General features: G+C 37.8%; 54 protein-coding genes, 3 rRNA genes, 1 other RNA gene, 3 pseudogenes and 1 riboswitch (2 of these 62 running past the window's edge). Of the genes and pseudogenes, 22 read left to right on the forward strand and 39 right to left on the reverse strand.

The window, feature by feature from the left end; all coding sequences use genetic code 11:
- The 8 genes from nadE to EEI45_RS01165 all read right to left on the reverse strand — a co-directional run.
- Window positions 1-471: the beginning of an NAD(+) synthase gene (gene nadE / locus EEI45_RS01130; protein WP_125163808.1), read on the reverse strand. It extends 1,284 nt beyond the left edge of the window; the window shows 471 of its 1,755 coding nt (coding positions 1-471); its start codon is at window positions 469-471; its stop codon lies off the left edge, out of view.
- Entirely contained in the window at window positions 468-1,202 is a 735-nt protein-coding gene (locus EEI45_RS01135) for a TrmH family RNA methyltransferase (RefSeq protein WP_228410423.1), read from the reverse strand. Before EEI45_RS01135 ends, nadE begins: the two co-directional genes overlap by 4 nt.
- A 122-nt stretch (window positions 1,203-1,324) precedes the next feature.
- Window positions 1,325-1,663 (reverse strand): hypothetical protein, encoded by a 339-nt coding sequence (locus EEI45_RS01140; protein ID WP_125163809.1) that lies wholly within the window; start codon window positions 1,661-1,663, stop codon window positions 1,325-1,327.
- A complete protein-coding gene (locus EEI45_RS01145) occupies window positions 1,660-2,208 on the reverse strand; it encodes a hypothetical protein (RefSeq protein WP_125163810.1) in 549 nt (182 codons plus the stop codon). Before EEI45_RS01145 ends, EEI45_RS01140 begins: the two co-directional genes overlap by 4 nt.
- A gap of 9 nt (window positions 2,209-2,217) precedes the next feature.
- On the reverse strand, window positions 2,218-3,249 hold the full coding sequence (queA, locus tag EEI45_RS01150; protein ID WP_125163811.1) for a tRNA preQ1(34) S-adenosylmethionine ribosyltransferase-isomerase QueA: 1,032 nt from the start codon (window positions 3,247-3,249) through the stop codon (window positions 2,218-2,220).
- A gap of 133 nt (window positions 3,250-3,382) precedes the next feature.
- Window positions 3,383-4,534 carry a tRNA guanosine(34) transglycosylase Tgt gene (tgt, locus tag EEI45_RS01155; protein WP_125163812.1) on the reverse strand — a complete coding sequence of 384 codons (1,152 nt, stop codon included), beginning with the start codon at window positions 4,532-4,534 and terminating at the stop codon, window positions 3,383-3,385.
- Between the two features lie 17 nt (window positions 4,535-4,551).
- Window positions 4,552-6,363: a translational GTPase TypA gene (gene typA / locus EEI45_RS01160; protein ID WP_125163813.1), complete on the reverse strand. Its 1,812-nt coding sequence runs from the start codon at window positions 6,361-6,363 to the stop codon at window positions 4,552-4,554.
- Window positions 6,364-6,515: 152 nt separating this feature from the next.
- Window positions 6,516-7,457: an L-lactate dehydrogenase gene (locus EEI45_RS01165; protein ID WP_125163814.1), complete on the reverse strand. Its 942-nt coding sequence runs from the start codon at window positions 7,455-7,457 to the stop codon at window positions 6,516-6,518.
- A gap of 96 nt (window positions 7,458-7,553) precedes the next feature.
- Here EEI45_RS01165 and EEI45_RS01170 point away from each other — a divergent pair, with 96 nt between their 5' ends.
- Window positions 7,554-8,786: a hydroxymethylglutaryl-CoA reductase, degradative gene (locus EEI45_RS01170; protein ID WP_125163815.1), complete on the forward strand. Its 1,233-nt coding sequence runs from the start codon at window positions 7,554-7,556 to the stop codon at window positions 8,784-8,786.
- A gap of 28 nt (window positions 8,787-8,814) precedes the next feature.
- Here EEI45_RS01170 and EEI45_RS01175 read toward each other — a convergent pair whose 3' ends face one another.
- The 6 genes from EEI45_RS01175 to EEI45_RS01195 form a co-directional block, all read right to left on the reverse strand.
- Complete coding sequence (locus EEI45_RS01175; protein ID WP_125163816.1) at window positions 8,815-9,426, reverse strand: flavin reductase family protein; 612 nt, start codon at window positions 9,424-9,426, stop codon at window positions 8,815-8,817.
- Window positions 9,416-10,009: an alpha/beta hydrolase gene (locus EEI45_RS01180; protein WP_125163817.1), complete on the reverse strand. Its 594-nt coding sequence runs from the start codon at window positions 10,007-10,009 to the stop codon at window positions 9,416-9,418. Before EEI45_RS01180 ends, EEI45_RS01175 begins: the two co-directional genes overlap by 11 nt.
- Window positions 9,999-10,196, reverse strand: a complete 198-nt coding sequence (locus EEI45_RS08815; protein ID WP_228410424.1) for a MarR family winged helix-turn-helix transcriptional regulator — start codon at window positions 10,194-10,196, stop codon at window positions 9,999-10,001. Before EEI45_RS08815 ends, EEI45_RS01180 begins: the two co-directional genes overlap by 11 nt.
- Before the next feature lie 15 nt (window positions 10,197-10,211).
- Entirely contained in the window at window positions 10,212-10,424 is a 213-nt protein-coding gene (locus EEI45_RS08820) for a MarR family winged helix-turn-helix transcriptional regulator (protein WP_228410425.1), read from the reverse strand.
- The gene (locus tag EEI45_RS01190; protein WP_125163818.1) at window positions 10,424-11,410 is read right to left on the reverse strand and encodes a VOC family protein; all 987 of its coding nucleotides are present in this window, start codon (window positions 11,408-11,410) and stop codon (window positions 10,424-10,426) included. The genes EEI45_RS08820 and EEI45_RS01190 overlap by 1 nt, the downstream gene beginning before the upstream one ends.
- 97 nt (window positions 11,411-11,507) lie before the next feature.
- Entirely contained in the window at window positions 11,508-12,767 is a 1,260-nt protein-coding gene (locus tag EEI45_RS01195; protein ID WP_125163819.1) for an HdeD family acid-resistance protein, read from the reverse strand.
- 239 nt (window positions 12,768-13,006) lie between these two features.
- Between EEI45_RS01195 and mutY the strand changes: the two genes are divergently transcribed.
- Window positions 13,007-14,005 (forward strand): A/G-specific adenine glycosylase, encoded by a 999-nt coding sequence (mutY, locus tag EEI45_RS01200; protein ID WP_228410426.1) that lies wholly within the window; start codon window positions 13,007-13,009, stop codon window positions 14,003-14,005.
- 57 nt (window positions 14,006-14,062) lie between these two features.
- Here the strand turns inward: mutY and EEI45_RS08825 are convergent, their stop codons facing one another.
- The 6 genes and pseudogenes from EEI45_RS08825 to EEI45_RS01220 form a co-directional block, all read right to left on the reverse strand.
- Window positions 14,063-14,275, reverse strand: coding sequence for an integrase core domain-containing protein (locus EEI45_RS08825; RefSeq protein WP_228410277.1), 213 nt, complete (start codon window positions 14,273-14,275; stop codon window positions 14,063-14,065).
- A gap of 43 nt (window positions 14,276-14,318) precedes the next feature.
- The gene (locus tag EEI45_RS08830; RefSeq protein ID WP_228410427.1) at window positions 14,319-14,489 is read right to left on the reverse strand and encodes a hypothetical protein; all 171 of its coding nucleotides are present in this window, start codon (window positions 14,487-14,489) and stop codon (window positions 14,319-14,321) included.
- Between the two features lie 98 nt (window positions 14,490-14,587).
- A complete protein-coding gene (locus EEI45_RS08835) occupies window positions 14,588-14,872 on the reverse strand; it encodes a hypothetical protein (protein ID WP_228410278.1) in 285 nt (94 codons plus the stop codon).
- A gap of 47 nt (window positions 14,873-14,919) precedes the next feature.
- Window positions 14,920-15,294 (reverse strand): helix-turn-helix domain-containing protein, encoded by a 375-nt coding sequence (locus EEI45_RS01210; RefSeq protein ID WP_181950063.1) that lies wholly within the window; start codon window positions 15,292-15,294, stop codon window positions 14,920-14,922.
- A 128-nt stretch (window positions 15,295-15,422) separates the two neighbouring features.
- Window positions 15,423-16,784 (reverse strand): annotated as a pseudogene (locus EEI45_RS01215) (NCS2 family permease).
- 66 nt (window positions 16,785-16,850) lie between these two features.
- Window positions 16,851-16,953, reverse strand: a riboswitch (purine riboswitch).
- A 113-nt stretch (window positions 16,954-17,066) separates the two neighbouring features.
- Window positions 17,067-17,324, reverse strand: a complete 258-nt coding sequence (locus EEI45_RS01220) for a hypothetical protein (protein ID WP_125163820.1) — start codon at window positions 17,322-17,324, stop codon at window positions 17,067-17,069.
- Between the two features lie 248 nt (window positions 17,325-17,572).
- On the opposite strand from EEI45_RS01220, the gene EEI45_RS01225 reads away from it, so the two are divergent.
- Window positions 17,573-18,211 (forward strand): GNAT family N-acetyltransferase, encoded by a 639-nt coding sequence (locus EEI45_RS01225; RefSeq protein WP_228410428.1) that lies wholly within the window; start codon window positions 17,573-17,575, stop codon window positions 18,209-18,211.
- Window positions 18,212-18,744: 533 nt separating this feature from the next.
- On the opposite strand, the gene rrf is transcribed toward EEI45_RS01225, so the two are convergent.
- The 6 genes from rrf to EEI45_RS01255 form a co-directional block, all read right to left on the reverse strand.
- Window positions 18,745-18,858: ribosomal RNA gene (gene rrf, locus EEI45_RS01230) — 5S ribosomal RNA — on the reverse strand.
- Window positions 18,859-18,934: 76 nt separating this feature from the next.
- Window positions 18,935-21,816, reverse strand: a 23S ribosomal RNA gene (locus EEI45_RS01235).
- Window positions 21,817-22,122: 306 nt separating this feature from the next.
- A 16S ribosomal RNA gene (locus EEI45_RS01240) occupies window positions 22,123-23,651 on the reverse strand.
- The 16S, 23S and 5S rRNA genes sit together here, the layout of an rRNA operon.
- Window positions 23,652-23,917: 266 nt before the next feature.
- A complete protein-coding gene (locus EEI45_RS01245; RefSeq protein WP_125163821.1) occupies window positions 23,918-25,774 on the reverse strand; it encodes a heavy metal translocating P-type ATPase in 1,857 nt (618 codons plus the stop codon).
- A 150-nt stretch (window positions 25,775-25,924) separates the two neighbouring features.
- A complete protein-coding gene (locus EEI45_RS01250; RefSeq protein ID WP_125163822.1) occupies window positions 25,925-26,737 on the reverse strand; it encodes an aldo/keto reductase in 813 nt (270 codons plus the stop codon).
- Window positions 26,734-27,645, reverse strand: a complete 912-nt coding sequence (locus tag EEI45_RS01255; RefSeq protein ID WP_125163823.1) for a patatin-like phospholipase family protein — start codon at window positions 27,643-27,645, stop codon at window positions 26,734-26,736. The genes EEI45_RS01250 and EEI45_RS01255 overlap by 4 nt, the downstream gene beginning before the upstream one ends.
- 114 nt (window positions 27,646-27,759) lie before the next feature.
- On the opposite strand from EEI45_RS01255, the gene EEI45_RS01260 reads away from it, so the two are divergent.
- The 3 genes from EEI45_RS01260 to EEI45_RS01270 all read left to right on the forward strand — a co-directional run bounded on the left by EEI45_RS01260 (window position 27,760) and on the right by EEI45_RS01270 (window position 30,909).
- Window positions 27,760-29,013 carry a DNA recombination protein RmuC gene (locus EEI45_RS01260; protein ID WP_125163824.1) on the forward strand — a complete coding sequence of 418 codons (1,254 nt, stop codon included), beginning with the start codon at window positions 27,760-27,762 and terminating at the stop codon, window positions 29,011-29,013.
- A gap of 117 nt (window positions 29,014-29,130) precedes the next feature.
- Entirely contained in the window at window positions 29,131-30,114 is a 984-nt protein-coding gene (locus EEI45_RS01265; RefSeq protein WP_125163825.1) for a D-isomer specific 2-hydroxyacid dehydrogenase family protein, read from the forward strand.
- 249 nt (window positions 30,115-30,363) lie between these two features.
- Complete coding sequence (locus EEI45_RS01270) at window positions 30,364-30,909, forward strand: HAD family hydrolase (RefSeq protein WP_228410429.1); 546 nt, start codon at window positions 30,364-30,366, stop codon at window positions 30,907-30,909.
- Window positions 30,910-30,928: 19 nt separating this feature from the next.
- On the opposite strand, the pseudogene EEI45_RS01275 reads toward EEI45_RS01270, so the two are convergent.
- From EEI45_RS01275 to EEI45_RS01295, 5 genes and pseudogenes are all read right to left on the reverse strand, one after another.
- A pseudogene (locus EEI45_RS01275) lies at window positions 30,929-32,281 on the reverse strand (IS3 family transposase).
- A 421-nt stretch (window positions 32,282-32,702) separates the two neighbouring features.
- Entirely contained in the window at window positions 32,703-33,773 is a 1,071-nt protein-coding gene (alr, locus tag EEI45_RS01280) for an alanine racemase (protein WP_125163826.1), read from the reverse strand.
- A complete protein-coding gene (locus EEI45_RS01285; RefSeq protein WP_125163827.1) occupies window positions 33,773-34,183 on the reverse strand; it encodes a hypothetical protein in 411 nt (136 codons plus the stop codon). Before EEI45_RS01285 ends, alr begins: the two co-directional genes overlap by 1 nt.
- A 17-nt stretch (window positions 34,184-34,200) precedes the next feature.
- The gene (locus EEI45_RS01290; protein WP_125163828.1) at window positions 34,201-35,145 is read right to left on the reverse strand and encodes a dipeptidase; all 945 of its coding nucleotides are present in this window, start codon (window positions 35,143-35,145) and stop codon (window positions 34,201-34,203) included.
- Complete coding sequence (locus EEI45_RS01295; RefSeq protein WP_228410430.1) at window positions 35,129-35,638, reverse strand: GNAT family N-acetyltransferase; 510 nt, start codon at window positions 35,636-35,638, stop codon at window positions 35,129-35,131. The genes EEI45_RS01290 and EEI45_RS01295 overlap by 17 nt, the downstream gene beginning before the upstream one ends.
- Before the next feature lie 92 nt (window positions 35,639-35,730).
- Here EEI45_RS01295 and EEI45_RS01300 point away from each other — a divergent pair, with 92 nt between their 5' ends.
- From EEI45_RS01300 to proC, 9 genes are all read left to right on the forward strand, one after another.
- Complete coding sequence (locus tag EEI45_RS01300) at window positions 35,731-36,585, forward strand: YitT family protein (RefSeq protein ID WP_125163830.1); 855 nt, start codon at window positions 35,731-35,733, stop codon at window positions 36,583-36,585.
- A gap of 9 nt (window positions 36,586-36,594) precedes the next feature.
- The gene (locus EEI45_RS01305; RefSeq protein ID WP_003774066.1) at window positions 36,595-37,248 is read left to right on the forward strand and encodes a beta/alpha barrel domain-containing protein; all 654 of its coding nucleotides are present in this window, start codon (window positions 36,595-36,597) and stop codon (window positions 37,246-37,248) included.
- 58 nt (window positions 37,249-37,306) lie between these two features.
- Window positions 37,307-37,597 carry a HesB/YadR/YfhF family protein gene (locus tag EEI45_RS01310; protein ID WP_125163831.1) on the forward strand — a complete coding sequence of 97 codons (291 nt, stop codon included), beginning with the start codon at window positions 37,307-37,309 and terminating at the stop codon, window positions 37,595-37,597.
- 76 nt (window positions 37,598-37,673) lie between these two features.
- The gene (locus EEI45_RS01315) at window positions 37,674-38,354 is read left to right on the forward strand and encodes a GTP pyrophosphokinase (protein WP_125163832.1); all 681 of its coding nucleotides are present in this window, start codon (window positions 37,674-37,676) and stop codon (window positions 38,352-38,354) included.
- A 104-nt stretch (window positions 38,355-38,458) separates the two neighbouring features.
- On the forward strand, window positions 38,459-39,556 hold the full coding sequence (locus EEI45_RS01320) for a DUF1576 domain-containing protein (protein WP_228410431.1): 1,098 nt from the start codon (window positions 38,459-38,461) through the stop codon (window positions 39,554-39,556).
- A gap of 116 nt (window positions 39,557-39,672) precedes the next feature.
- Window positions 39,673-41,457 (forward strand): alpha/beta hydrolase family protein, encoded by a 1,785-nt coding sequence (locus EEI45_RS01325; protein WP_125163833.1) that lies wholly within the window; start codon window positions 39,673-39,675, stop codon window positions 41,455-41,457.
- A 9-nt stretch (window positions 41,458-41,466) separates the two neighbouring features.
- Window positions 41,467-41,766 carry an AAA family ATPase gene (locus EEI45_RS08840; protein ID WP_228410432.1) on the forward strand — a complete coding sequence of 100 codons (300 nt, stop codon included), beginning with the start codon at window positions 41,467-41,469 and terminating at the stop codon, window positions 41,764-41,766.
- 9 nt (window positions 41,767-41,775) lie between these two features.
- Entirely contained in the window at window positions 41,776-42,792 is a 1,017-nt protein-coding gene (locus EEI45_RS01330; protein ID WP_228410433.1) for a hypothetical protein, read from the forward strand.
- A gap of 17 nt (window positions 42,793-42,809) precedes the next feature.
- Window positions 42,810-43,583 (forward strand): pyrroline-5-carboxylate reductase, encoded by a 774-nt coding sequence (gene proC, locus EEI45_RS01335; protein ID WP_125163834.1) that lies wholly within the window; start codon window positions 42,810-42,812, stop codon window positions 43,581-43,583.
- A gap of 119 nt (window positions 43,584-43,702) precedes the next feature.
- Here proC and EEI45_RS01340 read toward each other — a convergent pair.
- Window positions 43,703-45,057 (reverse strand): IS3 family transposase gene (locus EEI45_RS01340; RefSeq protein WP_228410434.1). Its coding sequence is split into 2 segments (ribosomal slippage): window positions 43,703-44,566 and window positions 44,569-45,057, totalling 1,353 coding nucleotides; the frame shifts between segments, so codons are not numbered across the junction.
- A gap of 64 nt (window positions 45,058-45,121) precedes the next feature.
- Here EEI45_RS01340 and EEI45_RS01345 point away from each other — a divergent pair.
- Window positions 45,122-46,052, forward strand: a pseudogene (locus tag EEI45_RS01345) (IS30 family transposase).
- Window positions 46,053-46,320: 268 nt separating this feature from the next.
- The gene (locus EEI45_RS01350; protein ID WP_228410435.1) at window positions 46,321-47,970 is read left to right on the forward strand and encodes an LTA synthase family protein; all 1,650 of its coding nucleotides are present in this window, start codon (window positions 46,321-46,323) and stop codon (window positions 47,968-47,970) included.
- A gap of 9 nt (window positions 47,971-47,979) precedes the next feature.
- On the opposite strand, the gene EEI45_RS01355 is transcribed toward EEI45_RS01350, so the two are convergent.
- Together EEI45_RS01355 and proB are read right to left on the reverse strand one after the other, a co-directional pair.
- Window positions 47,980-49,212 carry a glutamate-5-semialdehyde dehydrogenase gene (locus tag EEI45_RS01355; protein ID WP_125163836.1) on the reverse strand — a complete coding sequence of 411 codons (1,233 nt, stop codon included), beginning with the start codon at window positions 49,210-49,212 and terminating at the stop codon, window positions 47,980-47,982.
- 8 nt (window positions 49,213-49,220) lie between these two features.
- Window positions 49,221-50,051: a glutamate 5-kinase gene (proB, locus tag EEI45_RS01360; RefSeq protein WP_125163837.1), complete on the reverse strand. Its 831-nt coding sequence runs from the start codon at window positions 50,049-50,051 to the stop codon at window positions 49,221-49,223.
- A gap of 115 nt (window positions 50,052-50,166) precedes the next feature.
- Between proB and ssrA the strand changes: the two genes are divergently transcribed.
- The 3 genes from ssrA (at window position 50,167) to EEI45_RS01375 (ending at window position 51,588) form a co-directional block, all read left to right on the forward strand.
- Window positions 50,167-50,514: a transfer-messenger RNA gene (gene ssrA, locus EEI45_RS01365) on the forward strand.
- A gap of 125 nt (window positions 50,515-50,639) precedes the next feature.
- On the forward strand, window positions 50,640-50,987 hold the full coding sequence (locus tag EEI45_RS01370) for a hypothetical protein (RefSeq protein ID WP_125163838.1): 348 nt from the start codon (window positions 50,640-50,642) through the stop codon (window positions 50,985-50,987).
- Entirely contained in the window at window positions 50,962-51,588 is a 627-nt protein-coding gene (locus EEI45_RS01375; RefSeq protein ID WP_125163839.1) for a hypothetical protein, read from the forward strand. The genes EEI45_RS01370 and EEI45_RS01375 overlap by 26 nt, the downstream gene beginning before the upstream one ends.
- A gap of 46 nt (window positions 51,589-51,634) precedes the next feature.
- Here EEI45_RS01375 and EEI45_RS01380 read toward each other — a convergent pair whose 3' ends face one another.
- Window positions 51,635-52,603: a G5 domain-containing protein gene (locus EEI45_RS01380; RefSeq protein ID WP_125163840.1), complete on the reverse strand. Its 969-nt coding sequence runs from the start codon at window positions 52,601-52,603 to the stop codon at window positions 51,635-51,637.
- Between the two features lie 211 nt (window positions 52,604-52,814).
- Between EEI45_RS01380 and EEI45_RS01385 the strand changes: the two genes are divergently transcribed.
- Entirely contained in the window at window positions 52,815-53,432 is a 618-nt protein-coding gene (locus tag EEI45_RS01385; protein WP_125163841.1) for an HAD family hydrolase, read from the forward strand.
- An 11-nt stretch (window positions 53,433-53,443) separates the two neighbouring features.
- Window positions 53,444-54,406, forward strand: coding sequence for a serine hydrolase domain-containing protein (locus EEI45_RS01390; protein WP_228410436.1), 963 nt, complete (start codon window positions 53,444-53,446; stop codon window positions 54,404-54,406).
- Here the strand turns inward: EEI45_RS01390 and EEI45_RS01395 are convergent.
- The 4 genes from EEI45_RS01395 to EEI45_RS01410 all read right to left on the reverse strand — a co-directional run.
- Window positions 54,403-54,957 (reverse strand): phosphatase PAP2 family protein, encoded by a 555-nt coding sequence (locus EEI45_RS01395; RefSeq protein WP_125163843.1) that lies wholly within the window; start codon window positions 54,955-54,957, stop codon window positions 54,403-54,405. The genes EEI45_RS01390 and EEI45_RS01395 overlap by 4 nt on opposite strands.
- Window positions 54,958-55,029: 72 nt before the next feature.
- Window positions 55,030-56,151: a metal ABC transporter permease gene (locus EEI45_RS01400; RefSeq protein WP_125163844.1), complete on the reverse strand. Its 1,122-nt coding sequence runs from the start codon at window positions 56,149-56,151 to the stop codon at window positions 55,030-55,032.
- A complete protein-coding gene (locus EEI45_RS01405; RefSeq protein WP_125163845.1) occupies window positions 56,148-57,281 on the reverse strand; it encodes a metal ABC transporter permease in 1,134 nt (377 codons plus the stop codon). The genes EEI45_RS01400 and EEI45_RS01405 overlap by 4 nt, the downstream gene beginning before the upstream one ends.
- Window positions 57,278-57,671: the 3' portion of a metal ABC transporter ATP-binding protein gene (locus EEI45_RS01410; protein ID WP_125163846.1), read on the reverse strand. The gene runs 347 nt beyond the window's last position; 394 of the gene's 741 nt are visible here — the last part of the coding sequence; its start codon lies beyond the right edge, outside the window; its stop codon occupies window positions 57,278-57,280. The genes EEI45_RS01405 and EEI45_RS01410 overlap by 4 nt, the downstream gene beginning before the upstream one ends.

A 57,671-nucleotide genomic window follows, 5' to 3' on the forward strand; every position in this document is an offset into this window, starting at 1 on the left:
ATCCCACAAATCTTCACAGATTTGGATACAAATACGATCACCCTTAAAAATGAACGGTCCAAAGTTGTGATTTCCAGGATCAAAATATCTTTTATCGTCAAAAACACCATAGTTAGGTAGAAGGTGCTTTGTATATACACCTTCGGATTCATGGTTTGCACGTTTAACCCATTCGCCTTGATATGCGAAAAAAGCCGCATTATAGAGTTTATCTTCTTTTTGGTAAAGATTTCCCCAAACAATCCCTATCTCTTGTGATAAGCAGCGTATACGGTCGTTATAGACCATCATCTCATCGATACTTGCTTGATTATTCATGCGATCGCCAATGAGATAACCGCCTACCGCTAATTCTGGGAACACAACCAGATCTGCTTTACCAATCGATTCTTCTACAATTGCTTGAATTGCTTCAAAATTTTCCTGTGGTTGATTTGCTTTTACTCTTAATTGTGCAATAGCAATTTTCATTTTCTCGCCTCCAATTGTCGATAGCGTTCATAAGCAAACACACTGCATGCACCAACACTGCTTAATGAAACGCGCGCATCGTAATCAATACGTACATGAACATCACTAATTTCTAACACACTCTTCGAAAGACCTCTTAAAGCACCACCTAAACAGATGCATACACGATCTGGTAAATTATAGTTTAAAAGTGACTCGCTCTCATCTCCGCGATATGCTGCTGCCATTACTACATTCTTAGCTTGGATCGATTTCAAGTCAGAACTTAAATCATCACTTTGAAGCCACCATAACGATTCACTTGCGCCCGCACTGGCACGAATTAGCTTTGCTTCATGTTCATAAAAATCATAATTTGGAGTAATAATACCGTCAAATCCAAGGGATGCGACGGTTCTACAAATTTCTCCAAGGTTAAATGGATCAGTAACGCCTTCAATACACATTAATGAAAGGGTCTGTTTCGGTAGATGACTTAGGGAATCACTGCTTCGCTTCCCACATGAGACAAGATAGCCACCATGCGTTTTATTCGACGCAAGCAAATCCATATCATCACGAGATAATCGTTTAATTATAATCCCCTCAGCGATACGCTCAACATATCGTGATTCCTTGTCATTGTGTTTATCCAAGATTGCTACATATTCAATCTCACGTTTTCGCTCTTTAAGTATTGCCTTAACACTAATTTTTCCTGATACAATCATAATTTCTCCTTGACGCGTCATAACCACTTGACTACGACTTCTACCTTAATTATACAACAATCCCAATTAGATATACGAATACTTATCCCTGTTGGATAAAAAAAACAACAAAGATTGCTTTCTTTATTGTTTCTTGACGTATATTAAACTTGAAAAAAAGCCCATCCACAGTAAATGAGGAGTATATCTAAAAAGGTTCCAGTTATACCAATTGCGTTGAGCAATGTCGTAAATTCTGGAATTGATAAAACATTCAAGCGATATCCAAAAACACAAATAATCACAAAGGATAGTACTACTTTTCCCACCCATCGATTATTCTTCTTTTGAAGCGGTGCTAAGAAATAACCAATCACAAGCATCAACACCATCCAAATTGTCGTTGCAATGCCCTCTAATGAGGATGGTAAAACAGAAATAAGAAATTTATAAACAATAGCACTGGCAAGAATCACCAATAAGGCAGACCATGTTCGTTTCATTCCACAACCCCCTCACATTTAAGTCTCAAATACATCCCAATCAGTAAACCAAATGACGGAACCGCTGCGGAAATAATCCATAAAATGGACGACCAATGAATGCGCATTAACTTCTCAGAGAATGTCCCCATTAATGGATTTACAAAACTATAAATCATCCATATGACACGACTTGATTCAAAAAACGATAGAATATAGAGCACGATAAAGGTTATAAAGAGGATCATAAATAAAACGATTAATGCAAAGTCAACACTCTTTAAAATTCGACTCTTATTTTTAATTGCAATGACAATTAGGTATCCAGGAATTGCATATGCCAGAAGTCCATAGATCGATACAATAATAATTTGAAAAATCATCGGAAGATTTGCCAAAAGTTTTGAGAGTGGATGAAGCGAATTATAGGCAAAAAGATGTATTGTGCCTAAAAGAACATGAATCATTAGAATAATTCCTAAAAACTTATAGTCCCCTTGCTTAAAAAATAATTTAAGTCGCGTAAAACCACTTGGCTTAGCATCCGTTGTTTGTGTTTGTTCCATAAATATCTCCTACTTCGTATTACGTGCTTTTAAAAACATACTATCTCCAAATGAGAAGAATCGGTATTTTGAATCAACTGCATGTTTATAGGCATGATCGATTGCTTCTTTACCCATAAATGCACTTACTAACATAATTAATGTTGATTTTGGTAAGTGAAAATTAGTAATGATTGCATCCACTGCTTTCCATTCATAATCAGGATAAATAAAGATTTCACTATTACCTTGGCATTCTTTGAACGTGCCGTACTTTGACATCACAGTTTCCAATGTTCGAACTGAATTTGTACCCACTGCAATTATGCGGCGGCCATCTTGTTTCGCATCATTTAAAATCTCTGCTGTTTCTTGAGACATCGTATAGGCTTCACTATGCATTTTATGTTCAAGAACATTATCGACTTTAACCGGTCTAAACGTACCCAGTCCAACATGAAGTGTTACAGGGGCAATTGTAATTCCCTTAGCTTCAATTGCTTCAAGCAACTCCGGTGTAAAATGAAGCCCCGCAGTGGGTGCTGCCGCACTCCCTTGAACGCGAGAATATACCGTTTGATAACGCTCTTTATCTTCCAATCGTTCGTGAATATATGGTGGTAGTGGCATTTGTCCAAGTTCATCTAAGATTTCTAAGAATATTCCGTCAAAGACCAGATCAAAATTTCTTAAACCTTCTTCTCCAACATGTGTACAAACTGCTTTTAATTTTCCATTACCAAAACTTAATTCGGTACCCAACTTAACAACCTTTGCATTTCCGACAAGACACTCCGCCGTCTTTCCCTCAAATTTTAAAATTAAAAGTTCAACATGAGCACCTGTTTCAGGCTTTTCACCAAACAGACGTGCTGCAATAACGCGTGTATCGTTGAGTACTAAAACATCCCCTTCATTTAAATAATCAATAATATTATAGAAATGTTTATCTTCCAAGTTCATACCATCAACAACAAGCAGTCGCGATTCACTTCGCTTTTCAGCAGGAGTTTGCGCAATCAGTTCCTCTGGCAAATCAAAATCAAAATCATTTACATTCATAGTTTACTCCTTGGTTTGTATCGTATTACATCTTCACTATTTTACCATAAAGACCGTGCTCTGACACGATTTTGTGCAATTCACAAAATTGCATAAAAAAACTTGATTCGAATGAACCAAGTTTTTTGTTTGATTACCATCCAGGATGGTCATCGCCTGTAATTCCATAACTTTCATAAACTTGATCACGAAGTTCAAGCAATCGATCTTCTTTAATGGCTTCACGGATATCTTCCATGAGTTTTAATAAGAATCGCAAATTATGAATGGATAAGAGTCGCATACCAAAACCTTCATTACAACGAATTAAATGTCGTAAATAGGATTTCGTATAATTTTGACAGCATTCGCAATCACAGTTTTCATCAAGTGGCGAAAAATCATACTCCCACTTTTTATTTTTAATATTAACACGACCGGTTGAGGTCATTGCAGTACCATGTCGAGCAATTCGTTTAGGCAATACGCAGTCAAACATATCAACACCGCGCAATACACCTTCAAATATCGCATCAACACTTCCGACACCCATTAAATAACGGGGTTTATCTTCCGGTAAGAAATCAATGGTGTGGTCAATCATTTGCCACATAACATCTTTGGGTTCACCAACACTTGTTCCCCCAATTGAATAACCTGGGAAATCCATTGCAACTAATTCTTTGGCACAATGTTCACGAAGGTCTGCATACTTACCACCTTGAACAATACCAAATAACGCTTGCGTCTCGGGATTTTGATGTGCTGCTTTCCCACGAGCAGCCCAACGAATTGTGCGCTCAACCGAATTTTTCATATACTCATAGGTTGCAGGATAAGGAGGACATTCATCAAAACTCATCATAATGTCTGGCCCTAATGCATTTTGAACCTGAATTGCTTTTTCTGGTGTTAAGAACAGTTTTTCACCGCTAAGATGGCTTCTAAACTCAACACCCTCTTCAGAAATTGTACGAATCTTACCCAGTGAAAACACTTGGAATCCGCCACTATCTGTTAGAATGGGTCCATTATAATTCATAAATTTATGAAGTCCACCTGCTTGGCGAACTACTTCTTCACCCGGTCTTAGCCAGAGATGGTATGTGTTGCTTAGAATCACTTGAGATCCTATACTTCGTAAATCTTCTGGTGAGAGAAATTTCACACTTGCAAGGGTCCCTACTGGCATAAACATTGGTGTTTCTACTGTTCCATGGTGCGTCTCAATAGTTGTAAGACGCGCCTTGGATTCATTTGATTTTTTAATTAAAGTCAACTTCAATGGTTTATTACCTAAACTCATATTATCGATCTCCTTGATTAATCAATATCTGAACGTCCTGCTCGTTTACGATCGATTGCTTTTAAATAACGTTTGCGTAATCGTAGGAAGTTCGGTGTTACTTCAACAAGTTCATCATCACGAATGAACTCGAGAGCATATTCAAGTGTCAATGGAATCGGTGGTGTTAGCTTCATCGCTTCATCACGTCCTGAACTACGAACAGCTGTTGCTTTTTTATTTTTTGTTGGATTCACATCCATATCAGTATCACGAGCTGCAATACCTAAAATCATTCCTTCATAAACATCTGTTTGTGCGCCAATAAAGAATTGACCACGTTCTTGAAGGTTGAAGATTGAGTATGTCATTGATTTACCTGTTTCAGTTGAAACCATTGAACCATTTGAACGTTGTGAAATTGCACCCTTCATAGGTTCATATCCATGGAATTGACGAATCATCGTTCCTTCACCATGAGTCATATTAATAAAGTCACCACGGAAACCAATCAGACCACGTGTTGGAACATTCCAGAATTGTTTTACCATTCCACGATCTTCTTCCATATTTGTGAGTTCACCTTGTCGTAAACTAATTTGGCTGATCATTGTTCCTGAATATTTTTCTGGCACTTCAACAATAACTTCTTCAATCGGTTCACATTTACGTCCATCAATTTCTTGTGTAATAACACGAGGTTTACTGATTGCAAGCTCATAGCCTTCACGACGCATGTTTTCAATTAAGATTGATAAGTGAAGTTCTCCACGACCTGAAACTTTAAATGAGTCTGCGGATTCCGTTGCTTCAACACGTAACCCCACATTCACTTCAAGTTCTTTTTCAAGACGCTCTTTAATATTACGTGATGTAACATATTTACCATCTTTTCCTGCAAATGGCGAAGCATTAACCATGAAGTTCATGGATAGTGTTGGCTCTTCAATAACAATTGGAGGCAATGGTTCAACATGATTGACATCACATAACGTATTACCAATTGAAATATCATCAATACCTGAAACAAGTACAATATCTCCAGCATAAGCTACATCTGTTTCGACACGTTTTAACCCATCATATGTAAAGATTTTAGAAATATTTTGACGTTTCGTACTTCCATCATTGTCCGCTACAACGACTGCTTGTCCACGTTTAACTTGACCCTTCGTAATACGGCCCATTCCTAAACGTCCAACATACTCATCGTATGCAAGTGAAGAAATTTGGAATTGTAATGGATCGTTGTCATAATCTGGGTAAAGTGGTGTGTGTTCCACAATTGTATCAAACAACGGTTTAATGTTTGTTCCTTCTTCTTCAAGTGTCTTCTGAACAATATATTTTTTCGCAATACCATAAAGAATTGGGAATTCTAATTGTTCATCCGTAGCATCGAGGTCCATAAAGAGTTCATAAACTTCCTCGATTACTTCTTCAACACGACGATCTGGCTTATCAATTTTATTAATTAATAAGATTGGTTTCAGACCGGCTTCAAGTGATTTTTTAAGTACAAAGCGTGTTTGTGGCATAGGGCCTTCTGCACTATCCACAAGGAGAATAACTGTATCTACGGTTTTAATGATACGCTCGACTTCACTTGAGAAGTCGGCGTGACCTGGTGTATCAACAATATTAATTTTGATGTCACCATGATTTACACTACAGTTTTTGGAATAGATTGTGATACCACGTTCACGTTCGATATCATCGCTGTCCATAACTTGATCTAGAACAACTTGATTTTCATGGAAAACACCAGCTGATTTAAGCATTGCATCAACTAATGTAGATTTTCCCGCATCAACGTGCGCGATAACTGCTATATTTATAATTTTTTTCATATACATCGTCTCTTTTCCTATAACTGTATCATTATACATGAATTGAACATGAAATGACAGAAAATGCACTCTTCATGCTCACTTTTTGCGTATAAGTTCACTTAAACGCTTACATAAAAACACCATGTTAACGATAAACATGGTGTTCATTATTATAAATTAGGTTGTGAAACAATCTCTCTTAACATCTCTGCAGATTCTTGGAGTGCTTCAACCTCATTGGAACTGTACGGAACTTCAATAACATGCTTAACACCCGTTCGTCCCACAACTGTTGGGACAGAAATATAAACATCTTCAATACCATATGCCCCGTTTTGAAGGCTTGAAACGGTTAAAATCGAATTCTCATCACGTAAAATCGCATTCACAATACGCGTTATCGCAAGTGCTACGGCATAGTTTGTATAACCTTTACGATCAATAATTTCATAAGCAGCAGTCTTCACATCGTGTGTAACTTTTTGACGTGTTTCTTCCGTAAACTCAATCCCCACATTCTCACAGTATTGATCAATGGTTAGCCCCGCTACAGTCGTTAAGGACCACGTAGCAATTTCACTATCACCGTGTTCTCCAATAATATTTGCGTGAATATTTCGTGCATCCACTTCAAATTTATTCGCTAACATCGATTGGAAACGTGCTGTATCTAAAACCGTTCCCGAACCAATTACGCGCTCTGCTGGAAAACCAGAAAGTTTATAAGTAATATGTGTCAAAATATCGACCGGGTTTGAAACCACAAGTAAAATTGCGTCTGGATTATACTTCACGATATTTGGAACTAATTCTTCATAAATTTTAATGTTACGATTCACAAGATCAATCCGTGTTTCTCCTGGTTTTTGTGCCAGTCCAGCTGTAATAATTACAATATCGGAGCCCTGAGTCTCTGGATAATCCCCAGCAATTATTTTAACTGGAGAAACAAACACACGACCTTGGTCTAAGTCCATTGCCTCACCTTGAGCTTTTTCTTTGTTAATATCAACGATTACGATTTCAGATGCAATATTGCTGTTCATTAACGCAAAAGCTGTTGTCGAACCTACAAAACCTGCACCAATAATAGAAACTTTATTTGTTTTCATCATATCACTCCTTTTTTTATATAATACCACACCTCTCAATTCTACTTGGCATATATAATCAAATTCGGTATGATATTTATAAAAGGAGTGCTCATTATGTACAATAAATTTTATAAAAGGACGATAACAGAACGCCGTAATGTTTTAGAAAATCAAAACCGTTATGACGATGATCTCGATATTCCACTCAGTTCGGAAATTTATGATCATATGATTGAAAATGCAATCACAACTTATGAAATTCCAATGGGTTGTGCTCCAAATTTTTTGATAAATAATCAAGACTATGTGATTCCTATGGTGACCGAAGAACCCTCTGTAATTGCAGCTGCAAGTAATGCCGCCAAAATTATGCAATGTAATGGTGGCATTCATGCTCGTATTTATAAACGCAATATGATCGGACAAATTGCATTCGCAAATCCTCAAAGACAAACAGAAATGATACAATATTTGGAAGATAATCGTGATCGATTATTTACAATTGCTCGTGATGCTTATCCTTCAATTGTGCAGCGAGGCGGTGGTTTGCGTCACATTCATACCGCGTATCTAAATAAACCGAATAAGACACCTTTTTTGATTGTTTATTGTACCATTGACACGCAAGAAGCAATGGGCGCAAACATGATGAACACAATCTTAGAGGCAATCGGTAATCATCTTGAGTCTGTTTTTGATGAACATCCGTTGATGTCCATCCTTTCAAACCTTGCAACGGAATGTCTGGCCGAGGCCCGTGTCGTTATTGATCCAAAAACGCTTCGTTATCCAGACGATATTGCACTTCGCATTCAACAAGCAAGTCATCTTGCTGAAGTTGATCCTTACCGGGCTACAACACACAACAAAGGCATTATGAATGGTATTGATGCCGTTGTAGTCGCAACCGGAAATGATTGGCGAGCCATTGAAGCAGCGGTTCATAGTTATGCATCAATGAGTGGAAGTTATCAACCCCTTGCAACATGGAATATAAATTCGGACAATATGATTGAAGGCATTATTAAACTTCCGCTTCCAATTGGTACCGTTGGAGGTTCTATTGCAATTCATCCCAAAGCTCAATTAAGCCGAAAAATTTTAGGATATAAAAATGCAGAAGAACTGATGATGATTCTTGCCTCTGTCGGTTTAGCACAAAACTTTGCTGCGCTTTATGCCCTTACAACCGTAGGAATTCAAAGTGGACATATGAAACTTCAAGCGAAATCACTCGCTTTAGCTGTTGGTTGTCCATCCGAAGATGTTGAACGTCTTGTATCGAAATTACTTCAAGAACCGAAATTAAATCAGGACGTTGCGAAAAAATTACTGCAAGAACTTTAAGAAAAGAAGCTCAATTGTGAGCTTCTTTTTAAATAAGACGTTTTAAGGTAAAAACTGGCTTCATTGCTGCGAATTGATTTCCCGCTAGACGAGCAATCGGACCAAGTTTATTTACATCAAGATACCCTTGCTTCCGATCAAAAATTGAATCATCAAAATCTAAATGGATTACTTTAAGTAAAAACAGAGCTGTACATACACCCCTTGCATCTTTTATTTCTTGATGACTAAATAATTCTGTTTCAAGTTTAATTTTTGTATCTTTAAGACTTGGAGTCTCAATCATCACACTTGATTGTGTTTCGAGATTAAGCTTTGTTACTTCACTTTCACCATAAGATAGAATCATCGAACTCTCATTCATTGCTTCCGCATTCTCGTAATTTGCGATATGAACCACGCACTCGCGTGTTTGTAAGAGATTCTTACTGGTATCTTTAAGCTCTCCGTTATTCCGATTAATTGCAACGGAAACAATTGGAACTTCGGTTGAAACAAGACTAAAAAAACTGAATGGTGCAAGGTTGATTGAAGCATCGGTGTTTCGGGTTGTAATCCATGCAATAGGACGTGGAACGACACTGCCTGTTAAAAATTTATAACGCTCTTTCGCACTTAAATCTTGTGTTTTAAATTTCATAAAAATCTCGGGTTTGTTTAATTTCTTCTGGAATTAATTGATGGCCATGGTGCGTGTGAAAGTGTGTTGTGAAAATGTTAGATGCGTTCAGTTTTTCAATCATCAATTCAATATCTTGAACATCAGTATACGGATCCCCTTCACCACTGGTTATCAATACTCGGGTTGGTAAATTTTGTGGAAATGGAATCGCGGGTTGTACATGCATTGGATGAAATAACAGTGCATTTTTAAAGAGCATAAAATTCATTTTTAGTAAGTTTAACGTAATATTCGCACCATTTGAATATCCTACAACGGAAACGCACTCTAATGATCGATCATAATTTTTAAGTAATTTTAGAATCTCATTTCTTAAATTCGTTGTTTCCTGTTCCAAACTTTCGAGATCGAATGTTTTCATATCGATACGTCTGAAATATCGATTCATTCCATCTTCCACAATATTCCCTCGAATGCCGATATATGTAGCTTCTGGATCGATATAACGTGCAATCTGAAACATATCCTCTTCCGTTCCACCCGTTCCATGTAAACCTATAATCGTCCGCTCTGAAGTTCCTGGTATCATCTTATGAATCATACAATCCCTCTTTCCCTATTTTTTTAAGAAGTGTTTGTAATGTCGCCTCTTCCTCGGGCGAAAGTCTGTCGAAACATTTTCGCATTTCCTGTTCATGCGTTCGATAGATAATTTCGATTTCTGAAAGGCCCTTATTGCTTAACATAACATAGTTTATTCTTCGATCACGTTCGTCTTTCAAGCGCATAACGAGACCTTTCTTTTATAATTGATCCACAACATATGTCATACTACTGCCTGGCACAAGTACGGTATCACAAAGAGCCTGAGTCGTGAGCTTTCCTTTATGATAGAGTGCTTCTAGAGCTTGAAACTCGTTCACATTAATATCAAAATCCTTAATACTCTCCTTAACGTGATCTAAGATAGTCTGATGTGTTCGGAAAAGTATGGTAAGTGTTTTAAGCGATGACATTAAAACACCTCTTTCTTGAATTCACGCGTACTGCGTACAGTATCAAAATTTTTAATTTGTGATTCAATATAGTCACGTTTTGGACGAAGACGTGGTGGTAATGTTAACATCTCTCCCAGAACTTCATACGATTCTTCGTCATCAATAAACCCTGGACCATCTGTTGCGAGCTCGAAAAGGATATTTGGAAGAATGCGGATATATAGCGAACCAAAATAGAATCGTTCAACATAACCCGAACTTGGAATCCCCATTTCCGATAACTCACGATACCATTTCATCAAATCTTCTTTCTCATCAACTCTAAACGCAACATGATGCACCCCACCATAACCTTGAACGGCATTTCCTTGCGTTAAATTCTCGCGGACGATAATTGATCCACCATTGCCGCCATCGCCCATCTCATAAAGCGTTAAGGTATCCTCGGTCTTCATCTTTCGCATCCCAAATACTGTTGAAAGAACTTGATGCGTTAATTCAAGATTAGAAACATCCATAAACATCGGTCCGAGCCTTGTAATTGCATAAGCATCAGGAACTGGTCCTTTATACCATGGCTCTCCGGAAGGAATTCCTATATTTGTTTCATCTGAAACTAAAGCATAGCGTTGACCATCAAAATCTTCGAACGTGATTGCTTTTTTACCAAAGAACATTTGGTCTGATTCAAATGGAATTTCATAGTTGGTAAAGCGTTTCTCCCAGTAAGAAAGCGCATCATCCGACGCAACTCTAAAACTCGTTCTTGATAACTCATTCGTTCCCCGTTGGGATTTAGAAATATTTGGAAAATCAAAAAAAGTCATATTTGTCCCGGGATTGCCTCGGTCGTCTGCAAAATATAAATGATAGGTATGAATGTCATCTTGATTAATATTTTTCTTAACAAGTCGCATTCCTAATATATATGTATAAAATTTATAAATCTCTTCAGCACTGCTTGTAATTGCAGTAACATGGTGTAATCCTTTTAACTGTTTCATAACTACCTACTGGTTGTAGTACCATATTATTTCGAATTAGAAATAATATCAATGATAATGCCCAGGTAATAATAAAAAATGAACCCCTAAGGGTTCATTAAACTTCTTTTTTACGATATATTTCTCTCTTCACAACGATTGATCCTGGCTTATTGAGTAGATTATCAAGATAATCATAATAAGCACCCGGTGTAATAACACCACTCATTTGAAAAAGTTTCATCCCCGTCGATTGAATAACATAATCCGCAATTAAGACACAGTTTGTGGTAAAAACATTATAGGTCTTAAATTCACCTTCTTTAAACTTATAATAATCAACAGAAGCTCCCGCATCAATCAAATTCGTAAGATGATGTTCTTTTTTAGTATCCAAATTATAGGGCCACTTAAAATAGTATGCAGACTTAAACAACTCATCCAAACGCTTTTCAACGAATTCACGTTGTTCCGTTGACAACTCACAAATAAATCGAAAAACAGTTGTATCGTCATCCACCGCATACTGAACATAATCAACTTCGCTACCCACAATCATAACACCATCGCCATATGCCATAGACTTAGCACGATTAAATGGATCATGTGCACCATAAGAATAAATAACACCGTTATATCCAATATCTAAATGACCCATACGATTATAACCATGATCTTTCGCATAGATATAGATCGAGATATAGTTTCCTTCTGTCTTCACAACCTTATCGATAACGGCATCGGGATTGCTTTGAACTAATTTACGGGTCTCTTTTTCAAGAAAATATGGATTCATTGCGGCTAGAAAAACCGGTGCCGATAAACGAACACTTGTTTGATGGCGCCATAAAACGCGAGCCGAAGATAGAATCGATACGATACCAAAAAAGATTACATATGCACCAATTTGAATATTCATTAAAAATCGATTTGAGACGCCTCGTGTCAATAACACAATCCCCATAACCAAAGACACAATCGACGCAAAGAGCTTGAAGAGTTTATTTTTTTGCTTTTCATGAATTGCGACATAAAACTCAAGACCATGAACCACCGCATTAAACAGAGCCCAAATACCAAAAAACAATGCCATAATTTCGATATAAAGGGCTTCTTTATATCTAATTAAACCAAGAAAAACACCCGAACCGAGCGCAATAAGTGCATCTGATATACTGCGATTCTTTACAGATCGATATAAGAATAGTACAAATGTTGCAGCTAACATGGCCACAAACATCCAATAGATTAATGACCATAAAATTTTATCTCTAAATATAAATAAAACACCAACTATGACTGTAAAAACACCTAATAGAAGTTGGAAGATCAACGTTATCTTATCTTTTTTAGAAAGCGATTTAGTATAAGTTTCCATAATTGTCCTCTTCACATTTTTTCCCACGTTTATTATACCATTTATTCTTGATTTCCGCCCTGATTCCGTATATCATATAAGTAACAACTTGGAAAATAACGTAAGTTGTTACCGCAATTCATTGTCTCTCTTGAAATTTACTTCATGATTTCCTTCTTAACCACTTATGAAGTAAATGATGATGAAACGCACTATCTCTCTAAGAAAAGAGCACCGAGCTCTTTTCTTTTTATGTTATCGTGTATACTATCATTATGAACTTTACAGAACGACTCATGGGCTGGTATCACGAACATAAACGTGAATTACCATTTAGATCTCAAAAAGATCCTTATAAAATATGGGTAAGCGAAATCATGGCCCAACAAACACAAATCGCTACCATGATCCCCTACTACGATCGCTGGATTCAACGATATCCGAATGTGGAAAGCCTCGCTAAGGCTGAGATTGATGAAGTCTTAAAAATGTGGGAAGGCCTTGGTTATTATCGACGTGCACGAAATCTCCATGCAGGAGCGCAATTCGTTATGGAACATTACCAAGGTAAACTTCCAGCTGATAAGAAAGAACTCATGAAAATTCCCGGAATCGGTGATTATACCTCTAGTGCCATCGCCTCAATTGCTTTCAGTCTTCCTGAAATTGCAATCGATGGAAACGTAAAGCGTGTAATGGCACGATATCTTAACTATACCGAAAATGTCAATACACGGGCGTGTCATAAGTATTTTGAAGCCTTTCTGAAGGAAGAGTTACTCCTAAACGGAGCTGACCCCAGCGATTTCACGCAAGCCCTTATGGAACTTGGAGCACTTGTTTGTACCCCAAGTAATACGACATGCGAAGGCTGTCCATTTAAAGAAATGTGTGCTTGTTATCGTGGAGAATGTGTGGGTACAATACCCTTCATCCCAAAAGCGAAACCCGTTCCAATTTATGAAAAATCTGTTATTATTTTTACCAAGGATGATAAAATTTTAATTTCTGATGATCATGAAGATGGGCTTATGGAAGGACTGTTACGATTACCTCAAATTGATGGGGTAATGGATTTGAATCCTGTGCTCACTTTGAAGCATAAGTTTTCCCATTTACAGTGGAATATTTCTGTTTTTATCGTTGAGAATATCCAAGACGTAAATCAAAATTGGTACTTTGTTCCACTAGAAGAATTAAAGAATCTAGCAATTATTACAGCTCATAAAAAAATACTCAAAAAACTAAACTTATTATAAAGAAAAGAACACTCATCGATGTGGAGTTGTCAAACAAAAGTAGACATTAATAAAAGACTAGAAACCCTTATCCATTTTATATTGGATAGGGGTTTTGTAATTTAAACAGTAAGCAGGTCTTTCAAAATTGAAATAATGTACATATTCTTCGATAAAATTTTCAAAGTTATCTACGGACCAGTATTGATAATCACACGCCATTTCTGCTTTAATCCATCCATTTAATGATTCGATAATTGGATTATCTGTAGGTGTTCCAGCTCGCGACATAGATCTAATTATGTTATAATTTTCATGCGCTTTAGCGAAAGCTTTAGAGTGGTAGACAGCTCCTTGATCTGTGTGAAGAATCGTGGGAGCTGTTTTTTTTATTATCCTTAAGTAGCGCAAGGAGATCCTCGAGACACTTGTAGTAAGGCTTAGGATCACCAGTTGTACGCGATAATGCAGAACTGATAATTTCATTGTTAAAGGTATCAACCATTAAAGTCCATTCATATTAATCCCTTTGTTTCGAATATGTGTCATATCTGAAACAATAATTTCTAAAGGTTTGGTTGCCTCCATTGATTCTTTATAATATTAGGATAAATTCGACTTTGTGTTCCAGGTTTTATAGGAATAGTGTTTAACTTTTGATTTAATATTTAAAAACTTGCAACACTTGTGGATTAAATTATCGGAAAATTCAATCCCTAAATCACTTTGCTTTCTCATGACTGCAGCGATATCATGATAACCATAACTTGGAAAACGGCGATGCCAGTCTTTAATCACAAAGCTAAGAATCGCTCTTTTTTGTTCATAAATATTGAGATCATTCTTATGCTTTAACCACTTGTAATAACCAGATCGGTTCAAATTCATAAATCTAAGAATGAACGTAATCGGATGTTTAAAAGATAAGTCATGTGCTATTTGGAATTCTTGTCTTTTAAAGTAACGAACTCCTTGTTTACACCAACTCCTTTCACCTGGTACTCTTTTTTTAATCGTGCAATCTCAATATCTCGTTTTAGAATTTCGAGTTGAAGTCGTTCGATCTCAGTTAATGATTTACTCGTATGAAGCGCAGAAAAATGATTTCCTGTCTTTTTCTTGTTTTTTAAACCCTCTTTACCATCACGCATGAATCGATCAATCCAACCATTAATCGTTCCTTTAGGTATTCCTGTTTCTTGTGATAGTTTCGCAGCACTTATATGTTCATCAATATGACGTGTAACGACTTTAATACGATCCTCATAAGTCCATTTATTATTTAATCCACCTTTGGGTCTTCCCATCATTAATACCTCCGTTTTATCTCTGATTTTATTATTACACAAAAAAGTAGACAAGTCTTTTTTACTTGTCTACTTTTAGTTTACTACTCCACATCGATGAGTGTTCTTTTCTTTATAAGGATTGATACTTTTTAACTCATTGCTGTAATTACAAAGTTTAAAATAAATAGAATTGCACTACCATAGACGATTGGATGAACCTTTGATGCACGTTTCATTGAAACTTCTACTACAATGTAAGCAATAAAACCACATGCAATACCATTTGAAATACTATAGGTTAATACAGTCATGATTACTGTAAAGAAAGCTGGTACAGCCTTTTCAAAGTTAGCCCATTCAATATCTGCGAATGAAGCACTCATCAAGATACCAACAACGATTAATGCCGGAGCAGTAGCTGCTGGCGGAATTAAACTAACAACTGGCGCTAGAATAATACTTGCTAAGAAACACGCTGCTGTAACGACAGAGGTTAATCCAGTGCGTCCACCCGCTCCAATTCCGGCAGAACTTTCAACAAATGTTGTAACATTTGAAGTTCCAAGAACTGCACCTGCTGTTGTCGCAATCATATCTGCAAATAATCCACGTTCCAATTTTGACTTCATACCACTTCCTGATTCTAATGAATCTTGGTCTTCTTGAGAAAAAATTCCTGAACGACGACCTGTACCAATAAAAGTACCAATGGTATCAAATGTATCGGTTAATGAGAATGCAAAGATGATTGGAATAATTTTTGTTAAATTGTAATTTGTGAAGAGGCTAATAAGACCTTCTTGACCTAATGCTTTTCCAAAAATTTCCCCAAATTCTTTAAAAATAACTGAGAATCCAACGGTTCATTGAGCCGCTCCTCCAAGCTGAACAACACCCATTGGAATACCGATAACGGTAGTTGCAAGAATACCGATTAAAATAGCACCCTTAACTTTTTTAAGCATTAACACAATAGTAATAATAAGGCCAATTACTGCCAACACGATACTTGGATCCTTGAATGTTGTGATTGATGGGACTGCTCCAAATTCAATAAATTTGATATTTAATAATCCAATATAAGCGATAAACAATCCAATTCCGGCACTGATTGCAAGTTGTAAAGTTTCAGGAATCGCTTTAATGAGATGCTTACGGATATTTGTAACGGTCATAAACATATTTAATAAACCGCAAATAAATACCATTGCGAGTGCTTCGTATGGTGTAAATCCCCCTACTAAAACAACTGTATACGTAAAGAATGCATTCAATCCCATACCCGGAGCTTGTGCATAAGGGATATTCGCGAATAACCCCATGATGAGTGTTCCAATTACAGATGCAAGAATTATTGCAATATAAACCCCATTATAAGGCAACCCTGACTCAGATAATATTTGTGGATTCACAAAAAGAATATATGCCATTGCAAAGAATGTTGTTATTCCTGCCAGCACCTCCGTACCCACTGTTGTATTATTTTCCTTGAGCTTAAAGAATTTTTCCATTTTATCTCCTCTCCTTAGCTTTCTTTTGATTAAAAAACCAAATAAAAAAAGATCGGGAGAAAACGATCTTGCGAGTTTTCACCACGATAGTCGATGTGTTTACGGTACATCGGTAGATACTACCCAACCATATTATGGGTATTATATTTGGTTATTAATACATTGATAGTATAGGTTAGTTCAAGTCCCAATGTCAACCACCATTTTTAAAAGGCTCCTATAATGGATGATTGATTCAATAAAAAACAACGAATGAACTATCCGTTGTGCGTTTGGTTTCCATTAATCCTGCGCGTTATCTTGAACGTTATCCTCTTTGCGTGCTTTTAGAATTGCAGTTGCAGAGCGTTCTGCCAACTTATCCATATTGGGAACATAGTTACCATTCCTCGTTTTTCCTTGATCATCTGCCCCACGATATAATCCATAGAGCGCAACAAATATTCCAAACCACAAAAGCACCTCGTTGTTTTGTAAACCGATTCCTAATAGGAGAATCGCAATTCCTGAAAGTTGTAATCGTATTCCATTGTCCGTCATAGCATCCTCTTTTCTAGTACAATTATACAATTTATTTACATTAATACAAATGTATTCTGCACACGTGTTACAATGATATCTATGAGGTGAGTACATGTACGAAATTATACAACTAAATGAGTCTAGCCTAGAAGAATTGGTAGAGGTAATCAATAATTCTTTTTCAGACTATGTTTTAAAAATAAAATTAACCGAGCTACAGCTCAAAAATAAACTGGAAAGCGTCCAAGCGAATCTAACCTATTCGTTTGGACGCTTTATACGAAGGTAAGTTAGTCGGCTTTATTATAAATGCAACAGATGATAGTTTAGCCTATAATGTTATGTCTGGCGTTGTTCCAAGTCACCGCCGTAAAGGTGTCTCTACCCAAATGTTTGATGCAACAATTTCTTTTTTCAGTCTTTATGGTATTGACACATACCAACTTGAGGTTCTTCAGTCCAATGAAGAAGCAATTAAACTCTATACAAGAATGGGTTTTGAAAAAACTGTGTCCTACGCATGTTTTAGAGGAAATGTAGCGAATCAAGGAATTTCTGACAATGTGCGCGTTAATCTTGGCTCGAAATCAGATGAACTGAGTTATCTTTGGCACTTTGATCCATCGTTTTCAAATATGCACTATAACGTAAACGAACATAAGACCTATCGTATTGAAAAACAATCAATCGAGGCATTTATAACAGTCTCTACTACTGGCGGTGTACGCCATTTTGGCTATAACGATAAATCTCAATTCGTCGAACTCTTAACGCATGTCAGCTCAATTCATGATACTCTTATTATAAATAATATTGACTGTAATTCACATGAAGTAATTGAGTGCTTAATTGAACTTGGTTTTGATTTATATATGCGGCAATTCCAAATGGAACTTCATGTTTAAAAGATTATGCTTGGATTTGTAACTTAGAGTAGCGTGCGAAGGCGTGCACGACATATTTGGTTATTTATCCATAGTTTTGAATGAGATATTTTCATCAGTAGTTTCTCAGTGGACCATACTAATGGAAATGTCTCTTTTTTTATGGTTTTGTATGGTTATACTAGCCTGTGCCATTCCCATTCTCATTTCTTGCCACCAACGATCCTTTAAAGTTTTATTCTTAAGTTTAGTGTCATTAATTGATTACTTACTGATGCAGACACTATCATATTTGAATAAAAGCTTGAATGTGAGATGTTTTGAATTGTAGGTGTCCAGTGAATTGGGAACATTACATGACTGTTTGTATAATCTCAATAGGGTCATTGCAAGTTCATCATAGCGTGTAATCACTTATCACAGGTATATTTTGCACAGCAATTGCTTTGTGCTCATAGAAGCGCTACAAACATCTCACTCATGGATGCTAAGTCCATTAATATGTAAATCTGATGGATCATAAAAAAAAGACACTCTAAATAGAGTGTCAAATTACCTGGCGATGAACTATCTTCACTAGCGCTTGGCTAGATATTGTCGCCGCTAAAGTGCTTAACTTCTGTGTTCGAGATGGGAACAGGTGTGACCACTTCGCTAAAACCACCAGATCTTAGTGCTTTAGAGAGATGAACTCTCAAAACTGAATAACAGAAATTTGATCTTTTTCGAATCGTTGTATCTTTTGTGATTAAAACCTCGACCTATTAGTATCAGTCAGCTCCACATATCACTATGCTTCCACCTCTGACCTATCAACCTGATCGTCTCTCAGGGGTCTTACTACTTACGTATGGGAAATCTCATCTTGGAGTTGGCTTCGTGCTTAGATGCTTTCAGCGCTTATCCAGTCCATACTTAGCTACCCAGCGATGCCCTTGGCAGAACAACTGGTACACCAGCGGTATGTCCATCCCGGTCCTCTCGTACTAGGGACAGCGCTCCTCAAATTTCCTACGCCCACAACAGATAGGGACCGAACTGTCTCACGACGTTCTGAACCCAGCTCGCGTACCGCTTTAATGGGCGGACAGCCCAACCCTTGGAACCTAATTCAGCTCCAGGATGCGATGAGCCGACATCGAGGTGCCAAACCTCGCCGTCGATGTGAACTCTTGGGCGAGATTAGCCTGTTATCCCCAGGGTAGCTTTTATCCGTTAAGCGACGGCCCTTCCACGCGGAACCGCCGGATCACTAAGCCCGACTTTCGTCCCTGCTCGACTTGTAGGTCTCGCAGTCAAGCACCCTTCTGCCTTTACGCTCGTCGATTGATTTCCAACCAATCTGAGGGTACCTTTGGGCGCCTCCGTTACTCTTTAGGAGGCGACCGCCCCAGTCAAACTGCCCACCTGACACTCTCCCGGTACCGGATCACGGTACGCGGTTAGAACTTCAAACATACAAGAGTGGTATCCCAATGGCGACTCCACATATACTAGCGTACATGCTTCATAGTCTCCCACCTATCCTGTACATGTAGGCTCAAAGTTCAATATCAAGCTACAGTAAAGCTCCATGGGGTCTTTCCGTCTAGTTGCGGGTAACCGGCATCTTTACCGGTACTAAGATTTCACCGAGTCTGCTGCCGAGACAGCGCCCAAATCGTTACACCTTTCGTGCGGGTCGGAACTTACCCGACAAGGAATTTCGCTACCTTAGGACCGTTATAGTTACGGCCGCCGTTCACTGGGGCTTCAGTTCAATGCTTCGAACGAATTCTAACATATTCCCTTAACCTTCCAGCACCGGGCAGGTGTCACCCCCTATACTTCGTCTTGCGACTTTGCAGAGAGCTGTGTTTTAGTTAAACAGTCGCTTGGGCCTCTTCACTGCGGCTCTTACGAGCACCCCTTCTCCCGAAGTTACGGGGTCATTTTGCCGAGTTCCTTGGCAACAGTTCTCTCGCTCACCTTAGGATTCTCTCCTTGCCTACCTGTGTCGGTTTTGGTACGGGCCAATACATAATTAACGCTAGAAACTTTTCTTGAGAGCTGGCATCAGTTACTTCGCTACTTCCTCACGGGGTCACTCCTCATAACGCCTTTGCTTTGCATGGCGGATTTGCCTACCATACAGCTCCTTCGCTTAAACCAGCACTTCCAGTCGCTGGCTTAACCTAGCCTTCTCTGTCATTCCTTCACTTATGTATCGGGTACAGGAATATCAACCTGTTGTCCATCGACTACGCTTTTCAGCCTCATCTTAGGTCCCGACTTACCCAGGGAGGACGAGCCTTCCCCTGGAAACCTTAGGCAATCGGTGTGTCAGATTCTCACTGACATCTCGCTACTCACACCGGCATTCTCACTTCTATACACTCCACTGCTCCTTACGGTACAGCTTCAACGCAGTATAGAACGCTCCCCTACCATTTATTGAAACAATAAATCCATAGTTTCGGTATCATACTTAGCCCCGGTACATTTTCGGCGCAGGGTCACTCGACTAGTGAGCTGTTACGCACTTTAAAGGATGGCTGCTTGAGCCAACCTCCTAGTTGTCTGTGCATCCCCACATCCTTTTCCACTTAGCATGAATTTTGGGACCTTAACTGATGGTCTGGGCTGTTTCCCTTTCGACTACGGACCTTATCACCCATAGTCTGACTGCCAACTACTATCCACTGGCATTCGGAGTTTGATTATATTCAGTACCCCGAGATGGGGCCATCATACATTCAGTGCTCTACCTCCAGTGGCCTTACATTGACGCTAGCCTAAAGCTATTTCGGGAGAACCAGCTATATCTGAGTTCGATTGGAATTTCTCCGCTAGCCACAACTCATCCGCCAGCTTTTCAACGATGGTCGGTTCGGTCCTCCATTTGGTTTCACCCAAACTTCAACCTGGTCATGGCTAGATCACTCAGTTTCGGGTCTACCACAATGTACTATATCGCCCTATTAAGACTCGCTTTCGCTTCGGCTCCGTCTCTTCAACTTAACCTCGCACATTATGAGTAACTCGCCGGTTCATTCTACAAAAGGCACGCCATCACCCATTAACGGGCTCTGACTTCTTGTAAGCATACGGTTTCAGGATCTATTTCACTCCGCTTCCGCGGTTCTTTCACCTTTCCTCACGGTACTGGTTCACTATCGGTCACTAAGAGTATTTAGCCTTACCGGGTGGTCCCGGTTGATTCCGACAAGGTTTCACGTGCCTCGCCGTACTCAGGATACCACTAGAGTATCTTACGCTTTCGTCTACAGGGTTTGCACCTTCTTTGACTGGCCTTTCAATGCCATTCGACTAGCTTCGATATCCCACGTTGTGGTCCTACTACCCCATCACGAAGATGGTTTGGGCTTTTCCGTTTCGCTCGCCACTACTCAGGAATCACTTTTGTTTTCCTCTTGCTACTAAGATGTTTCAGTTCGCAAGGTTGCCTCATCATAAACTATGTATTCATTTATGTGTAATACTGCATAACCAGTATTGGGTTTCCCCATTCGGATACCCCCGGATCGTTGTGTACGTACCACTCCCCGAGGCATTTCGCTGTTAGTCGCGTCCTTCATCAGCTCTTAGTGCCTAGGCATCCACCGTACGCCCTTACATATTTAATCACATGTAATTTCGCGCCCTAATTCTTAAAATCAGGTTTTTTTACGCTTATCGCTTGATAAGCTGTGTGTTTGCTTTGATTGCTTACTTAATTGCTTAAGTTACTGTTTTTGTTTAACTTGATGTAAATCTAGTTTTATACAACTATTCGAAAAGATCATGTTGATAACATTTATTTCTTTGTCTATCTCTTTTTCTTTTCTGTTATTCAGTTTTCAAAGATCATTTTTCTTGAGATTCCAACGGACTCTCAAAACTAAACAGGAAACTTTAGGTGTCAACTTCACGTCTTTCTAATTACTCCTTAGAAAGGAGGTGATCCATCCCCACCTTCCGGTAGGGATACCTTGTTACGACTTAACCCCAATCATCGATCCTACCTTCGACGGCTCCCTCCTAGTAAACTAGGTTAGGCCACCGGCTTCGGGTATTACCAACTCTCATGGTTTGACGGGCGGTGTGTACAAGGCCCGAGAACGTATTCACCGCGGCATTCTGATCCGCGATTACTAGCGATTCCGACTTCATGGAGTCGAGTTGCAGACTCCAATCCGAACTGAGACGTACTTTCTGAGATTCGCTCCGCATCGCTGCTTCGCTGCCCTCTGTATACGCCATTGTAGTACGTGTGTAGCCCAGATCATAAGGGGCATGATGATTTGACGTCATCCCCACCTTCCTCCGGTTTATCACCGGCAGTCTCTTTAGAGTCCCCAACTTAATGCTGGTAACTAAAGACAAGGGTTGCGCTCGTTGCGGGACTTAACCCAACATCTCACGACACGAGCTGACGACAACCATGCACCACCTGTATCCGCCATAACTATTACACATCTCTGTGCTTTTGCGCGGTATGTCAAGACCTGGTAAGGTTCTTCGCGTTGCTTCGAATTAAACCACATACTCCACCGCTTGTGCGGGCCCCGTCAATTCCTTTGAGTTTACGCTTGCGCGCATACTCCCAGGCGGGATACTTATTGCGTTAACTACAGCACTGAATTTCTCCAACACTTAGTATCCATCGTTTACGGCGTGGACTACTAGGGTATCTAATCCTATTTGCTCCCACGCTTTCGAGCCTCAGCGTCAGTTACAGGCCAGTTAGCCGCCTTCGCCACTGGTGTTCCTCCATATATCTACGCATTTTACCGCTACATGGAATTCCACTAACCTCTCCTGCACTCTAGTCTACCAGTTTCTATGGCATCACGGGGTTAAGCCCCGAACTTTAACCATAAACTTGATAAACCGCCTGCGCTCCCTTTACGCCCAATAATTCCGGATAACGCTTGCCACCTACGTATTACCGCGGCTGCTGGCACGTAGTTAGCCGTGGCTTTCTGGTAAGGTACCGTCATATAAAAAGCATTCCCTCTTCCTATCGTTCTTCCCTTACAACAGAGCTTTACAACCCGAAGGCCGTCTTCACTCACGCGGCGTTGCTCGGTCAGGGTTTCCCCCATTGCCTAAAATTCCCTACTGCTGCCTCCCGTAGGAGTCTGGGCCGTGTCTCAGTCCCAGTGTGGCCGGTCACCCTCAGGTCGGCTACGCATCATCGTCTTGGTAAGCCGTTACCTTACCAACTAACTAATGCGCCATAAGCCCATCTCGTTGTGATGTATCCCATCTTTAATTAATCTAAGATGTCTTAGATTAACGTATCCGGTATTAGCAGAAGTTTCCTCTGTTATCCCAGGCATCGAGGCAGGTTGCTTATGTATTACTCACCCGTTCGCCACTAAGTTCCAGGAGCAAGCTCCTCTTCACTTCGTTCGACTTGCATGTATTAGGCACGCCGCCAGCGTTCATCCTGAGCCAGGATCAAACTCTCCATTTGATTCTTTCTCTTTTTAACTCTGACGAGTTTTGTTTATTTATCCGTATTTCTTTTTGAAATTGACGTTTCCTGTTTAGTTTTCAAAGACCATTTTCTGCACTCGGTTTCCCTTAGCGCTTCTATATAATACCACCCTCTTTATCCACCGTCAACACTATTTTCACTTTATTTTAAGTTTGTTCTTAGATAATTTGTATATGTGATTTTAAAGGTTTGTTTGGGTGCTTTTAAGCAATAAAAAAAGGGGAATATCCCCTTTAAACCACTTAATCATCTATTTTTATTTCTTTCAAGAGTCTTAAACTGTTTAAAATCACTAGAATTGTACTTCCTTCATGACCAACTACACCAAGTGGAAGTGATATGCGGTCAAAGAAGTTGGAGATGACTAATAGAAGAATGACACCAATTGCGAAGCCAACATTTTGAATTACAATCTTTCGAAGTTTTAAAGAGAGTTCGATAGCATATCGGATTTCGGCGATATCATCTTTAACCAGAATAATATCTGCAGCCTCCATTGCTATGTCGGTTCCACTTCCCATTGCAACCCCAATAGTTGCATTCGCAAGCGCGGGCGCATCGTTAATTCCATCTCCGATCATTACAACGGTTCCATATTCTCGTTCCAAATCACGAATAATAGTTGCTTTTTCATCCGGAAGACATTCCGCAATAATTTTTGAGACGCCAATTTGAGATCCAATATGCTCTGCTGTTTTCTGGTTATCACCTGTAATCATGACTGTCTTGATATTATTTTTGTTTAACCAACGAACCAAAGATAACGCTTCGGGACGAATTACGTCCGTCAGACCAAGCACACCAACAACATCTCCATCTTGTTGGACGTATACAAGACTATTCCCTTTTTCTGCAAATTCAAGTCCTTTGTCTGTAACAATTTGATCTTCTGAAGTCATATGGTCGAGTTTACCGATTCGATATTCTTTTCCTGCATAAACCCCTTTAATTCCATACCCTGCAATTTCTTCAACATTGTTTGCGGATGGATACTCTTCGATTTTTAATTCATTATAAAGACCTGTTACTACCGCACTCGCAAGTGGATGCGTTGAGTACTGTTCAATTGCAATGATCGCTTCACCGACCTCACGCGCATCAACATCATCAATATAGAATATATCAGTTAACGATGGTACACCCTGCGTTAATGTTCCGGTCTTATCAAAAGCAACTGCTTTTGCATCCATCATGTTTTCAAAATGGATACCGCCTTTTACCAATATACCGCGCTTTGCACCGTTTGAAATTGCCGATAAGGTTGCTGGTGTTACCGATGCAATAAGGGCACATGGTGATGCAACAACCAATAAAATCATTCCACGATAAAATGCCTCTTGGAACGATTGACCCATTGTGAGGATAGGAATAAGAATTACCAATAAAACAACAACCAATACAATACGTGCATAGTAATCTTCAATACGCTCAATAAAACGAGCTGTCTTTGACGGATATTGTTGTGCTTCTTCAACCATCTTCACAATTTTTTGAATAAGTGTATCGTTAACCAAAGTATTAACTTCAATGGTTAATGGATTCGAAATGTTGAGTGTTCCTCCAAAGACCATGTCTCCAACACTCTTTTCTTTAGGCATTGATTCACCTGTAATTGCCGCCTCTTCGATACTGCTTTGACCTTTGTAAATCATTGCATCAATTGGAACGGTTTCTCCAACAGCAACAATGACCTTATCGCCAATCTCTAACGCTTCAACGGGTACAACTTCAGTACTTCCATTTTTATTCATTCGTGTAGCTTCTGTTGGTTGCAGTTCCATTAAAGAACGAATTTCACGTTGACTACGGTCAAGGGTTAGCTCTTCTAGCGCTCCTGATAAAGAAAAAATAAATATTAAGACTGCACCTTCCATATAATAGCCGATTAAACATGCTCCAATAGCAGATAGAATCATTAAAAGTTCCACATTCAAATGTTTATTTTGAACTGTATCTGTAATCCCTTCTTTCGTTTGGTTATAGCCCCCAATCGCAATTGCCAAAATTAATAGTACGTTGTTATTAAGTATTGCTCCTAGCAACAACAGAATCCCACAGATTATGGTTTCTTTTAAACTTAATAATGTTTCTTTCCACATAACTAACCCTCCAATAATAATGATAATGATTATCAATATATGTATATTATACCATCTTGAATTGATAAATCCACTCATAAGGTATAAGATTATTCATTCTTTAAATAAAATAATTCACAAGGTTGAATAAAAAAAAAGAGCACATAGGCTCTATTTAATTTTATATTTATTAGGGTTCGTACCTAAATGTAGGTTTTCATTGTGATTATTCACAACATCTACTTCAGCATTTGTTAATTCAAAATCAAAAATATCAAAGTTTTCTTCCAATCGCTCAAACGATTGCGTTTTTGGGAATACGATCCAATCTGTTTGTATCTGCCATCTTAATGTAATCTGTGCAGGTGTTTTATGATACTTCTGCGCTAACTTGACAATGGCTTCACTTTCAGAAACTTTATTACGAGCAATTGGCATCCATCCTTCGCACGCGATATTATGTCGATCGCACACTTTTTTTAATTCTTCCTGAACTAAATATGGATGACGTTCAATTTGATTTACCATCGGAATAACCGTCGCTTCTTCTAACAAAATTTCTAACTGTTCTACATTAAAGTTCGAAACGCCGATTGCCTTAGCTCTCTTATTCCTATAGATTTCTTCAAAAGCACGCCATGTATCACATGAGGCTGGCTGTGGCCAGTGGATTAAATAAAGATCAACATAGTCCAAACCAAGCTTTTTTAACGATAAATCAAAAGCCTGAAGTGCCGATTCATAGCCTTGATCCTCATTCCAACACTTTGTCGTAATAAAAAGTTCTTCTCGTGGAATTCCAGAATCTTTAATCGCACGTCCAACTTCCACTTCATTATTATAAATCATGGCAGTATCAATATGACGATATCCAAGTTCAAGCGCTTTTAATACAATTTGATATGCATCATCTTCCACCAAGCGATATGTTCCCAAGCCCAACATCGGCATCGTAGTTCCATTACGCAACGTTTTAAATTTCATGAGAGTCCTCCCAATTCTTCCTTAATTCGTTCCCAGAGTGTTTTTTTCTTTACGAGCGCTTTTATGTCATCCTTATGTTTTTCAATAACAAGATCCGCACGATCCATGGTAAAACGACCTTTACCAAGTTCAAAAACCCACACATCATCGAGCGGAACATTTATATGAATATCCGCTTTCTTCACAATATGATAATCTTCTTCAATCCGCATCAGATCCATGCAACGTGTCGCAATAGCCATCAGTGAATTATATTCATGAAATGACTCATTAGAATGCATCGTTACAGCGATTGTTTTGTCAGCACCATATGCCTCTACTAATTCGAGTGGCAGGTTCATTCGCACACCACCATCTACCAGCATATATCCCTGGTATTCCATTGCTGCTATCACAAACGGAAAAGAACACGATGCACGCACCGCTTTAGCCAACGGAATATCCGTAACAATCTCCCACATTGGATCAAGCGTTTTAAATTCATTGGGATGGGAAACAAAGCAGATGATTTTCCCCGTGGTTAAATCAACAGCAGGGATCGCAAGTGGAATTTTCACCTCTGAAATATTATGTACCCCGATTTCATCAAGAACTTTTTGAAGTTCATCTTCGAGTTCTTGTCCATCCACATATCCACCCGTAAGTTTTTCTTTTGAAAATGGAAGTAATTTAAGGCTTGGCTTTGAGAAAATATGCTTTTCTTTAATATTTCGCTCTAATTTCAAAACAATATCCGTCAATTCATCGGAGGTTAATCCACAGGATACCAGCGCAGCAATTACAGACCCCATTGATGTTCCTGACACCATATCAATTTTTATGTTCTCTTCGTTTAATGCTCGAATAACAGGAAGTTGAGAAATTGATTTAACACCGCCTCCTGATAAAGCTAATCCTATTTTATTCATATTGACACCTCTATCCTTATTATACTATAAAATATTCGATCTATTCGATAAACGCATGAAATTGACACGGCGACGCTGAAGTGTCGTATAATAGTTTTAATTAAAGGAGCCACTATGACACAAATATTATTAATACTTATAATTGTACTTTTACTTATCCTTATATATTTGCAATTAAGTTTTCAACGAAATCCTACGAATCTTGACGACATTACCAATCAGGTCTCACAACTTAAAGATTTGGTAACACATCAAGCAAACAACGCAATGAATCAAATGGTTGCACTTGATTTTGAAAGTCGAGAGAAGACCTCTGATAAGTTTAATCAATTTACAGACCGAATAGATATCCGTTTTAATGACCTAACACAAAGAAATATTGTATTTGAAAAAGAGGTCAATCGCGCTTTAATCCTCTTTCACGACAAAATGAATCTTCAATTGGATCAACAGTTTACAAAACTCACAGAGAGTGTGGAAAAAAGATTACTGCTTATGGACGAAAAAGTAAACCAATCACTGGATCAGGGATTTAAAAAAACTAACGACACCTTCACAAATATCGTGGAGCGATTAAGTAAGATTGATGAAGCCCAAAAGAAAATTGATGCCCTTTCAGTTGAGATTGTTTCATTACAAGATGTTCTTACCGATAAAAAAACACGCGGAACTTTTGGAGAAGTGCAGCTGCATCAAATTTTAGCGTCAATTTTCGGGGATAAAAATGATCGAATTTACCAAATGCAGTACAACTTATCACCAGGCATACGACCTGATGCAGTTCTTTTTGCACCCGAGCCACTTGGTACACTAGTTATCGACTCCAAATTCCCGCTTGAGAATTATCGACGTATGATTGATAAATCTTTGGACTCAAACCAACGACAAAATGCAGAACGACAGTTTGTTCTTGATTGCAAGAAGCATATTGATGCAATTTCGAATAAATATATCATTTCAGGGGTTACTTCGGATCAAGCATTAATGTTTGTTCCTGCCGAAGCTGTATTTGCTACCATTAACGCTTATCATTCGGACATCTTGGAATATGCACAAAGAAAACGTGTGTGGCTGGTTTCACCAACAACACTTATGAGCACACTGACGACAATTCAAACTATCCTCGTAAATCTCGAACGCGAAAAATATGCAAGTGTCATCCACGATGAACTCAATCGCTTGCACACTGAATTTGACCGTTATCGTTTGCGATGGGATAATTTAAGTAAACATATCGAAAATGTCAATCAAGATGTCAAGGATTTACACATCACATCTCGTAAGATATCCAGTCGCTTTGAGTCAATTTCTGGTGTGGATCGCGAAGCCCTCTCACAAACACAGATTGATAATCAACAATCGCAATGATAACTTTTATTGGTAGGGCATTTATGGGCGCCTTACACCCTTTCTGTCCTAATTTATTGTAGGATACACATGAGGATGTTTTTACACGTCTAATAATTATGAAGGAGAATATTGAATATGAAATTAATTGCTTATGCTGTCCGCCCCGATGAAACGGAAGCGTTTGAACGTTATGCTAAAGAAATGAACATTGAATTAAAAGTTGTTCCTGCGCAACTTAGCAAGGATAATGCGTTAGAAGCTAAGAGTTATGAGGCAGTGGCTTTTCTCGGTAACTGCGATGCAAGTCGAGGCGTTCTTGAGATTCTTGCGCAGGGCGGGACAAAATACATCGCATCTCGTTCGGCTGGGTTTAATAATGTCGACATGGATGCCGTTCGCGATCTCGGTCTAAAATTCTCAAATGCAACGTACTCCCCCAATTGTGTTGCCGATTTTGCGGTAATGTTAATTCTAATGTCATTACGTAATATGAAAGCAATCATGAAACGTACAGAAATCAAGGATTATTCTTTAGCCGGTCTTCAAGGAAAAGAGATGCATAACATGACATTTGGTGTTATTGGAACCGGACGTATCGGATGTATTACTGCACGTAACCTCTCAGGGTTTGGTGGCCGTATTATTGGATATGACCTTTATGAAAATGATGCCATTAAAGATGTTTTAACTTATGTGGATCTTGAAACACTTCTAAAAGAAGCGGATGTCATTACACTACACGCACCGCTCTTTGAATCAACACACCACATCATCAACGACAAGCATCTTGCGCTTACAAAACCTGGTGTAGTAATTGTCAACTGCGCACGTGGAGAATTAATTGATACAGATGCACTCATTAAATATGTTGAAAACGGTCATATTGGTGCTGTAGGTCTTGATGTTCTTGAAGGCGAACTCGGCATCTTCCATAAAGACCACCGCTTATCCACACTGACAAATCACCAACTAACGTTATTAGAAAGTCATAAGAACATTATTATCACACCGCATTGTGCTTTCTACACAGATCAAGCTGTATCGGACATGGTCGAGATTGCCTTGCGCTCTTTGGATTCTTTTGTTAAAACAAATGAAAGTCCATGGGAGATTCAATAAATTCTATTTCTGAAAAGGATTAATCTATATTAATCCTTTTTCTTAACGTTTACCCTAACAACATATACCAAAAGGAGATTATATGAGTATATTTATCTTTGATATGGATGACACGCTCTACGATCAAATTATTCCATTTAAAAAGCTCTCGATGACGCTGGATTTATTGACGTAAAAGGTGTCCGTTCGTTATACATTCAAAGTCGTATCTACAGTCATTCTGTGTTTGAAGCAACCCAAAATGGCACAATGACAAACCTCGAAATGAGACGTTTTCGAATTCAAAAACCTCTCGAAGATATTGGAATCCAAATAAGTCCTGCCGAAGCAGATTTTTTTCAAGAACGCTACGCATATCACTTGGATCACCTCGAACTGCATCCTGCCATTCATGATTTATTCACTATCCTTAATAGTCGCAACATACCTTTTTATGTCTTAACGAATGGCCCTTCCGAACATCAATGGAAGAAAATTAAAGCCTTACGTTTGGAAGATTACATGCCTCATTCCCAGATCATTGTTTCCGGGGATGTCGGATATTATAAACCTTCCCGGGAAATATTCCAAGTTATTGAAGCACAACAAACTGGTTCTCTAATTATGATTGGCGATTCCCTCAAAAACGACGTTCTTGGCGAAAGAAATGCAGGATGGGAAGCTGTTTGGTTTAATCATCGGCGTCGTGATGGTTATTATGATGGTCTCACTCTATTTTCATTTAGTCAGATAATGTCATATGTTTTAAAGTCCATAAATAAAGAAGCTGTGGGACTGACCTCGGTTATGAACTGAACCCCAAATTTTGGACAAGCTAATTATCTTTTAAATTTAAGGATTGATTCCTGTATTGAACAGGGTCAGTCCTTTAGTTTGCTCTTAATTCTCTTGTTATTATAAGAGTCGATATATTCATCAATTGCATCAACTAATTCTTCTACCTTTTTATACTTATGTTCTTGGTCATAATACATTTCTGATTTTAGTAGCCCAAAAAAGCCCTCCATGAGTCCGTTATCAATACTATTTCCCTTTCTTGACATACTTCTAATCATCGAATGTGCTTCTAATTCTTTCACATAAAATTGATGTTGGTATTGCCATCCTCTATCCGAATGAATAATTGTTCCTTGCGTATCGTTACAAGAAAATGCCTTGTGAAGCATGTCTCTAGTTTGATCCAAATTAGGACTTGTAGATATGTTGTAAGATACAATGTATCTACCATATGCATCAAGTATTGGTGAAAGATAGATTTTCTTCCCTTGCACATTAAACTCAGTGATATCCGTAAACCATTTTTGATTGGGTTTATCAGCTTCAAAATCTCTTTGAACTCGATTCTCAACAATGGTTCCCACTGTCCCTTTATATGAAGAATACTTACGTTTCTTTCTTATGATTGAATGTAATCCCATTTTATTCATAAGTCTCAAGACTTTCTTGTGATTTACACGAATTCCTCGATTATTTAGTTCTAAAGTAATTCTACGATAACCATATCGTCCTTTGTGATCATAATAGATTTCTATAATCTCTTGCATGAGTTCGTCGTTTTTGGTATCAAAATCAATTTTTGAAACGTAGAAGTAGTAAGTAGATCGAGCGAGTCCGGATATTTTTAAAAGAATCTCTAAGGGATATTTTTGTCGTAGTAAGGAAACTACTCTGGTTTTTTCTTCTTTTCGCGCTCCACCCTTTGTTTCACTACGGCATTCAATTTTTTTAAATATTCATTCTCCGCTTCCAAATACTTGTTTTTTTTCTTCAATGCCTTTAGTTCATCATTAACTGTTAATAGTTTAGTTGGTTTTGTCATAGATGGTTTACCTCGTTTCCGTTCTATGACATTATAGCCGTTTTCTTTATAATTTTTAATCCAATTGTAAATCAATCCATCAGAACTTAATCCAAGTTCGATGGCGACAGCTATTGTACTTTCTCCATCCATTAATATCCGATTTATTACTTCTGACTTAAATTCATGAGAATAAAAGTGATTTTTGTTTCGTCTTAGAACATTGGGTCCATGTTGATCGATAAGTCTTACCAAATATTTAATACTTGATTTATTAATACCATACTCATTTACTAATGAACATACTGATTGTCCTAACTTTCGTTTTTCATATATTTCAATTTTTTGTTTTCGTGTTAGCTTAGCCATAAAAAACCGCACCTCCTCATCTTTGTCCAAGATTCGGGGTGCGGTTCAGTTAATGGGACTCCTTAAAAAGAACAGTCAATCCGCACGGAGTTCAATTTGGATCAAGAACGTAATCGTTTAAGTCTTGAAAGACCGAGCACTGATTAATCTTTGATGATGTTCAACACATTCTTAGTACACAAAGAAGGAAAAAAGAATCATTAAAACAGTATGGATATCACTCTCAACGATGGCTATCAGATAACATCACGTATATTGAAACGCGATACGTATCCTCTCGGAAAGAACACGGTTTCAAGCATTAGGCAGTATTTTAATCTTCAATGTTGAGTCACGAAAAACTGGGATTTATATCTTCGGTACATTACCGCAAGTTACAAATCCCAGTTTATTTTTTTAGAGTCTCCGTCTCATTCCTCTTTTATTTTCTTTTGTCGATATGAACAATCTTTTTATTTTGAATATAATGCCGGGTAATACGTTCGCTAAGGGTTGATAGAAGTACGTACTTCGAAATCCCTGTAATGTTTTCTAGTTGCGCACAGGTTCTATGTTCACCAATCAGTTCAACGACATCACCCAAACAAACATGTTCATCAATTCGTATCATCGTCTGATCCATACATATTTTTCCTACAATCGAATACGGTCTTCCATTAATATACACCGGAACTAAATTATTTCTTACATCGAAACAATCAGCATAGCCTATTGGCATGGTTCCAAATAACTCTTTGGTCTCCACTTCATAGGTGTAATCATAACCAATTGACTCCCCTGCCTCGACCTCATCGATATGCAATATCGTGGAATGCAGAGACAGCACTGGTTTTAATACTGGCATATCCACTCGATATCCGTAGACCGCAAGTCCCATACGAAAACCATTTATGACTGAACTGTTTTTAATGATTGAAACCGGTGCATTCCCAACATGAACCCATTTAAAATCACGGTTCGATGTGGTGACAATTTTTTCAAAACGTGCTAATTGTTCACGTCCTTTTTCAAGATTTTCAGGGCTTGGAAAATGGGTGTAAATTCCTTCAAGTGAAACCTCACTCGATAGAATTTCTTCAATTTCTTGATTGTGTTTTATTCCAATTCGGTTCATGCCTACATTGATTTCTAAATGCAACCGCAGGTCGAGGTCTAACGTTTGAACTTTACGAAACCATTCAATTGAAGGAATGGTGTATACGAATTGCTCTTGATGATTTGATGCAATGAAATTTGGATCAACATAACTGAAAATTAGAATGTCATGAAGGATTCCTTTTTCAACCAAACGTTGTGCCTCGTCGATTGATGAAACACAAATAAACGGGAGATTTTCTTCGATCATGATGCGACTGCATTCAACATCACCATGACCATAAGCATTTGCTTTTACAACACCAAAAAGCGACTTCCCTGTCACTTCTTTTATTTTATTAATATTGTATGAAAGATTGTCGAGATTTATCGTTGCAATCGTCTCTCTACCATCCATTAAATAATCCTCGAATAATTATAACTTATATAAATCGCTAGCAAACGATATGCAATCCATAAAACGGAATGAATCTCGTTTTGTGCTGCATACTTAAAGATAATTTGATAACTACTTAACTCGAAAAGGCCCGCAATTCCCATAACGGTCACGACATCACTAATGATGATTGCCAACAAAGTAAACAAGGCTGCGATGATCGAAAATTTCATTTGGACGCCACGACCAAATTTCTGAATCGCAAGTGCAATAAGATACCCAACACCTACAATAACTAATGAGAAGTTCGCAACTTTATTTCTAAAAATTCCTGATACAATTCCTAAGACTACTGCCGAAACTACCCCAACAAGTAGTGCTACATTAAATCTTTGTTTCTGTGTTAATGATCGTGTATTAAAGATTTCCATAATGGTTTCGTTCTCCTTTATATCATTTTATAATTAACATAATTAATAAAGTTATCATAAGCAATCGCATTTGTAAATTTTTCACCCAAGGTATTTTCGATTTCCAGAAGTAAATTTTGTGTTTTTGAAGCGTCTGCTAGATACTTGATTTTAGTTGCAATCCCATCAAAATCTGAACCAAGTCCAATTTGCTGCTCACAACCCATTTCTACTAAGTATTCTATATGACGCACTAAATCAGAAATTTCGGTTTCTTTTTCGTCATCGGTTACAAAAGCATCATAGTACACGACATGAATTGGAAAACCCCCTTCAAGCATACGTCTGATTTGATTATCATTTAAATTACGCCGATGGCTCGCAATAGCCTTCACATTTGAATGACTTGCAATAACATGCTTTGCACTATTAAGTACGTCATCAAAACCTTTTAAACTAATATGAGATACATCTACAAACAAATTTCGTTCATTGAGTTCTTCTACTACATTAAATCCAAAAGCAGTCAGACCTGCGCCACGTGGCTCACCAATTCCATCACATGCTAGATTCGCATCATTCCATGTCATCCCAATGGAGAGAACCCCCTCATCCAACAAATGCTTTACTTTTTCCATGTCATTTCCAACACAATCAAGACCTTCTAAAGTTAAAAATGTACCAATTTCATCCGACCCTAGTTTCTCGATATCACTAAAAGATCTTATTTGAACGACATGAGGTATTGTAAGCACACGATGTTTATATACATCAATCTGTTCGAGAGCAATTTGATATTTATCATTAAAGTTTAAATCGGGATCTATAAAGATTGCCATCGCTTGAACTTTCGTATTGCTTGCTTTTAATTTTTCATAATTGACATCTAATTCATTTGAATCTTTAAAATTAAGTGATTGATCCTGTTGGAGTTTCAAAAGCACATCACAGTGCAAATCAATGATTTTATATTTTTTTGTCATACGCGAGTCTTTCTCCCCCATCTTTTAAAGTTATTCTACCACAAAGTTGGTATCCTGTTTTCATCAACAGTGCATTCATAGCAAGATTGTTTTTATGCGTATCGATTCGAACCACGGAAAAGCCTGCTTTTCCACAAGTGTTTTCTATCTGTTTAAGAGCATGTGTCGCAATTTTCTGACCATAATATGCTGGATGAATCGCAATTCGATGGATTACCGCATAGGGACCTTCTTCATTCCATTGCCCCTCTTCAATCGTATCATAATTTTCATCATCACCCAGTTGAAGCATCAAAGTTCCTACCAAATCTTGTTCCTTGAGAATCACAAAGCCATTCTCATTTTTGATATCGTTTCGTATGGTATCTTCGTTTGGATACCGATTTTGCCATTGATCAATACCTTTATCGCGAAACATCGCTTTAGCTTGTTCAATAATATGCATGATTTCGGGTAAATCACCAATTTTAGCTTTTCGTATCTGTATTGTCATCATAATCCCTCTTGTTTTCCTAGATATCTCGATTGAAATTCTTGCATAAATAAAGAATACTCTTAACCCTTAGATTTTGTTATAATTAGAGTATGAAAAAAACAAAAAATTATTTACTTTGCATTGCTGGCGCAATAATGTTTGCACTCTCTGTTAATCTATTTATTATTCCTGCCCAGATTTACAATGGTGGTATGGTGGGGATCGCGCAGTTATTGCGTGATGCCATCCAATACGTCTTCAAATTTGAATTTGGTTTTGACATTGCTGGAATCGTAAATTTATTTCTTAATATTCCTTTGCTTATCTTTGCATGGTTCAAGTTTTCGCATTCTTTTGTGCGTTATACACTTGTCTCTATTGTAACACAAGCAATCTGTTTTACATTAATTCCTGTTATGAGTCAGCCAATTGTAGATGATGTTTTTATTTCAATTATCATTGCGGCTGTGCTTGGTGCCTTCGGTGCCTCACTTTCATATCGCGCCAAAGGGTCCTCGGGTGGTTTGGATGTAATTGGTTTTTATTTATCTCAAAAAAAGAAAGGAAGTTTGGGTTCATTATATTTAATGGTGAACTGTTCAATTTATCTTGTGTGTTTAATTGTTTATAATGCACAAACCGCACTTTATTCGCTCGTGTACTCCTTTATCTTTTCCTTCTGTCTTGATAAGTTCCATGAACATAATATTGAGGTAAGTGTAATGGTATATACGAAAAACAAAGATATCAAACGTGAAATTATTGAAGTTATCCATCGTGGCGTAACGTATTGGGATGGCTATGGTGCATATACCGGGAGTCAAATGGATGTATTTGTAACCATTGTTGCGCAAAGTGAAGTTGTTGAATTAAAACAACTTATTCGAAAACATGATCCCAATGCCTTTATCATTGTCACAAAAAATTTAAAAGTAGACGGAGGATTTGAAAAACGTCTCATCTAGGAGGTAAGTATGTTTGTTCCAGAATATAATGGCAACTTAAGATCGCACATTATTCGTGTGCCTGAATCGATTCAGGAAGCAAGTGGAATTAAATTATTTGGTCGTACAATTAAGTCATTTTTATTCACGACTGATGTCGCAATTATTCGTAATTGTAATGCCGATGCAGTTATCGCAATTTATCCTTTTACACCCCAACCAATAATTACACACGCAATTAAAAACGTTGCGGATGTTCCCGTCTTTTCTGGAATTGGTGGTGGCACTACCCGTGGACTTCGCGTTGTAGGTCTTGCAGTTGACGCTGAACAACAAGGTGCAACAGGGGTTGTCCTAAATGCTCCAACTACAAATAAATTAATACGTCTTGTGAAACAAGCGATTGAGATTCCGATTATCATCACCGTTCTTAACGAAAATGAAGATATTCAGGCACGTCTTGATGCCGGTGCAACAATCCTAAATGTATCCGCGGCAGCGCGCACACCTGAAGTTGTTGCGGCAATTCGAAAAAATCATCCGCAAGTACCAATTATCGCGACTGGTGGCCCTACGGAAGAATCATGTCGGAAAACCATACAAGCTGGCGCAAACGCTGTATCCTTTACACCCCCAAGCACAGCCGATATGTTTAAAGACTTGATGGCTACCTATCGAGAGTAAGCATATTACATAATAATTCAGCCAGAGTGTGATAACATAACTTAAAAGAGGTGACACAATGAAATTAGAAGTATCAAAAGAAGCAGCAGAGTGGTATATTCGCGAACTGAATCTTAAAGCAAACGACAGCGTTAAATTTTTTGGAAAGGTTTATGGTCTTCACGGTGGTTTCTCATTTGCGTTGGCAATTATGGAACCAAGTAAACCACTGGAAATGATCAAAGTAGAAGGCATCAACTTTTATGTTGAAAAGTCAGATGACTGGTTTTTTGCCGATAAAGACCTCAGTATTACGTTTGATAAAGAACGTGATGAACCAAAATACGATGTCACAATTATAGAGGGGTAACCCTCTTTTTTTTACTTTCTTCTAGATATCATAGACTTTTAATATTTTATGATAAAATAATCTTAGAGGTGAGTTTATGTCACGAAATGAAGTTATTATTAATAATCAAAAATTTAAAGTGCCCACAGACTTTGTAAATCAAACCAAAAATTTCATTGCTTTAATGCTTTTATATGATTGCGCAGTACGCGAAATCACCACCAAACTTGAAATTTTGGACAGAGAACTTGGAACACTTACGACCCGAAATCCAATTACAACCATAAAATCACGCGTTAAAAAACCACAAAGTATTGTGGAAAAGCTACTTAGACTTGAAGTCCCTTTGAATGTGGATTCAATCCCTCAGCACTTAAATGACGTTGCAGGTGTTCGGGTAATCTGTTCATACATCGATGATATCTATATTGTCGCAGATATGATTTCAAATCAAGATGATATCCAAGTCCTTGAAATTAAAGATTATATTCAATTTCCTAAAGAGAACGGTTCCCGCAGTCTTCATTTAATTGTGGAGGTTCCCGTCTTTCTTTCAGATGGAAAACATTACGCTAAAGTAGAAATTCCAATTCGTACAATTGCCATGGATTTTTGGGCTTCATTAGAGCACGAAATTCGTTACAAAAAAGATCATCGCCATCTTGAATTAGTATCCGAAGAACTTTTCGACTGTGCAGAGACGATTGCAAAAACAGATCAAAAAATGCTTGATATTCGAAATTTAATTGACGATGAAAATTCAAAGAGTAATTTTTAGAACGCTTATGCGTTCTTTTTATTGTTTTCTGGGTGTTCTTTTATTCATTTAATGCTTTTTATTTAAGAAAAATTAAGTTATATTTATGAAAAAGGAAGTGATTTATGCGTAATCAAACAAACCGGCTTTTCTTATATTTAAGTATTTTACTTATTGGCTCTGCATTTGTTCTTGATTCACCCGAAACCATTTTTTCTGGAATGATTCCGATCATTGTTCAGTCAGATATTTTGATTACCGATTATTTCGCAATCGGCGGCGTTGGTGCAGCTTTATTTAATGCTGGTCTAATCACGCTTATTTCCGTTTTAATCATTATGTATTCTGAGACCGAGTTTTCAGGCTCGGTCATAGCCTCAATTATGCTTATGTTAAGTTTCGGATTGTTTGGTAAAAACATTGTCAATATTATTCCGATACTCATTGGTACTTATATTTATGCGCTTGTAACCAAAGAAGCTTACAAAGATATTGTCCATATCTCTTTACTGGCGACAAGCTTTTCTCCAATTGTTAGTGAATTAATGTTTGTCGTCAATCTCCCTCTATACTTACGGCTGATTCTAAGTATTACAGTTGGACTTTCAATTGGTTTTACGATTAAACCCGTAGCACGCTCTCTATATAAAGTTCACGATGGTTATAGTCTTGCGAATATTGGGTTTGCGGTTGGAATTATGAGTACCCTCTATGTTTCGATTATGAAATCGTATGGCTATGTCCCTTATAAGCGATTAATCGTAACGACAGAATACACAATTCCCTCTGCCGTTGTATTGTCGATTTTGTTTCTCTTGCTTTTCTATATCGGTTGGCTCAGTGATCATGACGCTTTTAGTAAATACCGCCAATTACTTCGTGAAACCGGTCATGGGGACAATGATTTTTATAAAAAATATGGCCTCGGTGCTGTTTTAATTAATATGTCCGTGAACGGATTCTTAGCTTTATTTTTTGTGCTCGTGGTTGCGAAAGGTGCACTTAACGGACCGAATATTGGGGGCATCCTTACCATCATTGGTTTTTCAGGGGCTGGGAAGCATTGGAGAAATATCACCCCGATATTTATTGGTGTGTATCTTGGCGGTCTTACGAAAAGTTGGTCATTAGATCAGCCTGCCGTTTTACTTGGCGCCTTATTTAGCAGCGGTAATGGTTCCTGTGCTTCGCTTATTTATCCCTTTAAAAGAACAACGTTTTAAGTGATGTACTCTTAAATATGTATTGCTTTGAAGTTGGTGTCACCAACTTCTTTTTTTGTGCTAAAACGTATCTGTTCGGTATGATTGTGATATAATTCTAAAAAGGAGTGACACATATGAAACAATTAGAATTAAAAGATTTTTTGAATTATACTTATTTGGCTTCACTTACAACAAGTCCTGCTAAGAATCACATGGCATTTATTAAATCGGTTGGACGTTATGATGAAAACGATTATGTTCACGATCTCTATCTTTCCGACGGATTAACACACAAACGAATTTTTGATTTAGGAAATGATTCACGTTATTTTTGGGAAACGGATGATACCCTTTTACTCCCTTTAGCGCGCTTAGAATCTGAAAAAGAAGCATTAAAAGCTAAACATTCAGTCTTTTATCGCTACGATATTCACTCAGGTGAACTGAATCATGCCTACACGTTTAAATTTCCAGTAGGATCTTTGAAAGTCATTGATGAGAATCATTTATTGCTTTCAGGAAGTTTAAGTGTCACCGATCATGTATTCCTTGATGGCGATGATGATGCGCGATCAAAATATAACGCAGAAGTAGAATCCAGTTCATTTTTCGAAGTCTTCGAAGAAATCCCTTTCTACTCAAATGGCGGCCGTTTTAACCAAGCCAAACGAAGTCAGTTGTTTATTTATACGATTGATGAAGACCGTTATGTCGCCCTCTCAGATAAAAACGAAGATATTTCACTCTATCATTTTGATAAAGAAAAACAATGCATGATTTATTCTCGTGAAGTTGCAACAGGTAAACCGGATTTCTATCAAGATATCTATCTTTATGATTTTACGAAAAATGAAGAGACAGCACTGTATACGCAACATAATTTTTTATTCAGTTCCGTATTTATGATTCATCAAACAATTTATGCATTCGGTAGTAATTTAAACGATTATGGTATCAATCAAAATGGCGATCTCCATCAAATTACCCACAACGCACTTATCAAGGTTCAAGATTTCGGTTTAAGTGCTTGGGGGTCCATTGGAAGTGATGTCCGCTACGTAGATTCCATTACAAGTCGTGTTGTTGATGATGTGTATTATTTTGTAGGAACATATCGTGATCGAACAGTGCTTTATAGTTTTGATGGAACATCCATCAAACGTGTATTTGATGCACCCGGTAGTCTTGATGGTTGGGTCCTTTTACCTCAAGATTACGACCCAACTTCATCATATCCCCCCATCTTAGATATTCATGGCGGACCAAAAACTATTTATTCTGATGTTTTCTATCATGAAATGCAAGTTTGGGCAAATAAAGGTTATATTGTCTTCTTTACAAACCCACGCGGCGGTGATGTCTATGGAAATGAATTTATGGATATCTTTGGTCGTTATGGTGATGTTGACTATGCTGATCTGATGAAGTTTACAGATATCGTCTTGGATCGCTACGCTATTGATCCGAAGCGCGTCGGGGGAACTGGAGGTGCTTATGGCGGATTTATGACAAACTGGATTGTTGGTCATACAAATCGCTTTAAATGTGCAGCAACCCAACGCTCAATTTCAAATTGGATTTCATTCTATGGGACTTCAGATATTGGATTCTATTTCGCTGATGATCAAACGGCAGCAGATCCCCTTGAAGATACTGAAAAGATGTGGAATCAATCACCACTAAAATATGCTCGCAACGTGAAAAAACCGTTACTCTTTATTCACTCTGATGAAGATTATCGCTGTCCAATCGAACAAGGTATGCAATTCTTCACATATCTCAAAGAAAATGGCGTGGATACGCGTTTTGTTTGGTTGCGTGGAGAAAACCACGGACTTTCACGTAATGGTAAACCAAAAGCTCGTATCAAACGACTTGAAGAAATTACCAACTGGATGGATAAATACTTAAAACTGTGAGGTCTTTAAATGTTTGGTAGTCTAACTCTAAAGAATTTTAGATGTTATAAAGATTTGCGAATCGAGTTTAAAAACAAACGTGGTACTGTAAAACCGCGTATCTACATTTATGGTGATAATGCCTCGGGTAAATCATCACTCTTGCTTTCCTTTGCGTTTTTACGAAAAATGAATAACGGTCTTTACCTAAATCATTTACTTGAAACACGTGATCATCCAAAATATGATCATCCTTCAATTGAATATTTCAACCTTCGTGAGGAGGCAAAACGTCACTACCGTATTTTCGCACAAGACAATATGGTTTGAGCGTATGAAATGATCCTTGATGGCCAGGTATTTGTTTACGAAATTGTTTTCAATCAATATCAAGAAATTGTGAGTGAAAGCCTCTTTAAACGCATTAATAATCGAGCTATCATTATTTTTACGGCATCGCCTACAGACTTTTCATTTGGACGAGGTATGATTCTAACCAAAGACATTCCAGTAATCCAAAACCTCTATGATACGTATTGCGGTGAACACACCATGTTGTCAATTTTAAACTTCATTATTGAACGTCAATCCGTTTATAAAATTGCGATTAAGTATACGTTGCTCGATGTATGTATGTTTATCCGTCGTATGCATATTGGTGTTGAACCATATTACGATCATCAAGCATATTTTAATTTCTTTACTGATAACAATATCACCCCTTTTACAGGAACCCATGATCCAATTGGCAAGCTCGCTTTCGAAAAGGCTCAGCCCTTATTAAGTAATATGTTGGTGACACTTTTTCCTAATGTCATTGAAGCATATTATGCCTTTACCCATAGGGGAAAAGATTTATGGGATTATGAGTTAAAAGTCGTAAAGAAAGGAATTGAAGGGAATTACACCATCCCCTATGGGGATTTCCCTTCGGGAACTTATGATTTTGTGAATAAGATTTTTGCCCTTTTTGATGCATTGATGGGCAGTACGTTAATCGGTGATGATTTCGATTTGTCACTTCATACTTTCCTCGTGCAGCATATTATTCAGTACTATATGCCACCAATTGAAGGGCAAACATTTTTAACCATGGATAAACTTTCAACTATGAACATCGTTGATCCTGCAAGCATTTATATTTGCAGTGCAAATTCTGATTTAAGTTATACTGTAAATTGTATTGAAGATATTGCACCGACCCAAGCCAATCACAACGTGCGAAACCGTTATGAACAAGGCGTGTATGGTGAACTCCATCGTCCTCAGTTTGTGAAAAATGATGAGTATTTCGTAGAGTTTAAGAAGTGGGTACAGCAGGGGCACCGTGTAATGTATAAAGAAGACTTGTTTTAGTCTCTATGAGGTGAATTATGAAAATCGGTTTTATCGGCGTTGGTAATATGGCTAACGCGATTATAAATGGTATTGAGAATAAGGATTCGATCTATATTAGTGGAAGAACCTACGAGTCTACTTGTGATAAAGCATCTGCACTTGGCGTCCATGCATGTAAATCAAATCGTGACTGTGCGCAAAGTGTCGATTTACTATTTCTATCTGTTAAACCGAAAATGTTTGAAACAGTACTCAATGAAATTAAGCCCGTATTAGATCATCAAACCTTAGTTTCAATTGCGGCTAAAAAGACCCTTAAGGATATTGAATCCTTATCTGGTCCCATGCCAATCATAAGAGTTATGCCTAACTTAAATGTTGCGATTCAACGTGGGATCTCTGCAGTTTGTCATAATACGATGGTATCTCCTGAAGCTTTAACTGAAGTTCAAGATATTTTCGATGCACTCGGTGGGTTTGTATCCATCCCTGAATCACAATTTAGTGGTTTTATTGGGATAGCTGGGAGCTCTCCTGCATTTGTATTTAAATTTATCGATGAACTTGCGATGTCAGTACTTGATGAAGGCTTTGATTATGAGACCGCCCTTAGAATTACTTGTGCTGCAGTTTCAGGAAGTGCAGATTATTTAAGTCAAAGTGGCGAACCGGCAGATGTCCTTGTTGATCGTGTATGTTCCCCTGGTGGCACAACAATCGAAGGTGTTCGTGCACTTGATACGCATGGATTTGCTGAGGCAATTCACGCTGCTTCACACGCTACAATTCTTAAAGATAAACAAGGATAAAAGAGCCAAAGGGCTCTTTCCTAAATTCAAATCTCAACCGCACCACCCAAGGTGCGGTTGTTTTTGTATAATAAAAGGAGCCCACCCGACTATGAACTGAACCCCAAATTTTGGACAAGCTAATTATCTTTTAAATTTAAGGATTGATTCCTGTATTGAACAGGGGTCAGTCCTTTTAGTTTGCTCTTAATTCTCTTGTTATTATAATAGTCGATATATTCATCAATTGCATCAACTAATTCTTCTACCTTTTTATACTTATGTTCTTGGTCATAATACATTTCTGATTTTAGTAGCCCAAAAAAGCCCTCCATGAGTCCGTTATCAATACTATTTCCCTTTCTTGACATACTTCTAATCATCGAATGTGCTTCTAATTCTTTCACATAAAATTGATGTTGGTATTGCCATCCTCTATCCGAATGAATAATTGTTCCTTGCGTATCGTTACAAGAAAATGCCTTGTGAAGCACGTCTCTAGTTTGATCCAAATTAGGACTTGTAGATATGTTGTAAGATACAATGTATCTACCATATGCATCAAGTATTGGTGAAAGATAGATTTTCTTCCCTTGCACATTAAACTCAGTGATATCCGTAAACCATTTTTGATTGGGTTTATCAGCTTCAAAATCTCTTTGAACTCGATTCTCAACAATGGTTCCCACTGTCCCTTTATATGAAGAATACTTACGTTTCTTTCTTATGATTGAATGTAATCCCATTTTATTCATAAGTCTCAAGACTTTCTTGTGATTTACACGAATTCCTCGATTATTTAGTTCTAAAGTAATTCTACGATAACCATATCGTCCTTTGTGATCATAATAGATTTCTATAATCTCTTGCATGAGTTCGTCGTTTTTGGTATCAAAATCAATTTTTGAAACGTAGAAGTAGTAAGTAGATCGAGCGAGTCCGGATATTTTTAAAAGAATCTCTAAGGGATATTTTTGTCGTAGTAAGGAAACTACTCTGGTTTTTTCTTCTTTTCGCGCTCCACCCTTTGTTTCACTACGGCATTCAATTTTTTTAAATATTCATTCTCCGCTTCCAAATACTTGTTTTTTTTCTTCAATGCCTTTAGTTCATCATTAACTGTTAACAGTTTAGTTGGTTTTGTCATAGATGGTTTACCTCGTTTCCGTTCTATGACATTATAGCCGTTTTCTTTATAATTTTTAATCCAATTGTAAATCAATCCATCAGAACTTAATCCAAGTTCGATGGCGATAGCTATTGTACTTTCTCCATCCATTAATATCCGATTTATTACTTCTGACTTAAATTCATGAGAATAAAAGTGATTTTTGTTTCGTCTTAGAACATTGGGTCCATGTTGATCGATAAGTCTTACCAAATATTTAATACTTGATTTATTAATACCATACTCATTTACTAATGAACATACTGATTGTCCTAACTTTCGTTTTTCATATATTTCAATTTTTTGTTTTCGTGTTAGCTTAGCCATAAAAAACCGCACCTCCTCATCTTTGTCCAAGATTCGGGTGCGGTTCACTAAAAGGAGCTCCCATATGAAGTATAAACAATTAGATAAAAAAATGAAAGACCAAATTGATATTCTATTAAGCATCGGCTACTCTATGCGCAAGGCAGCACGTAAACTCAATATATCTCATTCTACGATTTCTAGATATAAAATAATGTCTATAAGAAACGAACGATTGATATTCGAGAAAATATTCCCTTAATCGAATATCTGCATTCTCACTATGATCCTAAAGTTCATTGGGTAGAAGTATGCTTGAGTAACTATAAACGATATCATCCATATAAACCGTGTGTTTCATCGCAGCAAGTCTATAACTGGATTAATCAAGGTAAACTTGATATAAAACCAAATAGAATGTGCTATAAACGTCGAAAACGTAAAAGAGAATTAGTGGAATGATGAATCACTTGAGATGGAACTTGAAGAAAAACGGTACTTCAATTAGCCTTAGACCTAAATACATTGAGGAACGTAACGAGATTGGCCATCTCGAAATCGACTCTATAATCGGTAAGAAACATGAATCTGCAGCGATTATATCCATTGTAGACCGCTGCTCAAGAATGACCTGGCTTATTAAAGCAGAATATCGATATGACTATTACACATCAAACTTAATTCGAAAATTTATTGAAGAGAATAATATAACCACGAAATCGATAACAGTAGATAATGGACTTGAATTTAAAACATTAGGAATTACAGCCAAGCGGTTGGGTGTGAAACTATATAAGTGTGATCCATACTGTTCTTTTCAACGTGGAACCAATGAACGAGCGAATGCAATCGTTAGAAGGTTTATACCAAAAGGAAAATCAATGTATGATATAGCGCAACAATATCTTGATGATATTTGCTTCAAAATTAACTCAATGCCGCGAAAAATATTTGACTTCAAAACGGCCTATGAGATAGGCTTTAATAAAAGTGAAAGTGGTGCGGTTGAGATTTGATAAAAGAAAGAGCCAAATGGCTCTTTTTCTATTTTCTAGACAATTTCATCTTGTGTGCTTTGGATTCCTATTGTATCCTTTGTTTAGATAGATTCGAGGTATCATGATGATTATACAAATAACGACATATTGTTTGATTGCTTTGTGTTTTGGTTTATTAAGCACGTATTTAATGAATCAGGAACATCAGAAACAATCCTTTTGGCTTAATCTTTTAGGTTAGGGCATTCTTGTTAATGCTGTAACGATATTATTCATACGCTTTGGTTTGGAGAAGCCTCAAGTTTTATTAAGCAGTGCTTATACTTTAAGCTTTGCACTTAAGTTTGTGCTTGTTTCAATTCCTGTAGGATTACTCTTCATGTTTCTTCAAGCGATTATCAATAATACGATTATTTTTATTCCTGGAGAATATGTTCGTGCACGGAGTCACCGTATTGTAAATAGTATTCTTGTCATACTAATTGTGATCGGTGCTGCATTTTTCTTCTTTTCACGTTGGTTTACAGCTTTCTTTGGTGCACTCACACCTGAGCAGTTCATCTTTAACCTGATCTCTCCAGTCAAAGGAACCGGAGATAGTGTTATGGTTCAATTATTAAAACCAATCGTAAAGACTGCTCTGGTTGCTATTATATTTGTTCTTGTCCTCTTAAACAAAAAGGACTTACATATTTTTAGAAAACACCGTCGCGAAGTATTTACCTCTCAGCAATTGCGTACATCAACTTTAATCATTGGAATTGTACTTGCTTTATTGGGGACTGTGTATGGCGTGAAACGATTACGACTGGATGAAGTCGCAACTTCAGTTGCAAGTAAATCTCCCTATATTGAGTCAAATTACGTCAAACCGAGCGATGATATACTTCATTTTCCAGAAAAAAAACGCAATCTAATTCATATTTATGTTGAATCTGTGGAGAACTCTTCCCTACCTAAAGAATTAGGTGGACACATGGATGTGAATTTGATGCCAGAGATGACTGAACTTGCGAAAGAGGGGATGAGTTTTTCTCATAATGACACCTTTGGAGGACCCTATCAAACATATGGATCCGGATGGTCTGTCGCAGCAATGGTTAATATGGGAATGGGAATTCCTTTAAAAGTTCCAGCAGAAGGTCAAGACTACCGTAAATCGGGATATTTCTTACCGGGTGCTCGCGGTATTGGAGATATTCTTCATGATCAAGGATACGAACAAACCATTATGTTTGGGGCTGATGCTGATTTTGGAGGGCTTACAACTTACTTTACTTCTCACGGTGGATTTAATATATTCGATTTAAACCATGCGCGAAGTGAGGGACTTATTCCTCAAGACTATCAAGTATGGTGGGGCTATGAGGATGATAAACTGTATCGCTTTGCAAAAGATGAAATAACACGTCTTTCCACAACTGGAAAACCGTTTAATTTCACCATGGAAACAGCCGATACACATTTTCCTGATGGCTACTTACAAGAAGGCGCACCCACACCACACGATTCTCAATATGCAAACGTAATTCAATTCTCACAAGCAGAAACTGTTAAGTTTGTTCGTTGGATTCAAGCGCAGCCCTTCTATAAAGACACAACCATTCTAATCACGGGTGATCACTTGAGTATGGATAAAAAATTCTTTGAGCATTTTGATCCGAGCTATCAACGCACGGTCTTTAACCTAATTCTCAATGCACCTCAAAAATCCGCAGAAACTCATAACCGTGCATTTTCCCCCGTTGATTTCTTCCCGACAACACTTTCCGCAATGGGTGTCGAGATCGAAGGCCACCGTCTTGGTTTGGGTACTGATTTGTTCTCAAAAGAACCAACACTGGTTGAACGTGATGGTCTTGAGACCTTTAATGCAGAACTATCTCGTAGAAGTACTTTCTATGATCGTTCTTTAATGACAACACTCGATAAATAATTAAAAGGGTCAGACACGTGTCTGACCTTTTCCTTTTACGATATATTTATACGATGTAAGCTGTTTTAAGCCCATAGGACCACGCGCATGCAACTTTTGAGTACTAATGCCTATCTCAGCCCCAAAACCAAACTGTGAGCCGTCTGTAAAGCGTGTTGATGCATTCACATACACTGTAGATGCATCCACTTCTTGCGTAAAGCGTTGAGCCGTTTTCTCATTATTTGTAATGATCGCTTCTGAATGCTTAGTATTATAGAAATTAATATGCGCAATCGCTTCTTCTAAAGAATCCACAACCTTAACCGACATTTCTAGATCCAAATACTCTTTTCTAAAATCATCCTCATTTGCGAGTACCATTGTATCCACAATTTCACACGCAACCAAATCCCCATGATAAACAACATGAGAAAGCTTATTCACTAATAAAGGTAAAAATGTTGGTGCAATATCTTTATGAACAACTAAAGACTCCATCGTATTGCACACACCCAATCTCTGACATTTCGCGTTTTCAATAATATCTAAAGCCATCGATACATCCGCATCGTGATCAACATAAATATGACAATTCCCTGCCCCCGTCTCAATAACGGGTATGGTACTGTTTTCCACAACGGCACGAATCAAGCCCGCGCTCCCTCGTGGAATCAAGACATCGATATATTCATTAAGTTTCATAAGTTGGGTCGTTACTTCACGACGTGTATCTTTAATAACTTGGACACAGTTGGGATTTATATTTAAATCCGTCAAGCTGTTACGAACAATTCGTTCAAGTTCTATATTGGTATGTATCGCTTCTTTTCCACCTTTTAATACAACCGCATTGCCACTTTTAAAACATAAACCAAAAGCATCGACCGTTACATTGGGTCTTGATTCATAAATAATCCCAATAACACCCAGTGGTACGGATACTCTTTCAATGTACAATCCATTTTCAGGTTCTAAAACCTCTAAAACTTCACCAACTGGATCCTTTAACAGCGTAAGTTCATTTAGACCTTGTACCATCGCTTCAATGCGTGCTTGATTTAAAATTAAGCGATCACGCAATGCGCCAGTAATTCCATTTTGATCTGCCGCTTCCAAATCCAATTGATTCGCTTCGATAATTACATTAGCTTGTCCTAATAAATCATCGCCAATATGTTTAAGTGCTTTATTCTTCTGTTCTTGTGTCAGAAGTGCAAGCGAGCGCGATGCTTCTTTTGCGTTAATTCCAATTTCTTTCATCATTCCTCCTACAAATAAGCTTCTAAATCAAACGATTCTGCTTTATTTGCTTTAAAATAAGTTCCAACTACTTCCCCATCAAGAATTTGATGAAGTATATTCACGTCTTTCCCGTTTGCCAAGACCATATCTGCTCCGGAACTGGTTACAATGCGACCTGCATCAATCTTCGCACTCATGCCACCCGTACCAACAGCGGAAGAACTTGTTTCTTTCCCCATTTTCAGATGACGTTCATCAATTTTCTCCACATATTCGATGAGTCGCGCATCTTCATTTTGTGATGGATCATCCGTATAAAACCCATCAATATCGGAAAGAATAATAAGCAAATCCGCGTCAATCATCGCAAGTACAAACGCACTGAGATGGTCATTATCCCCAAACTCAATCTCATGAGTAGCTACGGTATCATTTTCATTCACAATCGGAATAACACCCATTTCTAAAAGTTCATGAAAAGTATTTTTGGCGTTGTTGCGACTTTCTTCTTTAAACATTGTATGTTTTGTAAGTAACACTTGCGCAACCACTTGATTGTACTCCGCAAACAATCGCTGATAGGTCATCATTAGCTTCGCTTGACCAATCGCGGCTAGTGCTTGCTTCTTGGCCATTTTATCGGGGATCTGAGATAGATTTAATGCCTTTCGACCAACTGCTTGTGCTCCAGAAGACACAAGCACAACTTCTTTACCTTGGCTTTTTAAGTCAGCCAAAACTCGGACGAGTTGCTCGAGCTTACGAAAATTTAAGTCTCCTGATTCTTTATGCGTAAGGGATGATGACCCTACTTTCACCACAATACGTTTTTTATCTCTTAAAACTTCTCTATTCATGATTTTGTCCCTCTATTTCTCCATCTATAATACACTATCTTGTATCTTTTAAAAAGTGCTTCGATAACGTCTAATTATTGTAGTTTTACGGAAATATTGTTATAATAGTGGTCCTGGGGATGTCATGGTTTCGACAGGATTTCGTTTGATTCGAATTGCAGTGGAGTTGCTACCTAATAGCTAAAAAAAATTAACTGGAAACAACAGTTTACAATTCGCTGCTTAATTAGCGTTTAACGCTGCAGCCTGATATCGGGCGTTTGGTCTTTGGGCAAACGATATCAACTCACTCACAAAGAATAAGGGCCAGCACTGCTCGGTGTATGCCACGAAAATTTTAGAGCACATCAAAGGAAGGTTTGTCTGGAGCTTGAACTTTGATTATTTAGAAACAGACTAAACTGTAGACATTCGAATGTGGAACACTTCTTGGACGCGAGTTCGACTCTCGCCATCTCCACCATATTAAATTTCAAACCACCTTCCAGTGGTTTTTTATTTTACCTCCCCACATTCCAAAATGTTCAAAATATGATACCGCAACATTTTGCTATTCAAATCCGTTATAATTGATGTAAAGGGGGAAACATGAAAAAAAATTCAAGAATCATCGTCTTTATTGTTTGTATCGGTGTTTTAGTCCTGATGGGTCTTCCCAATTACTTATCAAAAGGAAAACTCCAATCTATTGATCCAACACAGGTTGAATCAATCACTTACAAATCCAAAGAGACTGAAATCACTACTCACGATGCAAATCGTATTTTAGAGAGCATCACGCTCTTAAAATCTCTTGAACTAAAGGGTTCTACACGCCAGATATCACAGCCTGATACGAAGGATGATATGGAACTCATATTTAAGGACAAAAATCACATGAAGCTTTCAGTCTTTGACGATAAGCTTGTGGTTGGGATCGAAAAGTCTACTTCATAATTATTTACAAATTTTTATTATTTCAGTTTTCATCCTATTAATTCCATTTGCACTTGGATTTCTAGATTTTGGGGTCAACCCCTTCATCTCAGCAGTAATCTTGATTTTAATTGGACTGGTATCGATGCTCCTCCATGGTCTGGTGGAGATGGTTGTTTTCTTCAGTCGTCTTGAAGATATGGAACTGAATTGGAACCTTGTAAAACAAGTTGCAGCGTATGTTGATTGGGGACGGGCACTTAAATTTTATTTACTTTCTGCGCTTGCAATTACAATTGGACTTGTTCTTTTACTTGTTCCTGGTATTTATATCGCAATTCCCTTATCAATTCTTAGTTTTGTTCTTGTGGATTTCCCAGACGATCATAATCTTTTTGAAAAGTGTTTTGAAATCAGCACAGGATACCGTTTACGCATTTTCGGTTTTACCCTTGCCCTTGTCTTTATCCAATTTTTATTTAAAACACTCTTGGATTCAATATTTGGGCCAGGCACAGCGCAAGGAAATATACTCGACCATGCTCTGAGCCTGCTTCTTGCACCAATTTCCGTAAACTACTTTACAAACCTTTATCTTGAAGCTACTGGTCGTCTCGCATAAAACATAATAAAAGCGTATTTCTCAACATGAGAAGTACGCTTTTTTACTAGTATCCAAAGAGTTGTACTGCGTATGCATAACCATCTTCAATATAAACAGCTGTCGCTGTGTAATTAAAGTCGTTCATGATATTACTGTAATGTCCTGGAGAGTTGATCCATAAGTTCACTAAGAAATCCATATCAATACGACCGTATACAATGTTTTCACCATTGATATCGTTTGCCATTGATAACACCGATTGCCCATTCGGACGAGTGTGTTCAAACAGAACAGAAATCTCTTTTGCTCTTATTTGAGCTGAATTATAAAGGCTATTTGACCAAGTTAAATTGCTTAAACCGTTAGCACGACGCTTTGCGTTAATGAGATTATAAACCTCAGTTGCATAACCATCACTCATTGATCCCCGTGCTTCATACGTTCCATTCACAATAATCTTATTAACAGGATGTTTAACGACTGAGGAACTTTTCACAGTCCATTCTGAATCCACACCATCCACAACCTTGACGCTGTAGACAATTTCTTTCTTGCCGTTTTCTCCATCACGTTGAACGTAACTTTCACCTTTATTCATTGATGCATCTTCGCGGTATTCCTCAGAAAATGCAATGGATTCATAATCTTTCGCTTCACGATAGGTTCCCGTTGGTTCCTTCTTCTCAGACGGTTTCTCTTGTTTTTTCTCAGATTCTTTTTTCACTTCGTTTTTAGTTTCTTTAGATGCTTCTTTTTGTTCCTTCAAAACATCCGTTATTTTCTGATCGCCGTCTTTATCATCCAATAATGTAAATGGAACTCTGACTTCCTTCTCATCAACCATAAAGACCATGTTTCCATCTTTATCAACCTTGACTTCATTATTTTCAGTAACATCCAAACCATGGTTTTTAAGAAGTTCCACGTCTTTTGTTGTGAAGGTTTTAGCTTCAAGTGTTTCCTCAGATTTTGTCTTTGCGCCACAACATGTTAGTAATACAATACATAATAATAAGGTAATTCGTTTTTTCATAAGTATCGACTCCATTCCTAGTTTATTATACGTTACAAATAATAGGAATTCACCCCACTCCTTTCTCACATTTTTCATAGTTTTTCGCTTTTGATGAACAAAAATCACGTTGTCGATACATTTTCGTTCTTTTTGATTTCAAATCGTTCATTATTTGTCCAAACTCCCGTATCCTAAATCATGTATAATAGAATAAAAAGTGAGGAAGCTTATGAACTATGATGCAGTTATCTACGATCTCGATGGGACGGTCGTAAACACATTTGATATGAACCTTTACCCATTAATGAAAATTGTTGAAGAGGAGCCCGGAATTCATATGACTTATGATGAATTGATTCACTTAACATGTTATGACGGGCATGGTGTTTTAAAAGCATTAGGCATTTCGACAGATGTTTATCCACGTTGGGTTCAATATGTGAATGAATATCCACATCCTGCAACGTTGTTTGACGGTATTGAATTTGTACTCGAATCTCTTGATGGCATCGTTAAGCAAGGTGTCGCGTCATCAAAACGTCGCTTACAGTATGATATTGATGTGGTGGAAAACGGAATGGATGGTTATTTTAACGATGTTGTGTTATCCGGAGATACACAACATCATAAACCACACCCCGAACCCCTTCTTGTCTGTGCAGAAATGCTTGATATCACTCCCAACCGCGCTTTATATGTTGGAGATAGTATTTTTGATTATCAAGCTGCTAAGGCCGCTGGAATGGCTTTTGGACTGGCAAGTTGGGGTAATGTTTCGATGGAAGGAATGGATGAAATTGATTTTGTTCTTGAAACACCCGCTGACATCCTCAAAGCAGTATTCTAATGGATCTGTTTATGAATCAAGCACATCAACTCGTCGATGATGGATATGTTAGTGGACTTGCCTTTGCCGTCTATGAAAATGGCATCTGGACCGAGACGATTTATGGCACCACAACATTTGAAGGTCAAAAACTTGAAGAAACGCACCAATTTGATGTGGCATCAATCACAAAATTATTCACAACAACGCGCATCCTTCAACTTTGCGATGAAAAAGTACTCTCCTTGGATGAACCCATCCAAACATACATTAACGATTTTAAAAATCCTGAAATTACCGTATCACACTGTTTGCTTCATCGTTCAGGTTTGTCTCCAAGTGTTACAGGACGTTCTGAAATGAACCGTGAACAAATTTACTTAAGCGTGATGAATTGTGACGATCTCATCAGTGCCCCAAATCAAGAAACCATTTACTCTTGTATTAATTTTTTAATCCTTGGATACCTTATCGAAGCAGTAGACACCGATTTAAACCAGAGCTTCTCTAAATCTATTTTTAATCCCCTCGAGATGACGAACACAACATTTAATCCGAGACAGACTGAACGGTGTATTCCCACGGAGTTAACGGAAAAATATGGTCTACTCCAAGGTGTTGTCCACGACGAAACGGCGCGAAATTGTGGGGGCATTGTTGGCAATGCCGGTCTTTTTTCTACATTACCCGACCTAAAACGATTTATGGAAGCAATGCTTACTTCCGATTCTCGCCTTTTATCATCAAAATCCTATGAGCAAATTCGAAGCACAAATATTAATTCGCGTTCGTACGGTTGGAACCGATACGTCTATAACGATATCGATGCCTGTTATCATACTGGGTTCACAGGACCGCTTCTTGTTTTTCATGATAATCGAGCCATGATATTACTTGCTCATCGCGTTCATCCAACTCGTGAAGATCACGGTTATCTGCAAAAGCGCGAAGCGCTCATGCAAACGTTTCTTGTAAAAAAAAGAAATAGACTTTAAGGAGCTATTTCTTTTTTTATACCTATTTTAATTAGAATTGAATTCATGATTTTAAAGAGTTCATCCTGATATTTCGTAACCTCATATGCAATTAGAATACCCAACAACGTCCCTGCCAAAACATCCGATGGATAATGAACATAAGCATAAATCCTTGAAAATGCCATGAGAATCGCTAAAGTGAGATAAATAGGCTTGTATTTAATATGATTAAAGTACAGAATCATTGCAACCGCAAATGAACTGGCTGCATGGCCTGAAGGAAAGGACGATCCTCTCGGAACCGAGATGATTAAATCTACGGGATTAGCGTAAAAAGGTCGAGGACGCATGACTATTGGTTTAATAATGCCGCTAATTAAGACCACTTCTATCGCAAGCGCAATGAGCCCTAAAATTGCGATTTTACGTGTTTTTTTCATTATAAATAAGATTATTAAAATGATAAACCAAATCTCACCATGATCACCCAATGATGTAAAGAGCGCAAAAAAACGATCCAACATCGGTGTGCGCAAAGTCTGTATCCAGTTTAAGATTGATAGTTCCATATTTATCACCCTATTCATCATACCAAATCCGAATTATAAAGTGTGGATTCTGACATAAAAAAACCGCTATTTCTAGCGGTCAAAGATTGTTTCAGCATGATTGATACTTACTTCACGGCCCAAGTCCGTTAATTTAATGATATCTCGATCAATCGTAACATACTTTTTCATTTCTAAACTTTCAATAATTTTTTGTATCTTTGTTTGAGACCAGTTGAGGTGTTCATAAATACTCCATACACCCGCTTCTTCTGCTTCTACTTCACTTTCTTCGTGATTAAACAGATGGAAGAGAACTGTAAGTTCAGCAAATTCGCTTTTTTGTTGGTGACGGCGAATTTTATTTGAAATTAAACCCTCTCGTGGCGAGAAGAGAAATACGATACCAAATGAGATTCCTGTCATCAGTGCCATACTTCCAGCTATTGAAACGTCAAAATGACTTGCGAATTGATAACCCGTGATGGCATTAAAGATTGCGAACCCAGAACTAATAAGAATCAATTTAACTAAGTCATGTGTCAATAAGAATGCTGTGATTGGAGGTCCAATCATAAATGCGATAACAAGCACCGATCCAACGGCATTAAATGCACCGACAGCCGTTACTGAAATAAGCGTCATTAACGCATAATGTAGGAGTACAGGCGCAAAGCCCAGTGTTGCGGCAAGAAGTGGATCAAAACTTGTAAGTTTTAGTTCTTTAAAGAATATTAGTACAAAGAGTAAATCAACAACGAGTATAACCGACATCGTAACTAAACTCTTTGGCAACTCCATCCCAAGAACGAGCATTGTATCAAATGGCGCGAAAGCAATTTCACCTAATAATACTGCATCGGTATCTAAGTGTACCGAACCTGCATATCGCGTAATTAAGATAATTGCGATACTAAAGAGCAGTGGAAATACAACACCAATTGAGGATTCTTCTGAAAGAAGACGCGTACTCTGCAACATCTCAATCAGGTATACGGTGAGCACACCTGTAATTGATGCCCCTAAAATAAGGATTGGGGAGTTAAAATCATGAGTAATAATGAATCCTATAACGATCCCCAATAAAATCGTATGCGTAATTGCATCACTCATCATCGCCATTTTTTTAAGAACTAAGAATACACCGAGTAATGAACAGGATAAAGCGACGACAACCGCAATCATCATGATTTGCATTGGAATTGATATTGTCATAACTGATCACCTCGATTTTGTTCGTATTCTAATTTCGCAACACGCGTTAACTTAAAGTACATTGAGTCATCAACCCGTTCGACCATATGTCGTTTCTTGAGATTATTGAAGAGACGATCAAACGATTTTCCTTCACGATGATGATCAATAATACATGCTTCTTGTAATTGTTCTTTTGTAAACTGTGCATCAATATCAAGCAATTGATGTGTCAATAAATTAATAATTGCCATATCTGCTTCAAATGCTTGTTTTGCACCGTGTTGACGGAGACCTTTGTTAATAATTCCACGTCCAGGAGCAAATAGAAGACTTACAATAACAATACTGCTTGCAATCACGACAACCGCAGGACCTGTAGGAAATTTATTTATGAGAGAACTTACGATGGTTCCTCCAAGACCTGAAATTGCACCAAATACTGCAGCAAGAATTGTCATTCCTGTTAAGGATCGGGTCCATTGTCGAGCAGCAACTGCAGGTGCAATAATAAGTGCTGACATTAAGACAACCCCTACCATCTGTATTCCCATAATAATTGCAGCGACAATAAATCCAGATAATACAATATTAAGAAACTGTGTGGATAACCCAATTGAATGCGCATAAATCGGATCAAATGAGAACACCTTAATTTCTTTCCATAATAAGATCATAAGAACAACCACAACAAGGGTTACCCCTATTACAAAGTAAACATCTCTTTGTAGAATTGTGGCCGCTTGACCAAATAGAAATCGTTCCAAACCAGCTTGTTGTGAATCCGGCATTTTTTGAATATGAGTAAGAAGAATAAATCCTACCCCAAAGAATACCGACATCACAAGTGCCATTGCACTCTCGAAATTTATTCGAGTGTTGTTTGAGATTGAGTTAATAATTAACGTTGCAAGAAGACCTGCAATAAGGGCACCTAGAAGCAATATCTCTGTATTTTTAGTTCCGGTCATAATAAATGACACCGTAATCCCAGCTAATGCTGAGTGAGCAATACTGTCTCCAAGTAAACTTTGTTTTCGAAGTACCGCAAATGTTCCAGTAACTCCGGTAAGAATTCCTAACGCAATCGATCCAAGTGCAACGATTTGAAATGTATAGTTACTAAACAAATCGATAATTGCATTTATCATGATTTTACAATACCTCCTACATCTGTATGGTAGGTAAGTTTTAGGTTTTCTTGAGTAAAGGTATTTTGAACAGGACCCCACGCAACAAGTTTTACATTAACAAGTGCTATGTTATCAAAATAACCTTCAATGCTTGTTAGGTCGTGATGCACAACAATTACCGTTTTACCTGCTGCCGCAAGTTCTTTGAGCAATGTCATCAAGATTTCTTCTGTCTTAACATCTACCCCTTTTAAAGGCTCATCTAAGATATAAATCTCAGCTTGTTGTGTTAATGCACGAGCAAGGAAAACACGTTGTTGTTGTCCACCTGAGAGTTGACTAATTTGTCGATCCCGATAAGCACTCATTCCAACACGTTCGAGCATCTCATTTGCGATTTCACGGTCT

Origin of the sequence: Erysipelothrix piscisicarius (genome assembly GCF_003931795.1) — a bacterium.
GTDB lineage: Bacteria > Bacillota_I > Bacilli_A > Erysipelotrichales > Erysipelotrichaceae > Erysipelothrix > Erysipelothrix piscisicarius.

Coding starts and splice junctions, on each gene's coding strand:
- EEI45_RS01135 (WP_228410423.1), bottom strand. CDS start 1,202: ATGACGCGTCAAGGAGAAATTATGATTGTATCAGGAAAAATTAGTGTT.
- EEI45_RS01140 (WP_125163809.1), bottom strand. CDS start 1,663: ATGAAACGAACATGGTCTGCCTTATTGGTGATTCTTGCCAGTGCTATT.
- EEI45_RS01145 (WP_125163810.1), bottom strand. CDS start 2,208: ATGGAACAAACACAAACAACGGATGCTAAGCCAAGTGGTTTTACGCGA.
- queA (WP_125163811.1), bottom strand. CDS start 3,249: ATGAATGTAAATGATTTTGATTTTGATTTGCCAGAGGAACTGATTGCG.
- tgt (WP_125163812.1), bottom strand. CDS start 4,534: ATGAGTTTAGGTAATAAACCATTGAAGTTGACTTTAATTAAAAAATCA.
- typA (WP_125163813.1), bottom strand. CDS start 6,363: ATGAAAAAAATTATAAATATAGCAGTTATCGCGCACGTTGATGCGGGA.
- EEI45_RS01165 (WP_125163814.1), bottom strand. CDS start 7,457: ATGAAAACAAATAAAGTTTCTATTATTGGTGCAGGTTTTGTAGGTTCG.
- EEI45_RS01170 (WP_125163815.1), top strand. CDS start 7,554: ATGTACAATAAATTTTATAAAAGGACGATAACAGAACGCCGTAATGTT.
- EEI45_RS01175 (WP_125163816.1), bottom strand. CDS start 9,426: ATGAAATTTAAAACACAAGATTTAAGTGCGAAAGAGCGTTATAAATTT.
- EEI45_RS01180 (WP_125163817.1), bottom strand. CDS start 10,009: ATGATTCATAAGATGATACCAGGAACTTCAGAGCGGACGATTATAGGT.
- EEI45_RS08815 (WP_228410424.1), bottom strand. CDS start 10,196: ATGCGCTTGAAAGACGAACGTGATCGAAGAATAAACTATGTTATGTTA.
- EEI45_RS08820 (WP_228410425.1), bottom strand. CDS start 10,424: ATGTCATCGCTTAAAACACTTACCATACTTTTCCGAACACATCAGACT.
- EEI45_RS01190 (WP_125163818.1), bottom strand. CDS start 11,410: ATGAAACAGTTAAAAGGATTACACCATGTTACTGCAATTACAAGCAGT.
- EEI45_RS01195 (WP_125163819.1), bottom strand. CDS start 12,767: ATGGAAACTTATACTAAATCGCTTTCTAAAAAAGATAAGATAACGTTG.
- EEI45_RS08825 (WP_228410277.1), bottom strand. CDS start 14,275: ATGTCGCGAGCTGGAACACCTACAGATAATCCAATTATCGAATCATTA.
- EEI45_RS08830 (WP_228410427.1), bottom strand. CDS start 14,489: ATGGTTGATACCTTTAACAATGAAATTATCAGTTCTGCATTATCGCGT.
- EEI45_RS08835 (WP_228410278.1), bottom strand. CDS start 14,872: ATGAATTTGAACCGATCTGGTTATTACAAGTGGTTAAAGCATAAGAAT.
- EEI45_RS01210 (WP_181950063.1), bottom strand. CDS start 15,294: ATGATGGGAAGACCCAAAGGTGGATTAAATAATAAATGGACTTATGAG.
- EEI45_RS01220 (WP_125163820.1), bottom strand. CDS start 17,324: ATGACGGACAATGGAATACGATTACAACTTTCAGGAATTGCGATTCTC.
- EEI45_RS01245 (WP_125163821.1), bottom strand. CDS start 25,774: ATGTGGAAAGAAACATTATTAAGTTTAAAAGAAACCATAATCTGTGGG.
- EEI45_RS01250 (WP_125163822.1), bottom strand. CDS start 26,737: ATGAAATTTAAAACGTTGCGTAATGGAACTACGATGCCGATGTTGGGC.
- EEI45_RS01255 (WP_125163823.1), bottom strand. CDS start 27,645: ATGAATAAAATAGGATTAGCTTTATCAGGAGGCGGTGTTAAATCAATT.
- EEI45_RS01260 (WP_125163824.1), top strand. CDS start 27,760: ATGACACAAATATTATTAATACTTATAATTGTACTTTTACTTATCCTT.
- EEI45_RS01265 (WP_125163825.1), top strand. CDS start 29,131: ATGAAATTAATTGCTTATGCTGTCCGCCCCGATGAAACGGAAGCGTTT.
- EEI45_RS01270 (WP_228410429.1), top strand. CDS start 30,364: ATGACAAACCTCGAAATGAGACGTTTTCGAATTCAAAAACCTCTCGAA.
- alr (WP_125163826.1), bottom strand. CDS start 33,773: ATGGATGGTAGAGAGACGATTGCAACGATAAATCTCGACAATCTTTCA.
- EEI45_RS01285 (WP_125163827.1), bottom strand. CDS start 34,183: ATGGAAATCTTTAATACACGATCATTAACACAGAAACAAAGATTTAAT.
- EEI45_RS01290 (WP_125163828.1), bottom strand. CDS start 35,145: ATGACAAAAAAATATAAAATCATTGATTTGCACTGTGATGTGCTTTTG.
- EEI45_RS01295 (WP_228410430.1), bottom strand. CDS start 35,638: ATGACAATACAGATACGAAAAGCTAAAATTGGTGATTTACCCGAAATC.
- EEI45_RS01300 (WP_125163830.1), top strand. CDS start 35,731: ATGAAAAAAACAAAAAATTATTTACTTTGCATTGCTGGCGCAATAATG.
- EEI45_RS01305 (WP_003774066.1), top strand. CDS start 36,595: ATGTTTGTTCCAGAATATAATGGCAACTTAAGATCGCACATTATTCGT.
- EEI45_RS01310 (WP_125163831.1), top strand. CDS start 37,307: ATGAAATTAGAAGTATCAAAAGAAGCAGCAGAGTGGTATATTCGCGAA.
- EEI45_RS01315 (WP_125163832.1), top strand. CDS start 37,674: ATGTCACGAAATGAAGTTATTATTAATAATCAAAAATTTAAAGTGCCC.
- EEI45_RS01320 (WP_228410431.1), top strand. CDS start 38,459: ATGCGTAATCAAACAAACCGGCTTTTCTTATATTTAAGTATTTTACTT.
- EEI45_RS01325 (WP_125163833.1), top strand. CDS start 39,673: ATGAAACAATTAGAATTAAAAGATTTTTTGAATTATACTTATTTGGCT.
- EEI45_RS08840 (WP_228410432.1), top strand. CDS start 41,467: ATGTTTGGTAGTCTAACTCTAAAGAATTTTAGATGTTATAAAGATTTG.
- EEI45_RS01330 (WP_228410433.1), top strand. CDS start 41,776: ATGATCCTTGATGGCCAGGTATTTGTTTACGAAATTGTTTTCAATCAA.
- proC (WP_125163834.1), top strand. CDS start 42,810: ATGAAAATCGGTTTTATCGGCGTTGGTAATATGGCTAACGCGATTATA.
- EEI45_RS01355 (WP_125163836.1), bottom strand. CDS start 49,212: ATGAAAGAAATTGGAATTAACGCAAAAGAAGCATCGCGCTCGCTTGCA.
- proB (WP_125163837.1), bottom strand. CDS start 50,051: ATGAATAGAGAAGTTTTAAGAGATAAAAAACGTATTGTGGTGAAAGTA.
- EEI45_RS01370 (WP_125163838.1), top strand. CDS start 50,640: ATGAAAAAAAATTCAAGAATCATCGTCTTTATTGTTTGTATCGGTGTT.
- EEI45_RS01380 (WP_125163840.1), bottom strand. CDS start 52,603: ATGAAAAAACGAATTACCTTATTATTATGTATTGTATTACTAACATGT.
- EEI45_RS01385 (WP_125163841.1), top strand. CDS start 52,815: ATGAACTATGATGCAGTTATCTACGATCTCGATGGGACGGTCGTAAAC.
- EEI45_RS01390 (WP_228410436.1), top strand. CDS start 53,444: ATGAATCAAGCACATCAACTCGTCGATGATGGATATGTTAGTGGACTT.
- EEI45_RS01395 (WP_125163843.1), bottom strand. CDS start 54,957: ATGGAACTATCAATCTTAAACTGGATACAGACTTTGCGCACACCGATG.
- EEI45_RS01400 (WP_125163844.1), bottom strand. CDS start 56,151: ATGACAATATCAATTCCAATGCAAATCATGATGATTGCGGTTGTCGTC.
- EEI45_RS01405 (WP_125163845.1), bottom strand. CDS start 57,281: ATGATAAATGCAATTATCGATTTGTTTAGTAACTATACATTTCAAATC.